This is a genomic window from Bradyrhizobium sp. Kon58, from assembly GCF_055807455.1.
The window spans coordinates 1-54,992 of the sequence record NZ_JBVVOT010000040.1; the positions used below are offsets into that span (position 1 = coordinate 1).

Genomic DNA, 54,992 nt, shown 5'->3' on the forward strand with positions numbered 1-54,992 from the left:
TCTCGACAACCCGTTCGGCACGAGGCTGTCACCTATGTCTTAGGTACGTTCCGTTACCCATGTCTTCGGGCCGGACACTGGGGCGCTGGTGCCGCAAGAGGGATTCGAACCCCCGACCCCGTCATTACGAATGACGTGCTCTACCAACTGAGCTATTGCGGCGAACCTTGCCGGGGCCCGCGCGAGGCCGGTCCCGTTACGCGCGCTCCTGATATCGGGCATGGCCCGAATTGGCAAGGTGGCGCCGGCTTGGAAATGCCGCTCACCCGCCCCAGCGAGACCAGAATCCGCGCCAGCCGCCGGCCTGGGCCTTTGCGTGGTCCCTGGGCGTGCCGATTTGTTCCGTAAATTCATCGCTCGGACCCTCGTCGTCGATCCCTGGATCGTCAGGGGCGCGGACGATCGGGATGACGGCGGGAATAGGTGCTGGTGTGGGCTTGCCGAGGTCGGCGCGGGTCCGGAACACCGGCGTTGCCGCCGCCGGCGACGATTCGACGATCTCAGGGGCCGGTTTGACCGGCTCGGCGGGCGTGACGACCGGCTCTTCCTTGACGGTTTCTTTGGCGGTCTCCTTGACGGTTTCCTCTAAGATTTCCTGGGCCTCGAGGGGCGGCGAATTGTCCTGCGCGGCAGGCGCAGGATCCGGCGCCGTGACAACCGGTTCCGCCGGGCCTTCGCTCGGGGCCGCCGTCACCCGCTTCGGCGGCGGAGCCGCCAGCATGGCTTCCTCGAAGGCTGAGGATTCGATCATCGCGCCCCTGTCGGACGGAAGACTAGCGACCGGCGTCTGCCACTGGAACGCGTCGAGCCGGCCGGTGACCGGGGAGACCGGACGCCAGCGGTCGCTGACATAACCGTCCGCGGTCCAGGCCGGATCATGGCGGGCGCGCACCGCGCGCAAGGTCCAGGCGCGGGCCCGGCCGCCGTCACCATGCTCGGTGCGCTCGATCTCGGCCATCAGCAGCGCGACGCGCTGGGTCGGATCGTTGACGTAAGGCGCCAGCACCGCGCGCGCACGGGCGAACTCGGACGCATCGATCGCGGCGCGCGCGATCGCCAGCTGGCCCTCGACATAACCAGCCTTGTCGGCAGGAATCTTGGCCGCGAGCGTCTCGACCCGCTGCAAACGCTGCCGCGCGGAATCGCCGAGCTTCACATGCGCATAGGCATCCGCGAGATCAGGATGCGGATTGGCGAGCCAGGCGGTTTCCACCAGCTTCATGGCGCGGCGCACCTGATGCGCCTCGCTCTCGAATTTTGCAGCAAGCACCGCGGCCGGGACCAGGGTCGGCGCGAGCTTGACCGCCTGCATCACGCTCTCGCGCGCGACGTCGCGGTCCATCGTTTCCAATTCCAGCGCGCGGGCGGCGAGCAGCACGCCGCGCTGGCGGCGATAGGCCTGCTTGTCGATCAGGCCCGCGGACAGATTCGAATCGAGGATCGCGAGCGCGCCGCTCCAGTCGCCGCGCGCGCAGCGGAAGCCGAGCACCGCATGCGAGGCCCAGGTCGAGGACGGCGACAGCTTGATCGCTTCCTCGGCGATCATCACCGCACCGACCGCATCGTCGGCGCGCTGCGCCTCGATGAACAGGCCACGCAGGCCGAGCAGGCGCGTGTCCTCGCGCTCGGCCATGGCACGGAAGACGCGCTGGGCCTCGTCGCGATTGCCCTCGAGCTGCGCCGATTGCGCATGCAAGAGAAGCGCGAGCGGATCGTTTGCGGCCAGCCGCCGCGCGGTATCGGCGTGGCGACGGGCAAGCGCGGTGTCGCCATGGCCGATCGCAAGCAGGCCGTGGGTGATGGCGTGGCGGCCGCGCGCATGACGCTTTTCGTGACGGCGGCGGCGCAGACGCCCCGGAGCGCGCCAGGCCATTGTCAGCAGACTCCAGACCAGCACGACTGCCGCGGCAAAGAGGCCAAGCAAGAACACGAATCTGGGAAGCGTCGTCGTGGCGCGGAAACTGCCCGCGGTCAGGACGAGGTCGCCGGGCTGATCGGCAACCCAGGCCGCGCCGGCCGCCGCCAGCGCGATCAGGACGAGGAAGAGGACGATGCGAAGCATGACGATCCCTATACGCGCTGATTGTTGCGCGAACCTTTATTGACCAGGCTTGACGAGATCCGCCATGGCGGCATCGGCGAATTTGCGTGAGGCGGCGAGCGCGGCGTCACGGGCATCGGCCTTGTCGAGCCAGGCTTGTGCCGGTGCACGATCGGCCTCGGGCAGCGTCTTCAACTCGCGCCGTGCCTCGGCGAAATCGTTGCGCAGCGCAGCCGCCGTCACCCGCGCGACGATGGCGCCGCGATCGTTGCCGACCCCGTCGGTACGCTCGATGCGGACGAGTTTCGACGCCCCCGCCTGAAGACGCTCGACGATGCCGGTGCCGCTGGCCGGAGCTTCCGCTGGCGGCGACAATTTCGGCACGATGTTGAGGAGCTCGCGACTGAGCGCGACCGGCGTCGGAATGCCTGACGAAGCAAAAGTGTCGAGCGGCTTCAGCATATCCGGCTTTGCTGCCAGCGACCGCGCGGCGGCGAGCTGCGATACGTAAGCATCGCCGTGGCGAACGGCGACGTCGAGCAGGGCTGCCGCCACCACATGGCGCAGCGGCTTGTCGTCCATCGCCTTGGCGTCCGCGATCTTCTCGCTTTGCTGCGCGAGTTCCGCACGTTCGGTCTTGCTGGCACGCTCGAGCTGCGCGAGGCGGTCGTTGAGAGCGGCAAGATCTGGCGCGGCAGCAGACGGCGCCGGTTTCGCGTCGTTCAGGGTGCTCGCGGCCTGGTCGGACTGCGCGCGCAGATTGGCGATCTCGCTGCGCAGGCTCGTTGCGGATTTCTCCAGCGCATCGATCCGCGCCATTATGGCCGGATCGGCGGCAGGCTTGCCCGCCTTGGCTTCGACTGCAGCAACGCGTCCGCTCAGCGCCTCGACGGCTGCGCCCGTCACTTGCGGAGCAGCGGGCGGCGCCTGCACCGCAGGCCATCCCAGCATCCAGCCGACCGCGATCACAATGGCGGCTGCCACGGCGCCGGAGAACGGAGCGATAACCCAGGGTGAAATCGACGGCGATACCGACGCGGACGCAACGGAAGATTCTTCCTCGGCAGGCTCGGGCTGCGGCTCGGCATGAGCTTCTTCGGACTTTGCCTCTTGAGACTTTTCCTCCTGAGACTTGCCCCCTTCGGATTTGGCTTGCTCATGCGCGGCCTGTTCGGTCGCTGCCTCAGGCCCGCCCGCCACCTCCTGCGGCTGGGTCGAGACCTCGGTTGCCTGGAGGTCGATGGTGGGCGGGATGCGCTTGGCGCGGCCGGACTCGGGAGCCAATCCTGCGTCTTCAGGCTTGTCGTCGGCCATCGTGACGGTTCCTCACACTTACATGCCCTGAACGAACGGATCCGATTGCGTCGGATTCGGCCCGACCTCTTACGCCAAACGGGTGCGCAAAGCACGCTCCAAGGTGTCAAATAAGGCATTTTCGTCCGGCGTCGCCGCCACCAGAACCTGCGAGGCACCCGCCTCGCGCAGCACGCCCGCGACCGTCTCGGACAGGCAGCATTGCGGGATCGCCAGAGCCGAGATTTCGACGCCTTCGCCCCGCGCGGCCTCCAGGAAAGCCCGCGCGCTGCGCCGGGAGTAATGCAGCACCGCCTCGATCCCATGGGCGGCAAAGCCCTCACAGACATCGCGCGGCAACAGCTTGACCGGCGCCATGCGATAGGTCGTCTGCGTGACGACGTTGAAGCCTTCGGCGCTCAGCTCGCCACCGAGGTCGCGCGACAGATCCGCGCCCGCGAGATAGAGCAACGTGCCCTTTTTCTTCAGCCGCTTGTCGCGCGCGCTCTGCATCACCTTGTCGCGCAGGCCCGCGGCGTCGCCGCCGGCGACGATCACCTCGGCAAAGCCGGCATCGCGCGCGGCGGCGGCCGTGTGCTCGCCGACGGCAAACAGCGGCAGCTCTAGGAGACCAAGTTCCTGCAATTGCGGCGCGACGGCACGGATCGCATTGGCCGATGTGACAATGACGGCGCTGTAGTTCGTTTCACTCTCGTCATGGAAGGCGACCGGCTCGAACTTGAGCACCGGCGCGAGCAGCACCCCATGCCCCCGTGCACGCAGGTTTTCCGATGTCGCCTCATTGTCGGGATGCGGCCGTGTGACAAGAATGGACATCGCTTGTGTTCCCGAACCACGTGGCGGTGGCGCTTTCACGAGGGACGGCCGCGCGTGACGATTGCGTTGGCCGACCCCGGAATGCTACCGGACGTACCAGAACTCTGCTTTGCGGATCAGCGCAAGGGGGGTGAGAAGGGCGCAAATTGGATAACAATTCGCCAATGCTGGTACTGGGCATCGAAACCACCTGCGACGAGACCGCCGCGGCGGTGATCGAGCGTGCGCCTGACGGCAGCGGCAAGATCCTGTCCAATATCGTGTGGTCGCAGGTCGAGGAGCATGCCCGTTTCGGCGGCGTGGTACCGGAGATCGCGGCCCGCGCCCATGTCGACCTGCTCGACGGCATCATCGACCGCGCCATGACTGAGGCCGGCATCGACTTCGCCCAGCTCGACGGTGTCGCGGCCGCCGCGGGCCCGGGACTGATCGGCGGCGTCATCGTCGGGCTCACCACCGCGAAGGCGATCGCGATGGTGCACGATACGCCGCTGGTCGCGGTGAACCATCTGGAAGCGCATGCGCTGACACCGCGCCTGACTGACGCACTCGAATTTCCCTATTGCCTTTTTCTCGCCTCTGGCGGCCACACCCAGATCGTCGCCGTCACCGGCGTTGGCCAGTATGTGCGGCTCGGCACCACCGTCGACGATGCGATCGGCGAGGCCTTCGACAAGGTCGCGAAAATGCTGGGCCTGCCCTATCCGGGCGGGCCGCAGGTCGAGCGCGCGGCAGCCAACGGCGATCCGGCGCGGTTTGCGTTTCCGCGGCCGCTGCAGGGACGCCCCGATGCCAACTTCTCGCTATCGGGATTGAAGACGGCGGTGCGCAACGAAGCGAGCCGGTTGGCCGAGATCACACCACAGGACGTCAGCGATCTCTGCGCGAGCTTTCAGGCTGCCGTGCTCGACTCCACAGCCGACCGGTTGAGCGTCGGTCTCAAACTCTTCCGCGAGCAGTTCGGTGCGCCACGTGCGCTGGTGGCGGCCGGCGGCGTTGCCGCCAATCAGGCGATCCGCGGCGCCTTGCATGAGGTTGCGAGCAAAGCCGGTACACAATTGATCATGCCGCCGCCGGCGCTCTGCACCGACAACGGCGCGATGATCGCCTGGGCCGGCGCCGAACGTCTCGCACTCGGCATGACCGACACGATGGAAGCACAGCCCCGCGCGCGCTGGCTGCTCGATGCGAACGCGACGGCACCGGCCGGATACGGCAAGACACGCGCGGGATTCTAGCAATGACAGCGTTCCGATCTGTCGCGGTGATCGGCGCAGGCGCCTGGGGCACGGCGCTGGCGATGGTGGCGGCGCGGGCCGGACGGAACGTGACGCTGTGGGCGCGCAATCCCGAGCACGCGACGCGAATCGCATCGAGCCGCGACAATCCGCGGCTGGCCGGCGTGCGGCTTGCTCCGGAGATCATCGTCACGAGCGACCTGGCGCTCGCCACGCGCGCGGATATGTTGCTGATCACAGTGCCCGCGCAGCATCTGCGCGGTGCTGTCAACATGCTCGCCTCGCATCTGGCTAGACCGGTGCCGATCATTGCCTGCGCCAAGGGCATCGAGCACGGCACCCATAAATTCATGACCGACGTGATCGTCGAGGCCGCGCCTCACGCGCAGCCGGCGATCCTGTCGGGTCCGAGCTTTGCCGACGATGTCGCGCGTGGCCTGCCGACCGCGGTCACGCTGGCGGCGAGGGAAGAAACGCTGGCCAACCACCTGGTGCAGGCGCTGGGCTCGCCGACGTTTCGGCCCTATCACTCCACCGATGTCCGCGGCGTCGAGATCGGCGGCGCCGCCAAGAACGTGCTCGCGATCGCCGTCGGCATCGCGGTCGGGCGCAAGCTCGGCGCTTCCGCCCAGGCCGCACTCACCACCCGCGCCTTTGCCGAGCTGACACGCCTCGGCCGCGCGCTCGGCGCACGCAGCGAAACACTCACGGGCTTGTCTGGCCTCGGCGATCTGATCCTGACCTGCTCGAGCCCACAATCGCGCAATTTCGCGCTCGGCCTTGCGCTTGGCCGCAGCGAGCAGCCGCCCGCCGGCAAGCTTGCCGAAGGCGAATTCACCGCGCCGGTCCTGATCGAGCTCGCGGCTTCGCAAAGCGTTGAAATGCCGGTATCGGAAGCCGTCGCGTCGATTTTGACCGGCAGAAGCACGATCGACGCCGCGATCTCGGGGCTGATGGCGCGACCTTTCAAGGCAGAGGAATGAACATGGCGTACTGGCTGGTGAAATCCGAACCATCGGTGTGGTCCTGGGACCAGCAGGTGGCGAAAGGCGCCAAGGGCGAAGCCTGGACCGGCGTGCGCAATTACACCGCGCGCCAGAATCTCGTCGCCATGAAGAAGGGCGACAAGGCGTTCTTCTATCATTCCAACGAGGGCAAGGAGATCGTTGGCATCGCGGAAGTTATCAAGGAAGCCTACCTCGATCCGACCGACAAGACGGAAAAATTCGTCTGCGTCGACATCAAGGCCGACAAGCCGTTGAACATTCCGGTGACAATGGCCGCGATCAAGGCCGAGAAGAAGCTCGCCGACATGGCGCTGGTGAAATATTCGCGCCTCTCGGTGCAGCCGGTGACGGCCGAGGAATGGAAGCTCGTCTGCAAGATGGGCGGGATGTAGGCTTAGGCGCTGTAGCCCGGATGAGCGAAGCGATATCCGGGACTACTGCTGCGATCCCGCATGTCGCTACGCTCATGCGGGCTACGATAGCGGAGCTTGCTTCTCCGGCAGTGCAAACACCTCACACGGCGCGGCGATGCCGCGCAGCGCATGCTCACCAAGCGCAACAAGAGGCATGTCAGTCTCGGCCGCGAGCGCGCCCGACACCAGCACGGTTCTGCCGAGCGGCTTGCACAATCCTTCGAGCCGGCTGGCGAGATTGACGGCGGGACCGATCGCCGTGAAATCGAGCCGGTTGGCGGCGCCGATATTGCCCCACAGCATCTCGCCGAGATGCAGCGCCGCGCCAAACGCGAGCGGCGGCAGACCCTGGGCACGACGCTCCGCGTTGAGATACGCCATCCCGGCTTCGGCTGCGCTCGCGGCACGCAGAGCTGCATCGCAGGCTTGGCGCGGTGACGCCCCGACCACCGGAAAGATCGCGAGCACGCCGTCGCCGATGAATTTCAGCACCTCGCCGCCGAAGGCGTGGACCGCGCCGGCGATGCGATCGAACCATGCATCGAGCGCCGCGATGACCTCGGCAGGTGGCGTGGTTTCCGACAGGAGCGTGAAGTTGCGCAGATCCGCATAGAGCAGCGCGGCCTGAATGGTCTCGCCGAGATCGCGCCGCAGGGGTGCCGCCAGCACCCGCTCCGCGCTGCGCTTGCCGAGATAAGCATCCAGCGTCGCGCGCAAGGTTGCACGCGCGGCAAGCACCGCAAGGGGCGTCGCGGCGAAGCGCGCGGCCTGGCGCAATTGCTCGGTCTCGTTTGCGGTGAACGGACGCGGCGCGATCCAGCCGAGCAACGGCCCGTCAGGCCGTCCGACCACATCTTCGTGCACCTCACCATCCGCGATGTCGCGCAGCCAGCGACGGCCGGCATCGTTGGGCGGGTCGGGCGCGAGGCCGCCTGGTGCGAAGCCGAGCGCTTCGATCACCCGGCCGTTCTCCGCGCGCCACAACCATGTCCGCTTCGCGATCAGCGGATGTGGCACCTCGAGCGTCAGGCTGCCTGCCGCAAGCGGCACGCCGTCGGCGACCAGATGTGCGCCGAGATCCGCGAGCAGGCGGTCGGCCCCGGTGCTATCGGCGGCGGCATCGACAAGCCAGGCGAGCGTCGGCGAGAGGTGCATGGGCCGATCATGACGAACGCAGGCGGTCTTTGTCACGGGCAATCCTTGACGGGCCGCCCGAGCGCCGCCATGTCCAACGGTCAGCCCAGGGATGATCGCCGATGACCGAACCGTTCATAGTGCGACGCGAGACCCAGATCGCCGCCCCACGCGCCACCGTTTTCGCTTACCTGACCGACCCCGAGAAGATTTTGAGCTGGATGGGTTCCGATGCGACCACGGAGCCACATCCCGGCGGGCTGTATCTGCTCAAAGGCATCGGCCCCCGCGGCGGCGTTGCCCGCGGCGCGTTCCGCGAAGTCGTGCCGGTGCATCGTCTCGCCTACACGTTTGGATGGGAGGGCGGCCAGGAAGTGCCGCCCGGCTCGAGCCTGATCGAGATCGACCTGATCGAACGCGACGGCGGCACATTGCTGCGCATGACCCATAGCGGGCTGCCGACCGAGGAACAGGCTGCCGCACACGCGACGGGATGGGCGCATTATCTGGGACGGCTCACGGCGGCAGCCGCGGGCAGCGATCCCGGTCCCGACAACGGCGTTTCCAACAAGACGTAGCGACGGGAGCGGATCAGACCGCCGCGGTCGCCACCACCTGCTGCAAAAGCTGCTCCCGCCTGGCCTGCGAGCGCTGGCCCTTCATGGTCGCGGCGAAGCGTTCGAGGATGCCGTCCTCGAACGCGGTGACGATGGTGTCGTGAACATAGCTCTTGCGGCAGATCGCCGGCGTGTTGGAGAGCTGGTCGGCCGCGCCGCGGATCGCCTCCAGCACCTGCTTCTTGCGGCCGCGCTGGCTGGTCGCCGGCGTGATCCGCGACAGCGATTCCACGACCACGGCTGAGGCCATCAGCGTGCGGAAATCCTTCAGCGAGATCTTGATGCCGGCGATCTCGCGCAGAAACGCATTCACCTGCGTGGTGCTGACGGCGCGCACGATGCCGTAGGCATCGCGATACTGGAACATGCGCTTGCCCGGAACGCCCTGCAAAATCCCGATGGCGCGCACGAGCTTGGCCGCGTCGCACTCTTTGCGCACCGCCTTGCCGCCCTTCGCCTTGAAGGTCAGCACGAAGCTGTCGTCTTCCAGCGAGACGTTGGACTTCAGCAGCGTGGTGGCCCCGCGGGTGCCGTTGAGACGGGCATAGGATTCGTTGCCGGGGCGGATCGCGGTGCGCGCGATCAATTCGATCACGGCCGAGAGCGCGAACTCGCGGGTCGGCTCGTCGCCCGACAGGAACGCCGAGACCTTGCGCCGGATCTTGGGCAGCGCGCCGACGAGCTTTTCCAGGCGATGCGCCTTGCGTTGCTCGCGGACCTTCTCCCAATCGGCGTGATAGCGATATTGCAGCCGGCCCGCGGCATCGCGTCCCACCGCCTGGAGATGCGTGCTCGGATCGGCAGAGTAGCGCACCTCGCGATAGGCCGGCGGCACCGCCATCGAATGCAGCCGCCGAATGGTGCGGGCATCGCGGATGTGGACCCCGTTGGGCCGCACGAAGGAATAGCCCTTGCCGCGCCTGATGCGGCGAATGGTCAGCTCGTTCTGGTCGCCGAGCCGCAGGCCCAGTTCCTTGGCGAGGGCCTCGACCGTCGCCGCAGGCGCCGTGTCGAACGCTTTTTTCGGGCTGGGACGGCCGGAACCGGCCGGTTTCGGCCATTGTCCGAGGGCTTTGGCCAGTGCAATGGCAGCAGGATCGGCTGAAGCGGGCCGCAAAGTCCCGAGATTCTGCTGATCCATCATAGTCTTATGCCTTAGCCCTGTTTGTTATCGGTCAATGCCGCTGTTCTGATTTTTGTTCCAAGGGGTCTCGTTGGGCCCGGGTTGGCCATTTAGGGTGTTCCGAACCGCATTGCGAGTCCCGAATCAGTGAGGGCGGTTTCTAAATGCCGCTGCCGGGAGCATGGCGCTCTGCGCCGGCCCATTCCGAGGATCCCGGTAAAGACCCGAAAGCCCCCGTCGCCCTGTTTCAAAACTGCGACAGTCGCACGAAGCGGCTTGATCCTCCGCATGGCCGGCTGCTCGCCGAAGGTCCAGCTTGTGCACCTTGTCGGGTCCGGTTAGCCCGACGCATAATCGGTTCAACGATCAAGTCGGCTGGCCTGTGCTCGGCTTGCCGTATGTGGAGGGAAACATGTCCGAGAAGATCTACGACGTCCCCGCAGAATGGGCGAAGCGCGCCTGGGTCGACCAGGCCAAGTACAAGGACATGTACGCCCGCTCGATATCGGACCCGAACGCCTTCTGGGCCGAGCAGGCCAAGCGCATCGACTGGATGCACGCTCCGACCAAGATCGAGAACGTCTCCTTCGCGCCCGGCAACATCTCGATCAAATGGTTCGAGGACGGCGTTCTCAACGTCGCCCATAATTGCATCGACCGGCATCTCCACAGCCGCGCCAACCAGACCGCGATCATCTGGGAAGGCGATGACCCCTCCCAATCCCGGCACATCACCTACAAGGAGCTGCATGACGAGGTCTGCCGGATGGCCAACATCCTGCGCACCCGGAACGTCAAGAAGGGCGACCGTGTCACCATCTACCTGCCGATGATTCCGGAGGCGGCCTACGCGATGCTGGCCTGCGCGCGGATCGGCGCGATTCACTCCGTGGTGTTCGCCGGCTTCTCGCCCGACAGCCTCGCCCAGCGCATCAACGACTGCCAGTCCAAGGTGATCATCACCGCGGATGAGGGCCTGCGCGGCGGCAAGAAGGTGCCGCTGAAGGCCAATGTCGACGCGGCACTCGCCAAGGCAGACGGCGTCGACTGGGTCGTCGTGGTCAAGCGCACCGGCGGCGCGGTCGAAATGAATCCCTCGCGCGACCTCTGGTACCACGACGCCGCCAAGATGGTGACGACGGAATGCCCGGTCGAGCACATGCACGCCGAGGATCCGCTGTTCATCCTCTACACCTCGGGCTCGACCGGCCAACCCAAGGGCGTGCTGCACACCTCCGCCGGCTATCTCGTGTTCGCCGCGATGACGCATCAATACGTCTTCGACTATCATGACGGCGACATCTACTGGTGCACCGCCGACGTCGGCTGGGTCACCGGCCACAGCTACATTCTGTACGGACCGCTCGCCAACGGCGCGACCACGCTGATGTTCGAAGGCGTGCCGAATTACCCGGATAATTCGCGATTCTGGAACGTCATCGACAAGCACAAGGTCAACATCTTCTACACCGCGCCGACCGCGATCCGCGCGCTGATGCAGAGCGGCGACGCGCCCGTGAAGAAGACCTCGCGCGCCAGCCTGCGCCTGCTCGGCTCGGTCGGCGAGCCGATCAATCCGGAAGCCTGGGAGTGGTATCACCGCGTCGTCGGCGACGACCGTTGCCCGATCGTCGACACCTGGTGGCAGACCGAGACCGGCGGCATTTTGATCACGCCGCTGCCCGGCGCCACGAAGCTCAAGCCGGGCTCGGCGACGCAGCCGTTCTTCGGCGTGGTGCCTGAGATCGTCGACGCCGACGGCAACGTGCTGGACGGCGAGACATCGGGCAATCTGTGCCTGACGCGGTCATGGCCGGGCCAGATGCGCACGGTCTATGGCGACCACGCCCGCTTCGAGCAGACTTATTTCTCGACCTACAAGGGCAAGTATTTCACCGGCGACGGCTGCCGGCGCGATGCGGACGGTTATTACTGGATCACCGGCCGCGTCGACGACGTCATCAACGTCTCCGGCCACCGCATGGGTACCGCCGAAGTCGAAAGCGCGCTGGTCGCGCATGAGAAGGTGTCCGAGGCCGCCGTGGTCGGCTTCCCGCACGACATCAAGGGCCAGGGCATCTACGCCTATGTGACCCTGATGGCCGGCATCGAGCCAACCGAGGATCTGCGCAAGGAGCTCGTCACCTGGGTACGCAAGGAGATCGGCCCAATCGCTTCGCCTGACCAGATTCAGTTCGCACCGGGTCTGCCAAAAACCCGCTCCGGCAAGATCATGCGCCGCATCCTGCGCAAGATCGCCGAGGACGAGCCGGGCAGCCTGGGCGACACCTCGACCCTGGCCGATCCCGGCGTGGTCGACGACCTCGTCAAGAACCGGCAGAACAAGAAGTCAGTCTGAGCCAGGTCTCGTGCCCCGGACGCAGCGCAGCGCTCTTTAGCGGTGCGCTGCAGAGCCGGGGCGCATGCAACAGCAGACTCTGTGGCTTTCTGGGTCCGGCTCTGCGTCGCACCGCTTCGCGCTTCGCCGTGTCCGGGACACGAGACCCATCCCCGCGTTAGCGCTCCCCCGAACAACAGCCGTTCATACCCTCACGCATTTGTCAGGGCGCGCCCCGGCGGCCGGGCATCTTTCCGGGCGAGTGTTGTTTTCAGGTCATTTACTTTGTTTCGAACATTTCCTTTGTTCCCCCTGCTGGCTGGCCCTTGGCGGCCGTGCGTGGAAACCATCCGGTTAACAAGCGCGGTTAAGAATGTCCCCTGACAAGGACTTGCAACAAGGACTTGCGAGCCAGCGATTGCCGGTTTTGCGTAATTTTGGACGGTCCGTTCGGGGCAAGGGGAAAATCGATGTCGATGAGGATTGCTGTGGCGCTGGCCGCCACCGTCGGGGCTGGGGTGATGATGTCGACGGCGGCGCAGGCGCGGCCGGAAATGGTGGGGACCCACCTGGCCGACTATTCGCCGGGCACCATCGTTGTCAAAACCAACGAGCGTCGGCTCTATCTCGTCCTCGATAACGGCCACGCCGTGCGCTACCCGGTCGGCGTCGGCAAGTCCGGCAAGCAGTGGGCCGGCACCACCCGCATCGATGGCAAGTACCGCAATCCGGCCTGGTCACCGCCTGCCGAGGTGAAGCGCGACAAGCCGAGCATCCCGGACGTCATCCCGGGCGGGTCGCCGCGCAATCCAATGGGCGTCGCGGCGATGACGCTGTCCGGCGGTGAATATGCCATCCACGGCACCAACGTGCCGGGCTCGATCGGCGGCTTCGTCTCGTATGGCTGCATCCGCATGCTCAACGACGACATCACCGATCTCTACGGCCGCGTCTCGGTCGGCACGACGGTGGTCGTGACGCGCTGATCGCCGGCATCAAGGCGAGACGGCAAGAGCCGCGTCTTTCGACGCGGCTTTTTTGCTACCAGAAGCGCCAGCTCCGCGCGCACCAGCCGTCGCGATGGCCGCCATTGTAGCTCCGCGCATAGCCGCCGGCGAGCAACGCCGCCGAGACATTGGCCGTGCGTTTGGTCGCGACGTCAGCGAGAACGCGTCCGTATTTGTCGGGTCCGAGATTGGTAATCGTCACGCCACCCTGCCCGAGCAGATCGCGCAATGCGCGGGCCGCGGCTTCGGCCTTGTCCAGTTCCTCCTGGCAGGAGGCTTTCATCTCAGGTGCATCGATGCCGCGCAGGCGAACGCGCGCGACGAGATCGCGGCCGCCCTGCTGATGCACGCGCGCGAGAAACGTGTCGCCGTCGATCGTGCGGATGACGTCGACGGGCTGGCGAGCATCGGGATGGCGGCCTTGCTGGAGCACAATTTCGGCGTCCCGCGATTGACCGTCAGTCGCACGAGGGAAGGGCCAGTTCATCCCGTGCCGAAACGTGAACACCACGGCCACCACGATTCCGACCACGAACATCCACGGCAACAGGCCTGAGAACCGGCGACCAAACGGCGAGCCGCTGTACGAAGGCCGATACGGATGGCTTGGATCGAAGCGCGACATCCGCGCACGCTAGGGCTGAGTCGGGCAGTCCGGCAAGCGAGCCTCGCAAGGCAAGCTTCAGAAGTCGGAAGCGATGCCCTTGCGCTCCCAATCGCCATAGCGGGTCGGCTCGGGTCCTTTTGGCCCCTGCAACTCCTTTGGCGCCGCCTGGGCGTCATTTTTGGCTCGGACTGCCGCAGCCTGCCGGCGCGCTTCGGCCTCGGCCAGCGCACGCTGGGCGGCCGGCGTGAGCTGCTTGCGGTCGGGAACGGAAGGCTGGTCACTCATCGTCGGCTTTCTAGCGCGTGACGTCCCGCGACGCGACGCCCAATAACGCATTCCTGAAATCGGGTCCGGAGGGCTGAAAAACCCGGAAGCGATTCTTACATTTGGCATATTCGCGTGCCAGAGATCGCCTTCTCAAGGCATGCGCCCATTACGGCGAACTGCCGCTCGCTCAGAACCTTGTTTCCGCATGCCTTCTCAACGTTTCGCTCCTCCATCCGAAGTGCCCGGTCTCGCGGCGCGGCGGATTGCCGCCGACATCGTCGATGGCGTGCTGCAAAAGCACCGCACGCTTGACGAGCAGCTCGACGGCAGCGGCGCCCATCCCGGACTGAAGACGCTCCCCGACCGCGACCGCGCGCTGATGCGCCGCCTGGTCGCCACCGTGCTGCGCCGGCTCGGCACGCTCGGCCATGTGCTGTCCCGCCTGCTCGACAAGGGCATTCCCTCCGACGCGCCGCGCGCGCAGAGCGCGCTGTTGATCGGCGCCGCCCAGATCCTCTGGATGGACGTGCCCGATCACGCAGCCGTCGATCTCTCCGTTCGCCTCGTGCAATCCGACCGGCGCGCCGCACGCTATGCCGGCCTCGTCAACGCCGTGCTGCGCCGCTGCGCCCGCGAGGGTAAGGCGCTGGTGGACGAGGTTGCGGCGCAGTCGCTGGACCTGCCGCCCTGGATGGTCGCGCGCTGGAGCGCGCATTACGGCGAGACGGTCGCAAGAGACATGGCGCTCGCGCTCAGCCACGATCCTTCGCTGGATCTGACCGTGAAGTCGGACGCCGCGCAATGGGCGAGCCGGCTCCATGGCGAAGTGCTGCCGACCGGATCGGTGCGTACGGTGCTGCACGGCGCGGTGACCATGCTTCCCGGCTTCGCCGAAGGACAATGGTGGGTGCAGGACGCCGCCGCTGCGTTGCCGGCCCGGCTGTTCGGCGACATCACGGGCAAATCCATCGCCGATCTCTGCGCCGCTCCCGGCGGCAAGACCGCGCAGCTGGCGCAGGCTGGCGCCCATGTCACCGCCATCGACCGTTCGCCCGCCAGGGTGGCGCGGCTGCGCGAGAATCTGACGCGGTTGTCGCTCCAGGCCGAGACCGTCGTCGCCGACGCCGCGGAATGGGCCGGCCCTGCCGATGGCTTCGACGGCATCCTCATCGATGCGCCCTGCACCTCGACCGGCACGATCCGCCGCCATCCCGACGTATCCTGGCTTCGGCAGGAATCCGACATCGCCGCAATGACCGCGCTCCAGCGGCGGCTGCTGCAAAAATCGGTCTCGCTGCTCAAGCCCGGTGGAACCCTGGTCTACTGTACCTGCTCGCTGGAACCCGAAGAGGGCGAGCATGCGGTCGCCGCGCTGCTGACCGCAGAGCCTGGGCTTCGCCGGGTTCCGATCGATGCGTCCGAGGTGTCGGGACTCAGCGAGATCATCACCGCCGAGGGCGATTTGCGCACCCTGCCCAGCCATCTGCCGAACGCTGATCCCAAGCTCGGCGGGCTCGACGGATTTTTCGCGGCCCGGCTCGTTAAATCCTGATTTTGCACTGGATTTTGCAACCACGGCGCTGATTCGCGTCGTTCAAGGTGGTGTCGGCCGTCCGATTTTGGGATTAATAAGGATTCGTCGGAATCCTCTCCCCCATCAAGGCAAGGCGTGTCGGTCGCTCAACGCAGACGTATCTCGACGCTGGTGATGAACCGCTTCGCGCGGAACATGCTCGCGCGCGCGAGCGGCGGTTCCGTTGCCCTGTCACGGGTCTGGCCCGGCCGCGCCGACCGGTTGATCATCGCGCCGCATGATCTGCGCACCGCGGATGCGACCCGCGCCGCCGAGATCTATGCCGGCCGCTTCGTCTTCGCCGGCAAGATCGTCAATTGCCACGGCCGCTCGATCTTCGATCTTGAGCCGCCGTCGGAGGATTGGGAGGTTGCGCTGCTCGGCTTCGGCTGGCTGCGCCATTTGCGCGCCGCCGACACCGCGCTGACGCGCGCCAATGCGCGCTCGCTGATCGAGGACTGGATCGGCAACCCTGCCAGCAAGCGCCGTCCCGTCGCGCGACGCGCCGACGTGCTGGCGCGACGCGTGATCTCCCTGCTGTCGCAGGCGCCGCTGGTGCTCAACGATACCGACAACAAATTCTACCGCCGCTATCTGCGCGCGCTGGCGCGCGAGATCCGCTTGCTGCGCTACACCATGGTCAACATTCCCGACGGAGTGCCGAAGCTCCAGGTGCTGATCGCGCTGTGCTATGCGGCGCTGTGCCTCGCCAACCAGGCAAGTCACATCCGCAGCACCTCGAAAAAGCTCTCGGATGAATTGCAGCGGCAGATCCTGCCCGACGGCGGGCATGTCTCGCGCAACCCGGGCGCGCTGATCGAGCTCTTGATCGACCTGTTGCCGTTGCGGCAGACCTTTGCCGCGCGCAACATCGCGCCGCCGCCCGCGCTGCTCAACGCGATCGACCGCATGATGCCGATGCTCCGCTTCTTCCGCCACGGCGACGGCAATTTCGCGCTGTTCAACGGCATGAGCGCGACGCCCTCTGACCTGCTCGCGACGCTGCTTGCCTATGACGACACCCACGGCGCGCCGATGTCGAACATGCCGCATACCGGTTTCCAGCGCCTCGATGCCGGCCAGACCACGCTGATCATCGACACCGGCCCGCCGCCGGCGGCCGGCGTCAGCCACGACGCCCATGCCGGCTGCCTGTCGTTCGAACTATCCTCCGGCATCAGCCGCATCGTCACCAATTGCGGCATGCCGACCACGGGCCGCGACAATTGGCGGCCGTTCGCACGCGGCACGGCGGCGCATTCGACGCTGACCTATCACGACACCTCGTCATGCCAGTTCGTGGAGATGTCGGCGATGAAGCGGCTCTTGCACGGTGCTCCGGTCACCAGCGGCCCCGTCGAGGTCGAGAGCTATCGCGAAATCGTGCAGAACGGCACGCTGCTGACGACGTCGCATGACGGTTACCTGACAAAATTCGGCGCGATCCACCGCCGCGTGCTGATGATCGCCAATGACGGCGCACGCATCGACGGCGAGGACACGCTGTCACCGCCGCAAGGCGGACGCTTCAAGGGTCCGGATGCCGATTTCGCGCTGCGATTCCATCTGCACCCGGCGGTGAAGGCGAGCCGGCTGTCCGATGCCCGCGGCGTCATGCTGGTGCTGCCGAACCGCGACGTCTGGACCTTCGAGGCGCTCGACGACAAGGTCGAGCTGGAGGACAGCGTATCCCTGGCCGGCAACGACGGCCCGCGCCGCACCGCGCAGATCGTGATCCGCCAGGATGCGCGGCAGGCACCCTCGATCCGCTGGAGTTTTGTCCGCTCCACCGCCTCGCCGGCGATCACGAATGCCCGCAGAAATGCGCGGCGGGAGCCGGAACTTCCGCTGTAGACGCATGTGATTCGGCCCGATCTGAACGTTGTGAAAGCGACCGAAAACTGCTATCGAGCCCTCGCTCGCGCGACTGGCGACCTTGGATGGAGCACCATCGGGAAGCGCGAGACTGAGAAGCCGCGCGCCTGGGCATAGACACTCCTTCAGACAGAGGATCTTGCTCATGACTGACCATCCCCGCCGCGTCACTCGCGCCCTTCTCTCCGTTTCCGACAAGACCGGCCTGATCGACTTCGCGAAGGCGCTTGCCGCGCACGATGTCGAGCTGGTCTCGACCGGCGGCACCGCGAAGGCGATCGCCGCGGCCGGCCTCGAGGTGAAGGACGTCTCCGAACTGACCGGCTTCCCGGAAATGATGGATGGCCGCGTCAAGACGCTGCATCCGAAGGTGCATGGCGGCCTGCTCGCGATCCGCGACAACAAGGACCATGCGGACGCGATGACGGCGCATGGCATCGCGCCGATCGATCTGCTCGTCGTCAATCTCTATCCGTTCGAGGCGACCGTCGACAAAGGCGCGGGCTTCGAGGATTGCATCGAGAACATCGATATCGGCGGCCCCGCGATGATCCGCGCCGCCGCGAAGAACCATGACGACGTCGCCGTCGTGGTCGAGGCGCAGGACTATCAGGCCGTGCTCGACGAGCTCGCCGCCAACAAAGGTGCGACCACGCTGAAGTTGCGTCGGCGCCTTGCCGCCAAGGCTTACGCACGCACTGCCGCCTATGACGCCGCGATCTCGAACTGGTTCAACCGCCAGCTCGAGATCGACGCGCCCGATTTCCGCGCCTTCGGCGGCCGGCTGATCCAGTCGCTGCGTTATGGCGAGAATCCGCACCAGACCGCGGCGTTCTATGCGACCCCCGACAAGCGGCCGGGCGTCTCGACCGCGCGGCAGCTCCAGGGCAAGGAGCTCTCCTACAACAACATCAACGACACCGATGCCGCCTATGAATGCATCGGCGAGTTCGACGCCAAGCGCACCGCGGCCTGCGTCATCGTCAAGCATGCCAATCCCTGCGGCGTCGCGGAGGGCGCCGACCTCGTCAGCGCCTATCGCAAGGCGCTGGCCTGCGATTCCACCTCGGCCTTCGGCGGCATCATCGCGATGAACCGCGCGCTCGATGCCGATACCGCGCGCGAGATCACGAAAATCTTCACCGAGGTGATCATCGCGCCGGACGCAAGCGAGGAAGCGATCGCCATCATCGGCGCGCGCAAGAACCTTCGGCTTCTGCTCGCCGGCAGCCTGCCCGATCCGCGCGCGCCCGGCCTCACCGCCAAGACGGTGGCGGGCGGTCTCCTCGTGCAGAGCCGCGACAACGCCGTGGTCGACGACATGACCTTCAAGGTCGTGACCAAGCGTGCGCCAACGGATGCCGAGATGCGCGACCTGAAGTTTGCTTTCCGTGTCGCAAAACACGTCAAGTCCAACACCATCATCTATGCCAAGGATCTCGCCACCGTCGGCATCGGCGCCGGCCAGATGAGCCGGGTCGATTCAGCGCGCATCGCGGCACGCAAGGCTCAGGATGCGGCCGCCGAGCTGAAGCTCGCCGAACCGCTCACCAAGGGCTCGGTGGTGGCGTCGGATGCGTTCTTCCCGTTCGCCGACGGCATGCTCGCCTGCATCGAGGCCGGCGCCACCGCCGTGGTGCAGCCCGGCGGCTCCATGCGCGACGAAGAGGTCATCAAGGCCGCCGACGAGCACGGCATCGCCATGGTGTTCACGGGCACGCGGCACTTCAGGCATTGATGGATTGGTGTACGGGCGATTCCATCGAATTCGTCATTGCGAGCGCAGCGAAGCAATCCAGAATCTTTCCGCGGAGAAAACCTGGATTGCTTCGTCGCTTCGCTCCTCGCAATGACGGGAATGGATCGCGGTAGTGCGGCTACTCCCGCACCCGCATCAACAGCGCCAGCCCCGCGACGAAGAACACCACCAGCACGGCCATGCCGGCCTTCTGGCTCGCCGTCACCGCGGTGATCACGCCGATCAGCAGCGGGCCGATGAAGGACGTCACTTTCCCCGTCAGTGCGAACAGACCGAAATACTGCGCGATGCGGTCCTTCGGTGCGAGACGGATCAGGAGCGTGCGTGAGGCAGCTTGCAGCGGACCGCCGGCTGCACCGATCAGGCAGCCCAGCACCAGATAAGCGCGCTCTGACGCAGCGGCGAACAATCCGCCACCGGGCGCGGGCGGCGCGACCTTGATGAAGAAGATCGAATCCTTGTCGACCAGCAGGATCGCCGCCAGCGCCAGCAGCAGGATCAGCATGCTGCCGGCGATCACGCGCTTCGGCCCGAAGCGATCGTCCAGCTTGCCGCCAAACCACGCGCCAAACGCGCCGGCGATCGCGAGCATGATGCCAAAGGTGCCGATCTGGATCGTGTGCCAACCGAACGTGCCGGCAGCATAGATGCCGCCGAAGGCAAACAGCGACACCAGGCCGTCGGTGTAGATCATGTTGGCAAGCAGAAACGCCGCGAGCGATTTCTGCTGCGGCAACCCCTTGATCGATTGCTTCAGCTCCGACAAGCCTTCGTGCAGCGCCTCGCGCACCGGGCGCTTCGCCGGATAATCCGGCGTGAACAGGAACATCGGCGTCACGAAAATGATGAACCAAAGCCCGGTCAACGGTCCGGCGGCGCGATCGCCCTGATGGCTGACCGGATCGAGCCCGAACAGAGGTGTGAGACCGAGCAACGTGCGGCCGGTCTCGGGATTGGCTGCGAGCAGGCCGAGCACGATGATCAGGCTGACGATGCCGCCGACATAACCCGTCGCCCAGCCGGTGCCGGAAAGCCGCCCGATGCGCTCCGGCGGCACCAGCGTCGGCATCATCGCATTGTTGAAGAGAGTGGCGAATTCCGCGCCGACGCTGGCGAGCGCGACCGCGGTGAGCAGCGGCGGAATGATCGAGGGATCGCCGGGCTTGCCGATCCAGAGCGTGCAGGATGCCAGCACCAGCACTGCGCCGAATCCGGCGATCCATGGCTTCCTGCGGCCCGAAGCATCGGCGATAGCCCCCAGCACCGGTGACATCAACGCGATCGCGAGGCCCGCGGCAGCCATCGCAAAGCCCCACAGCGATTGCCCGGCGGCGGGATTCGGCGCAATGCCGGTGGCGAAATAGGGCGCGAACACGAAGGTCGTGATCAGCGTGAAATAAGGCTGCGCGGCCCAGTCGAAGAAGATCCAGCTGACGACGGCGCTACGCGGCGGATAGGTCCGCTGCGCGCCGGCGATGCGCGCATCCGGGGCGATCGTCGTCACTCCATAATCCTCATCACGAACAGTTTTGCCTGTGTCGGGGCAAACCGTATAGCATTGCAGCGCTGCATGTGAACTGCCCATGGCCATTGCGGACGTTTGATGATGTCGTCTTTTTCGACACGGCGGACATTTTTCGCCTTCCTTGCCACTCTGGCGTTCGGACTTCCGGCCGCGACCGCGCAGGATGCGCGGCGGGCCTATGTGCCGCCGGCGCTCGACACGGTGCATGCCGTTCCCGCCGAGCACGGCATGGTGGTGGCGCAGGAGAAAATCTCCGCGCAGGTCGGCTCCGACATCCTGCGGCGCGGTGGCAATGCCGTCGATGCCGCGGTCGCGACCGGCTTTGCGATGGCCGTGACCTATCCACGCGCCGGCAATATCGGCGGCGGCGGCTTCATGGTGATTCATTCCACTGAGCGCAACGAAGACATCACGATCGATTATCGCGAGACCGCGCCGGCTGCGACCACGCCGCAGATTTTCCTCGGCGCCGACGGCAAACCCGACGCGGCGAAGTCGCGGGATTCCGCGCTCGGTGTCGGCGTGCCCGGCACTGTCGCGGGTCTTGCACTGGCCCTGGAAAAATATGGCTCGGGCCGGTTCACGCTGGCGCAACTGCTCGAGCCCGCGATCGCGCTTGCCCGCGATGGCTTCCTCGTCGGCGACGACATTGCCGACACGCTGCCGGGCTGGCACAAGCGGCTGGTGCGCTGGCCCTCCTCGGCCAGGATCTTCTCGCGGCCCGATGGCACGCCGCTCAGTGAAGGCGACCGGCTGGTGCAGGGCGATCTCGCCGAAACGCTGTCGGCTGTCGCCGCACAGGGCCCGCGCGGTTTCTATGAGGGGCCGGTCGCGGAAAAACTCGCCAAGGCCGTGGCTGACGCGGGCGGCATCATGACGCCGGCCGATTTGAAATCCTATCAGGCGGTGATCCGTGCGCCGGTGCGCGGCACTTATCGCGGCTATGACATCGTGTCGATGCCGTTGCCGTCGTCGGGCGGCGTGGTGCTGGTGGAGACGCTCAATATTCTCGAAGGTTTTCAGCTCGCCGATCTGAAACAGGGATCGCCGGCTTCGCTGCATCTGCTGATCGAGGCCATGAAGCGCGCTTATGCGGACCGGGCGCGCTATCTCGGCGATCCCGCCTTCGTCAACGCGCCGATTGGGACGCTCACCGCCAAAGACTACGCCGCGAAGCTGCGGGCAACCATCTCCGCCGATCGCGCCACGCCGTCGAAACAGCTCGTTTCCACCGCGACCTCACCGCATGAAGGCAGCAACACCACGCATTTTTCCGTCGTCGACGGCAGCGGCAACGCCGTCAGCAACACCTATACGCTGAACTTCAGCTACGGCCTCGGCCTTGTTGCCGACGGCACCGGCGTGCTGCTCAACAACGAGCTTGACGATTTCACAGCGGCGGTTGGCGCTTCCAATGCCTACGGCCTTGTCGGCTACGAGGCCAATTTGCCCGGGCCGGGCAAGCGGCCGCTGTCCTCGATGTCGCCGACCATCGTCCTGAAGGACGGCAAGCCGGTGCTGGTGACGGGCTCGCCCGGCGGCAGCCGCATCATCTCGACCGTGCTCCAGGTGATCGTCAACGTCCTCGATTACAAGATGGACGTCGCGGCAGCCGTGGCCGCACCGCGGCTGCATCACCAATGGTTGCCCGACGAGGTCCGGGTCGAAAGCGGCTTCCCCGATCATGTGCTGCTCGAGCTGAAGGCGATGGATCATCTCATCGTCGCGCCGATGGGACAGACATCGGCGAATTCGATCGCGGTGACCGCCAACGGTCCGCTCGGCGCGCCTGATCCGCGTAGCCGAGGTGCGGAAGCAGCGGGGCAGTAACTCTGTCCTTGCATGGCGCGAAGGCCGGCGGCCGGCTTGCGCGCGCCGCCGCGCGTGCTACCACCGCGAGGCCAGAAGAAACTGCCAAAGAAAACACGGTCGGGAAACGCACATGACCACAGTTGATCCGAACCAGCGCATCGAACGCGCCGAGATCGAGGACACCAGCCTTCTTGCCTTCTATCGCGACATGAACGCGCCGGAACGGCGGACGTTCTGGGCCTGCGCCGCGGGCTGGGCGCTGGACGGCATGGACTTCATGATCTATCCGCTGGTGATCGGCACCATCATCGCGCTGTGGAAGGTCGATGCGGGATCGGCCGGGCTCGCTGGCACCGTGACGCTGCTGGCCTCCGCCATCGGCGGCTGGCTCGGCGGCTATCTCTCCGATCATATCGGCCGGGTCAGAACGCTCCAGATCACCATCATCTGGTTCTCGTTGTTCTCACTGGTCTGCGCGGTCGTGCAGAATTTCGAACAGCTCCTGATCGCACGCGCGGTGCTGGGCCTCGGCTTCGGCGGGGAGTGGGCGGCGGGCGCCGTGCTGATGGGCGAAGCGATCCGGCCGCAATATCGCGGGCGTGCGGTCGGCTCGGTGCAGTCGGGCTGGGCCGTCGGCTGGGGCCTTGCAGTGCTGTCGCAGGCGATCCTGTTCTCGGCTTTGCCGGCGGAGACGGCGTGGCGCTGGATGTTCGTGATCGGCGCGCTGCCCGCGCTGCTGGTGTTCTACATCCGCCGCTCCGTGACCGAGCCGGAGATCGCGGCTGAGGCCCGCGCCAAACAGGCCGCGAGCGGCAATCGTCCGGCGCTCTGGGAAATTTTCTCGGGCCCGATCCTGAAGACCACGATTCTGGCGTCGCTGATGGCGACGGGCTGCCAGGGCGGCTACTACGCCGTCACCTTCTGGGTGCCACAGTTCTTGACCAAGGAGCGGCATCTGTCGATCGTCGGCTCGACCGGCTATCTCTCGACGCTGATCATCGGCTCCTTCATCGGCTATCTCACCGGCGCCTGGCTCGCCGACCGGATCGGACGGCGCAATCTGTTCCTGACCTTCTCGATCGGCGCGATGGCGGTTGTGCTGCTCTACACGCAGCTGCCGCTCACCAACGAAATCCTGTGGGTGCTCGGCTTCCCGCTCGGCTTTTTCGCCTCGGGCTATTTCTCCGGCGTCGGCGCATTCCTGACCGAGCTTTATCCGACGCGGCTGCGCGGCTCTGGCCAGGGGTTCTGCTACAATTTCGGCCGCGGCATCGGCGCGCTGTTTCCGTTCCTGGTCGGAGCGCTGTCGGCGACGACGTCGCTTGCGAATGCGATCGCGATCTTCGCGGTGGCGGCTTACGCGCTGTTCTTCATCGCCGCCTTCGCGCTGCCGGAGACGCGCGGGCGCGTGCTGCACGCGGACTGATGCAGGCTAGCTATCGTCCGACCTGATACGGCCCGCCCTTTTCGAGGGCGCGGCTGTATGCTGGCCGCGCATGAATGCGCTCCAGGAACGCCATCGCCTTGGGATGGCCGAGCTCAAGCCCGCCGCGCGCCTGGGCTGCTTCGAGCGGAAAGCTCATCTGGATGTCGGCGGCGGTGAACTCGTTGCCGGCGAACCACTCGGTCTTGCCAAGCTCGCCTTCCCAATAATCCATGTGCTGCTTGAGCTGCGGATTGACCAGCGCAGTCAGCGCCTGGTTCGAGACCTTGCGCACCAGCGGGCGGAGCAACGCCGGCGCGCGCTTCGGCATCAGCGTGAACAGCAGCTTGAGCAGCAGCGGCTGCATCGCCGAGCCTTCCGCATAGTGCAGCCAATAGGTGAAGCGCAGCCGCTCCGGCGTGTTCGGCGGCGGGACCAGCCGGCCGTTGCCGTAGGTGGCGATGAGATATTCGATGATCGCGCCTGACTCGGCGATGGTGTTGCCGTTGTCGGTGATGACGGGCGACTTGCCGAGCGGATGGATGGCGCGGAGCTCCTTCGGCGCGCGCATGTCCGGCTGGCGCTGATAGCGCACGATCTCGTAGGGCACGCCCAACTCCTCGAGCAGCCACAGCACGCGCTGCGAGCGGGAATTGTTGAGGTGATGAACGGTCAGCATCGCGTGGTCCCCGGGGCTAGGCATGGTCGATCGGCCGCGCGTTCGTGCCAGCCCGGGAACGCAATGTCGAGCCATCCGGTCGGGTATTTTCATCCGGGTATATTGACCTTTGTAATTCACCCGGGTATTAAAGTCGCCACCGTGACCAATATGGCAATGATTCCAATGCAGAAGATTTTCACCGCTTTCCAAGGGCATCGCCGTCTGGTCTCCGGGCCGGCCGGAGAGGTCGCGCTGGTCATCAAGCGGATGGCGGAGCGGCCGGACCAGCCCATCGTCATCTTCGAGGACGCCACGGGCCGGTCGATCGACTTCGATCTGCGCGGCGGGGACCGCGAGGTGCTGGCGCGGCTGGCGAAGCTTGTGCCGCCCCCGGTTGAGGAGACCCCGTCGCCGAGCGAACCGCGCGGCCGCGGCCGGCCGAAGCTCGGCGTGGTCGCGCGCGAGGTGACGCTGCTGCCACGGCACTGGGAGTGGCTCAGCGCGCAGCCAGGCGGCGCCTCGGTCGCGCTGCGGAAACTTGTCGAAGAGGCGCGGCGCGCCAGCGGCGACAAGGACCGCGAGCGGCAGGCGCGCGATGCGGCCTACCACTTCATGTCGACCATGGCCGGCAATCTGCCGCAGTTCGAGGAAGCATCGCGCGCGTTGTTTGCGGATGACCGGCGGCGTTTCACCGGACTGATCGCAGACTGGCCCGCCGACATCCGCGACCACATCGTCAAGCTCGCCTATAGCGACCGCGCTTAGGCGCGCGCCTTCTCACAACCTATCGACGGCCGGGCCGCGCGCCCTTCGCGTGGCGACGGTTTCGCACGCCCTGATGAAAGGCCGATCCATGTCCGCCGCCAAGCCGCTCTGGAAGACTTTTCTGCGCTTCCTCGCACCGTTGATGCTGAGCAACGCGCTGCAATCGCTGTTCGGCACCGTCAGCAACGTCTATCTCGGCCAGATGATCGGGATTGACGCGCTCGCATCGGTCTCGGTGTTCTTTCCGGTGATGTTCTTCCTGTTCGCCTTCGTCATGGGCCTGAGCACCGGCGCCACGGTGCTGATCGGCCAGGCCTATGGTGCTGGCGAGCAGGGCCGGATCAAGCTCATTGTGGGCACGACGCTCGCGATCGGCCTGCTGCTCTCGATTCCAATTGCACTGACCGGCGGCATCTTTAGCCGGCAATTGATGATGATGCTCGCAACGCCCGCGGACATTCTCGACCAGGCCAGCGCCTATGCCCGCATCATGCTGCTCACCATGCCCCTCGGCTTCGTCTTCCTGCTGATGACGGCGATGATCCGCGGCGTCGGCGACGCGCTGACGCCGCTGCTGGCGCTGGCCTTGTCGACCGCGATCGGCTTGATCCTGACGCCGATGCTGATCCGCGGGTCGTTCGGATTTCCGGCGGCCGGCATCACCAGCCCGGCCTGGGCGGCGGCGATCGCCAACGCGCTGACGCTGGTCGCGCTGGCCGCCTATCTGCTGCGAAGAAAACATGCATTGGCACCGGACGCTGCACTGCTGCGTCATCTGCAGCTCAATCGTGAGGTACTGGGGCAAATTCTCGGCATTGGACTGCCGAGCGCAATCGGCATGGTGGTGATGGCGATCGCCGAGCTGGTGCTGCTCGGCCTCGTCAACGGCTTCGGCTCGAGCGCAACCGCAGCCTATGGCGCGGTCAACCAGGTGATGGGCTACACGCAGTTCACGGCGATGTCGATTTCAATCGCGGTCTCGATCCTCGGCGCGCAGGCGGTTGGCCGCGGCGACAGAACGGGGCTCGACGGCATCGTGCGCACCGGACTTGCATTCAACATCGTCCTGACGGGCGGGCTGGTGGCGCTGATCTATCTCGCGCCGCGCGCCGTGCTCGGTATCTTCATCACTGATGACACCGTGCTCGATCTGGCGAAGGGCTTGATCAACATCGCACTGTGGAGCTCGGTGCCGTTCGGCCTGGCGACGGTGTTTTCCGGCGCAATGCGCGCCGCCGGCGTGGCACTGACGCCAATGCTGCTCGCGATCTTCGCCATTGGAGCAATCGAACTGCCGTCCGCGGTGATCCTGAGCCGCACGATCGGCCTTGAGGGTGTGTGGGCCGCCTATCCGATCGTGTTCTGCTCCATGTTCCTTTTGCAGATGGGCTATTACCTTCTGGTGTGGCGCAAGCGAACGATCCGGCGTCTGACCTGACGACATCATCAAGAGATTATGACCGTCATTAAAAGGTGGACCCGCGGCGCGCGCTGCGCCACAATGCGAAAAAGCGACGTCAGGGAGGATGATTTTGACCCGCACAGCCCCGCAATTCCTGTTCGATTTCGGCAGTCCGAACGCCTATCTCAGTCATCTCGCGATTCCCGCGATCGAGCAGCGCATCGGCGTCAAGTTCGAGTACGTGCCGATCCTGCTCGGCGGCATCTTCAAGTCGACCAACAACAAGTCGCCGGCCGAGACGCTCGCCGGCGTCAAGAACAAGCGGGAATTCCAGGCGGTCGAGACCGAGCGCTTCGTCAAGCGCTTCAAGGTGCAGCCCTATGTCTGGAATCCGTTCTTCCCGGTCAACACGCTGAACCTGATGCGCGCGGCGATCGCGGCGCAGCTCGAAGGCGTGTTCGAAATGTACGTCGAGGCCGCCTTCCATCACATGTGGCGCGAGCCGAAGAAGATGGACGATCCGGAAATCGCAGTGAAGGCGCTGGCGTCCTCCGGCCTCGACGCGCAAAAGCTGTTCACCCGCGCCGGGGAACCCGAGGTGAAGGGCAGACTGATCAAGAACACCGAGGAGGCCGTCGCGCGTGGCGCGTTCGGCTCGCCGACCTTCTTTGTCGGCGACGAGATGTTCTTCGGCAAGGAGCAGTTGCGCGAGGTCGAGGAGATGGTGTCGGGGAAGTGATTTTCTCGAAGTAGGGAAACCGAGCAATGTCGTCTTGGCGAAAGCCAGGACCCTTAACCATCGAATCGCGTTTGGCGATAGGCTGGGGCTCCGACTTGTCCGACAAGAGGCAGTCGGGGTAATGGGTCCTGGCTTTCGCCAGGACGACGAAAAAGAACGAACAACAAGGACGATCCCATGCGTATCCTCGTGGTCGGCGCTGGCGCCATCGGCGGCTATTTTGGTGGCAGGCTGTTGCAGGCCGGTCGCGACGTCACCTTCCTGGTCCGGCCACGACGCGCCAGCGAACTCGCGAGCGCCGGCCTCGTCATCAAGAGCCCGAACGGCGACGTCACGCTGAAAAATCCGCCGACCGTCCAGGCCGACGCGCTCAAGGACAAGTTCGACGTCGTGCTGCTCAGCTGCAAGGCCTTCGACCTCGACGACGCCATCAAGTCGTTCGCGGCAGCAGTCGGGCCCGACACGGCCATCATCCCCATGCTCAACGGCATGAAGCATCTCGACATCCTCGACGACAAGTTCGGTAAGGAGCGCGTGCTCGGTGGCCTCTGCGCCATCGCTGCAACGCTCAACGAGAAGCGCGAGGTGGTGCAGCTCCAGCCGATGCAGTCGATCAATTACGGCGAGCGCGATGGCAAGCTGTCGGATCGGGTCAAGGCAATCGACGAGGCCTTCAAGAGCGGCATCAATGGGGCCACCGCCAGCCAGAACATCATGCAGGACATGTGGGAGAAGTGGGTGTTCCTCTCCTCGCTGGCGGCGTCCACCAGCCTGATGCGCACCTCCGTCGGCAACATTCTCGCCGCGCCCGGCGGCAGGGATTTCCTGCTCGGCATGCTGGACGAGACCAGTGCGATCGCCGCCGCGTCGGGCTACACGCCGGGCGGGCCGTTCTTCGAGCGCGTGAAGGGCAACCTCACCACCGAGGGTTCACCCATGACGGCCTCGATGTTCCGCGACGTCAAGGCGGGTCTGCCGGTCGAAGCCGATCACGTCATCGGCGACCTCATCGCGCGCGCCGATGCCGCCAAGGTGCCGGTGCCGAAGCTGCGCATCGCCTACACGCATTTGAAGGCGTATGAGCAGCAGCGGGCGGGGTAAGGCCCCTCGCTCGATCGTCGTCCCCGATCTGCGCTCCGCTTGTCCGAGACGACGGTGGAGTTTTGCAGCTACATCGCGCGCTATTTGAAATACGCGAGATAGTGCGAGACGGCGGTGATTTCCTCATCGCTCATGTGATAGGCGACGTCGGCCATCGCGGCGCCACCGCCGCCGACGCGCTGGCTGCTCTTGTAGTCGTGCAGCGACTTGACCAGGTATTCCTCGCGCTGGCCCGCGAGCCGCGCGACTGCCTTGGTGCCGGCAAAGCTATCGGTATGACATGAGGCGCAGCGGCGGCCGGCGGCAACTTGCGCGCCGTTTTTCGACAGGTCCGGATCCTTGTCTTCCGCCGCTGTCGGCGGCGTCAGCGCGGCGAAATAGGCGCCGAGATTGCGGACGTCCTCGTTGGTGATCTCCTCGGCGATCGGCTGCATCTGGTCGTTCTTGCGCGAGCCGGCGCGGAAGAACACGAGCTGCCATTGCAGGAATTGATCGGGCTGGCCAGCGAGCGAAGGGATGTTCTCGGTCTGCGAGATGCCGTTCTCGCCGTGACAGCCGGCGCAGACGGCGGCCTTCTCCTTGATCGCGGCATTGTCGGCGGCGCTTGTAGGGAGAGAACCGAGCGCGAGAAGCGCAACCGCGCTGATTGCGTGCGAGATGAACTGCCGGCGCATGATTGGAATTTCCGATCTGTCGAACGCTCATTCCGGGGCGGCGAAGCGCGTGCCCGGAGTTCGATAATCCCCGTTCGCCGCTATGGGTTCCGGATATCTACGTAAGTAGGAACGACAGCGTGCGAAATTGAAATGAAAAGGCTGCGGTGCCCCTCGGCACCGCAGCCTCGCGTCGTCTTACGCTACTTCTTGCTGTAGCTGATGCGGTAGATCGCGCCGGCCCAATCGTCGGCGACGAGGATCGAGCCGTCCTTGGCGAGGATGATATCGTCGGGACGGCCGAGATAGCCCTGGTCGCCCTCGATCCAGCCGGAGGCGAACACCTCCTGCTTGGCGTTCTTGCCGTCGGGCCCGACGATCACGCGCATGATGCGTCCGCCCTGGTACTTGTGGCGATTCCAGGAGCCGTGCTCGGCGATCAGGATGTTGTTCTTGTACTCGGCCGGGAATTGGTCGCCGGTATAGAACTTCATGCCGAGCGGAGCGACGTGAGCGCCGAGGTTCAGCACGGGCGGCGTGAACTCGGAGCATTTGTGGCCCATCGCGAACTTGGTATCCGGCAGGTCACCCTGGTGGCAGTAGGGATAGCCGAAGTGCTCGCCGATCTTGCTGATCATATTCAGCTTGTCCGAGGGCAGATCGTCGCTGATCCAGTCGCGGGCGTTCTCGGTGAACCAGAACTTGCCGGTGCGCGGATCGACGTCGCCGCCGACCGAGTTGCGAACGCCGAGCGCATAGATTTCCGCATTGCCGGTCTTGGGATCGACGCGGCGGATCTGCGAGACGCTGGTCGGGGGCACGCCGATGTTGAAGGGCGGTCCGAACGGAATGTAGAACCAGCCTTCCTTGTCGACCGCGATGTACTTCCAGCCATGCGCGGCATAGGACGGCATGTCGTCATAGACGACCTTGCCCTCGCCGAGATTGTCGAGCTTGTTTTCGACATCGTCGTAGCGGATCAGCTTGTCGACCGCGATGACGTAGAGCGCACCGTCCTTGACGGCCAGCCCCGTGGGCATGTTCAGCCCCTTGAGGATGGTCTTGACCTCTTTCTTTCCGTTGTTGTCCTTGATGGCGTAGACGTTGCCGAGGCCGAACGAGCCGACGAACAGCGTGCCCTTGTCGCCCCAGGCCATCTGCCGCGCGGCCAGCACGCCGGAGGCGTAGACCTCCATCTTGAAGCCCGCCGGCAGCTTGACCTTCTTGACGATGTTGGCGAGCTCGGAATCGGACGCGCCGGTCGGCGGGCCCGAGGGCGGCGCCAGGCCCTTCTGCGCCTCGGTCTCGTCGCCGAGGAACCAGTCGTCCGGCGGATGGGTCCAGAACTCCTTGGTGCCGGATTCGTATTTCTTCAGCGGCTTGTTCTTGTCCTGCTGCTGCGCGTGACCGGCGCTTGTCCCCGCGAGAAGGGCAACCGCTGCAAGCGCCAGAACGGATTGAAAGACGGATCGATGGAATTTCATCGCGTCACTCCCCTAAGGCAGCCATCAGGGCTGCACATTATTTTGTTTTGCTAGTCGAGAGGCGAAGTTTGGACTCTGTCGAGAGGACAGGCGAAAAAGGTTAGCACATCTGCCAGCGGAGAGAAGCGCGCCGCGTGCGCTGCGATAGCCCTCAATAAAAATTGAGACGTAAAGTCAACGATGGCGAATGCCGCCACGACAACGCTCTCGCTGCAGCGCGGAATCAAGATCGCGCGCGGCTAATTTGCAGGCAGCAGGAGGTCCGGAACAAAAAAACGCGAAAACAACCCCATGCACAGTAGAAATGCTCTGGCCGTCTTGCTGCCGGTGACTCCGGGTAGACATCTGACGCGTCGAGCGAATTAGCAAAGGTGGCGGCTACGGGGCGACGGGGTAGGGACCATCGTCGAAAATCGTCTCATGATAGCCTTTGGATCCGACATCGCGCGCCAGCGTGCTGCGAAAATCGCGATCATCGCGAAGACAGTTCAGGACATGCGCGAAGTCGAATTCGGGCCGCCAGCCCAGCTCGCGCCGTGCGCGCGCGTTGACATAGACGCGGTCGATCGCGGGGAATAGCCGCCAGCCGCGCGCAGCGTAGAGCTCCGCACACTCCGGATAGAGCTCGCGCACCACACCAGCCGCGTCGCGCGCCAGCGCAGCGAGGTGGCGTTGCTCGAACGGGCTCGTGGCCGACACGATATAGCGGGCAAACCCGATGTCCGGCGCGCGCTCGGCGGCGAGCAGATGGGCGCTTACCGCGTCCGCGATATCCAGCCGGCGATAGAGCAGCTCGTTGGCCTGCGCGTTCTCCGCCGCGTAAGCCGACCGCATCGCCGGATCGTCATCGTCTTCCGGGAAGAAGCGCGAGGTCCTCAAGACCACGACGGGCAGGCCGCGCTCGCGATGGAACAACTCGCAGAGGGTCTCGGCCATCAGCTTGGTCGTGCCGTAGATGTTCTTCGGGATCGGCGGAAGGTCCTCGGTGACCCACACAGCGGCTTGGCCCGCCTCGGAGCGGAGTTGCGAGCCGAACGCGCTGGTGGTGCTGGTGAAGACAAAACTGCGCACGCCGGCAGCCACGGCTGCTTCGAGCAGGTTGAGCGTGCCGGTGACATTGGTGTCGATGAAGGATTGCTTGCTGTGGGTCGCCACATGCGGCTTGTGCAGCGTCGCGGTGTGGATCACCGCGGTGACGCCGTCCATCTGGCGCCGCACGAAATCGGAATCGACGATCGAGCCGACGGCATCGGTGAAGGGCGATGGCTTCAGGTCGATGCCACGTGCAGGCGACCCGCGCCCACGGAGCGTGCGGAGAAGGGCCTCGCCGAGATGGCCCGCGCTGCCTGTGACCAAAATCGTCATTCGCGACCCAATACAGCCGCCAGCGGCGTGGAAGACCACGTGCTCGTCCTGTTCGGCTGGATGCTTTGGGAAAAATTGGAGCGGGCGAAGGGGCTCGAACCCTCGACCCCGACCTTGGCAAGGTCGTGCTCTACCACTGAGCTACACCCGCATCCTGTGTCGGTCGCATGACTGCGCCGGCAACGGCTGTCGTATGCCAAAAGCGGGCGGGGAATGCAACAGCTACCGGCGGCATAGATTCGCAATCGGAGGCCCGATATCGACCCGAACGCGGCCAAATGACCCAAAAAGGTCTCGGAACCGGCGAATCGGCACGCACGGATTGAAATTCGGCCGTCCCGGCCCAATTTAGGGCCAACAGCGAAGCATATGAATTGGCGACGTGCTAAAGACCCGCCAATTCCAGATATCAGACGAGGGGATCCCGTGACGATCATCGACCAGGGTAACGGAGCAGCGGGCCCGGCTGCCGCCGATCTGATCAAGGACACGACCACCCAGACCTTCGTGAAGGACGTCATCGAGGAATCGAAGCGCCAGCCGGTGCTGATCGACTTCTGGGCGGAATGGTGCGGCCCCTGCAAGCAGCTCACGCCCTTGCTGGAAAAAGCGGTCAAGGCCGCCAAGGGCAAGGTCAAGCTGGTCAAGATGAACATCGACCAGCATCCGGCGATCCCGGGCCAGATGGGCATCCAGTCGATTCCGGCGGTGATCGCCTTCGTCAACGGCCAGCCGGCCGACGGCTTCATGGGTGCGGTCCCTGAGAGCCAGCTCAACGCCTTCATCGAGAAGCTGACCAAGGGCGTGACCGCGCCGGGTGAGCCGAATATCGCGGAAATCCTCCAGGAAGCCGAGGCCGTGCTCGCCGAGGGCGATGCCGCCGCGGCCGCGCAGATCTACGCGGAAGTGCTGCAGCTCGAATCGACCAACATCGCGGCCCTGGCCGGGCTCGCGAAATGCTACGCCGTCTCCGGCGCGATGGAGCAAGCCAAGCAGACGCTCGCCATGGTGCCGGAATCCAAGCGCAACGACCCTGCTGTGAAAGCCGTGCAGACCGCGATCGATCTCGCCGAGCAGGCTGAGCAGCTCGGGCCCGTCGCCGAGCTGGAACAGAAAGTCGCCGCAAACCCGCTCGATCATCAGGCCCGATTCGACCTCGCGATCGCGCTCAACGCCCAAGGCAACCGGGCAGCGGCCACCGAGCAGCTGCTCGCGATCATCAAGCGCGACCGCAAATGGAACGACGACGGCGCCCGCAAGCAGCTGGTGCAGTTCTTCGAGGCTTGGGGCGGCACGGACGATGCAACCGTCGAGGGACGCAAGCGCTTGTCGATCATCCTGTTTTCCTGACACGCGCTGGCAAGGCCAAGGGACCCGGCAGATGCCGATCAACATCGAATATCGCGGGCCCGCCGACCTTCCGGAGATCCTTCCGGTGTTTCCGTTGCCGGGCGCGCTGCTGCTGCCGCGCGGCCAGATGCCGCTCAACATCTTCGAGCCGCGCTACCTCGCGATGATCGACGATGCCTTCCGCGACGGCCATCGCCTGATCGGCATGATCCAGCCCGACATCGCGCATTCGGCCAAGAACTCCGACAAGCCCTCGCTGTTCAGCGTCGGCTGTGTCGGCCGCATCACCCAGCTCGCCGAATCCGGCGACGGCCGCTACATCCTCGAGCTCACCGGCGTCTCGCGCTTCAAAGTGCTCGAGGAGCTCGAAGTGCTCACCGCCTACCGCCAGTGCAAGGTGGATTTTTTCGCCTTCGTCGACGACTTCACGCCGCGCATGGGCGAGGACGAGGTCGATCGCGAGGCACTGTTGACGGTGCTGGCGGATTTTTTGAAAGCCAACAACCTCAAGGTCGACTGGGAGGGCGTCGAGACCGCCCCCAACGAAGCGCTCGTCAACGCGCTTGCGATGATGTCGCCCTATGGCGTGGCCGAGAAGCAAGCGATGCTGGAAGCGCCCGACCTGAAGACCCGCGCCGAAATTTTGATCGCGGTCACCGAGATGGATCTCGCGAAGAAGCGCACCAGCGGCGATCCGCCGCTGCAGTGACAGGTCCCTGCGCGCCTGCTCAGGAATGATGCCGGATGCGCTTGCGTCCGGTGATCATCGCGCTGATCAGGTTCTCGCGCTGGAGACGTCCCATCATCAGCACGCCCAGGACGTGCAGCACGACCAGGACGATGACCGCGTCGGATGAATAGTGGTGGGTGTCCTCGACCCACCAGACGCCGAAAAAGGTCACGGTCACCGACATCGCGCCTGATATCGTCGAGACCGCGAGCGAGACCAGCAGCGCCACCAGCATCAACGTGCCGGCGGGATTGAGCCCGATATAGCGACCGGTGATGCCGCGGCGCAGATTCCAGAGATAATTCGGCGCGGCCCGAAGCCTGACGCCGACCATGCGGAAGCGCGAATAGCGGCTTCCCCAAAGACCCCAGACCAGACGGAAGGCAACAAGCCCGAGCACGGTATAACCGACGATGCGGTGAAGTCCGTCATAGACAGTGGGCGTGAACCACGCGGCCAGGACGCAAGCCGCGAGCGCCCAGTGCCACAGCCGCAGCGGGAGGTCCCAGACCGCGACTGTCCGCGAAGCGGTGCGATCCGCGGGGGTCCGGTTGGACTCCCCGCGTGCGTGCGGTACCGTTTCTTCGATCAAGCGAGGACCACCCTCAGGCATGACTTTGCGCAGACCATTTGCGCGCAGACCATCTGGCGCGGTCTACTTCGCAATCGTGTGCTTCAGGCTGAGATCTTCGGGGCTGTAGAACAGCTCGTAAAGCTTGCCTTCCTTGACGCCGTAGACCTCGTAGCACGAGCCTTCGATCTTGGAGCGCCGCACCTCGTAGCCGAGCGCCTTGGCCTTGGCTTCGGCTTCGCTCGCCGGCTTCCAGGACGCCTTGTCGAGCTTGGTGCAGTCCTTGAAACCGTCGGCCAAGGCGGCCGATCCCATCCCAATCCCGATCGTCAATGCAACGGCAACAACACGAATAACCTTCACGAACGTCTCCTCTTCTGTCGTGGGCGCTACGCCCTGGGGCGAAGCGGGACCGAAGGAAGCAAAGCACATGATGAAGTCAATGCGGTTCGCGGCCCGCTCGCTTTAGAGTTATTCTAACGATCCGAAAAAGATCAGCGCTCTCCGTGTGCAGCGCGCATTTGAGACGACGCTGCGGCCTTACGTCTCACGGTTTGATGGCCAGCTGATCGGGCGCGTCGCTCAGTAGCCGGCGACTGCCATGACGACGACGGCGCTGAGCGCCATCCAGCCAAAATGCCGGCCGCGGGTGGCCCATGCGTTGGCGAGAGCGGAGAAGCCGAACACACCGGCCATGGTGACGACGATCCAGTGACGCGCCGGCTCCGATTGCATCCAGGGCGCCGCGATCAGGAGCACGCCGCCGCCGATCCAGGCGACGGTCGAGGCCTGCCAGACCAGGCGGATCAGGGTGCGGAGCCGTTCCGGCTCGATGCGGGCGCGGGCAAAGACCTTGGTCTCGCCGAGAATGCCATGGATGAGGGCCACGGCGATGGTCACGACCCCGGCGCACTGGAGCAAGAGATCACGCATCGTCAAAGCTCCCTGCAAATCTCGTCCATACAGTTCTGTATGGTGAGATAGGCGCTGGCCTGCCGGCTGTCAATACACTAGTGTATGGTTTGCATCCGGAACCCGCCATGGCCGAACAGCTGACCGCCGACGACTGGATCAAGCAGGGCCTGAAGGCGCTCGCGCGAGACGGCTTCACCGCGCTGAAAGCCGATCCGCTGGCGAAAGCCATGGGGGTCTCGCGCGGCAGCTTCTATTGGCATTTCGCCGATCTCGGCGCGTTCCATGCTGCTCTCTTGAAGCGCTGGCGAGAGATCGCGGCCGAGCAGATCATCGCCGATGTCGAGACGGACGGCGACGAGCCTCTGAAAGCGCTGCTGCGCAGGACTTTTGGCGCGCGGCTCGACCTCGAGCGCGCGGTGCGGAACTGGGCGGCCTTCGATGCGGCGGCACTAACGGCGGTGCGTGCCATCGACCGGCGCAGGCTCGACTATATCGAGGAGCTGCTGAGGAAGCGCGGGTTCGAGGCGGCGACGGCGCGAGCCCGCGCCCAAATCCTGTACTGGACGTTTCTCGGCTTCGCCCTGTCCGGCTCGCCATTTCCGGCCGCGCGGCTCGAGGGCCTGCTCGACGAGATCCTGCGGATGGTTTCCGCTTGAGGCGACGCGATGGGCTGCTACGATTTTTTATGCTAGAGGCAACCGACCGCCGGAGACCCCCATGAACGCGCCCACCGAACGCCCCGAAGCCAGCGTCGATCCCAAATTGCTGGAGATTTTGGTCTGCCCGCTGACCAAGGGTCCGCTGGAGTTCGATTCTGCAAAGCAGGAGCTGATCTCGCGCAGCGCGAAGCTCGCCTATCCGATCCGCGACGGCATCCCGATCATGCTGCCGGAAGAGGCCCGCAAGATCGATTGAGGGCGTGTAGCGCGCTGCCAGACTTGTAGCCCGGATGGAGCGCAGCGAAATCCGGGGTTCCTCGTATGACGCAGCGGCCCCGGATTACGCTGCGCTCCATCCGGGCTACGAAAATCCTACAGCGCTTCGCCCTTCAACAACCGCGGTATCTCACCGGTCAGACCCGCGGCCTGGCGGATGAACAGGTTCTTCAGCGGCGGGGCGCGATCGACCAGGCCGAGGCCGATGTCGCGGACGGTGCGCAGCAAGGTCGACTGGTTGGAGAACAGGAAGTTGAGCGAGTTGGTGGCAACGCCCATCGCCATGGTGTCGAAGCGGCGCCAGCGCTGGTAACGTTCCAGCACGTCGGCGCCACCGATATCCATGCCGAGCCGCGCCGCATCGACCACGACCTCGGCCAGCGCGGCGACGTCCTTCAGCCCCATGTTGAGACCCTGGCCCGCGATGGGGTGGATGACGTGGGCGGAATCGCCGACCAGCGCGAGGCGCTGGGCAATGAAAGAGCGTGCGACGAAATAGGACAGCGGAAACGCGCGCGGCTTGTCGAGCGCCTTCACCTCGCCGAGATGCAGGCCGAAGCGTTGCTCGAGTTCGCCGTGAAATTCCTCGTCGCTCAACGCAACGATACGCGCGGCTTCGCTGCGGCGCTCGGTCCACACCAGCGAGGAGCGCTTGCCTGGCAGCGGCAGGATCGCGAACGGACCCGCCGGCAGAAAATGCTCTTCGGCACGTCCCTCGTGATCGCGCTCATGCCCGACAGTGACGACGATGCCGGATTGATCATATTCCCAGCCATGGGTGGCGATGCCGGCGCGCTCGCGCAGTTTCGACTTCGCACCGTCAGCCGCGACCAGGAGGCTCGCTGCAATCACGCTGCCGTCGCCGAGCGTCACGTCGATACCTTCGGCCCGCGCGTCGTAAGATGACACGGTGGTCGCGCGGAGATCGATGCCCTCGGCCTCGGCGCGCACCACCAGTGCATCGATCAGGCGGCGGTTCTCGACCATATGCGCGAAGGGCTCGCCCGGCGCGACATCGCCGGCAAAGTTGAGGAACGCCGGGCGGGTGGCGTCTTCCAGCTTGGAATCGGTGACGACCATGTCGAGGATCGGCTGCGCCTCGCCCCTGACGTCGTCCCAGGCGCCGATCGCCTCGAACAGGCGGCGGCAGGCAGCCACGATCGCGGTGGCGCGCGGGTCCCGGCTCGGCCGTGTGCCGAGCGCGGGGTCGGCGACGATGACGGGGATCTCGGGGCCGAGCCCCTGGCGCAGCGCCAGGGCCAGCGCCAAGCCCGCAAACGCGCCGCCACCGATGACAATGCTACCCTGTACCGACATACCCAATTCCCGGCTAAGTCTTCGCGTTTTCTTGGTCTTGCTACCAGACTTGAGGTGGGCGAAACAGTGCGGTGAAACAAGGGCGGAGAGCCCCCATTGTGTCATTCCGGAGCAGCGAAGCCGGGGCGGCAAGGCGAAAGCTGAATTCCATGTCCAAGAGCCTGATCGACCTCATCTCGATCCTCGACCTCGAACAGCTCGAGGTGAATCTGTTCCGCGGCAACAGTCCGAAGACCAGCTGGCAGCGGGTGTTCGGCGGCCAGGTGATCGGGCAGGCGATGGTTGCGGCGTGCCGCACCGTCGAGGGCCGGCTGCCGCATTCGCTGCATTGCTATTTCATCCTGCCGGGCGATCCGCAGATCCCGATCATCTACCAGGTCGAGCGCCTGCGCGATGGCAAGAGCTACTCGACGCGCCGCGTCACCGCAATTCAGCACGGCAACGCGATCTTCTCGATCATGGTGTCGTTCCACGCGGAGGAAGAGAGCGCGTTCGATCACCAGGACAAGATGCCCGACGTGCCGCCGCCGGAAAAGCTCACGGCGGAGGAGGTCGCGAAGCAGCCGATGTTCAAGGAGATGCCGGAGTTCATCCGCCGCTACTATGAATCCGACCGTCCGATCGAGCTGCGCCCGGTCGAGCTCGGCCGTTATTTCGGTGAGAGGATCGAGGACGGCCGGATCCATGTCTGGATCAAGACCGCGGCGACGCTGCCGGATGATCCGGCGCTGCACATGTGCGCGCTGGCCTACGCGTCCGACTTCTCGCTGCTCGACGCGATCATGGCGCGCTACGGCCGCACCCTGTTCGACAAGCGCATGATGCCCGCGAGCCTCGACCACGCAATGTGGTTTCACCGCCCGTTCCGCGCCGACGAATGGCTGCTCTACGCGCAGGATTCGCCGAGCGCCCGAGGCGGCCGCGGCTTGACCCGTGGTTCGATCTTCAAGCCCGACGGCACGCTGGTGGCCTCCGTCGCGCAGGAGGGCTCGGTGCGCGAGCGGAGAGCTTAGGAGGCATAAGCACGATCGATCGCGCGCTTATGCCTCTCGAGGTCAGGCCCGAGCGATCCTCGCGGAGCCAGGACCGTCTCCGACGCGAACCAGTTCATGATCCAGCGATACACCCACGGGATCGGGATGATGAAGCCGCACAGGAATGCGGCCACGATGCCCCGCCACAGAATCCCGAGACCGCTGCCATTGAAGACGATCTCGCGCCGCGTGCCTTCGATGCTGCGGCAGAACCAGCGCATCTGAGCCGCGGCGACCCAGGCCCAGCCGATGATGGTGATGATGGAGATCGCAAACAGCAGGCTCCAGCCGACATAGGCCCAGACCGTGCCGGTGAAGCTCAGGCCGAGCGGCTGCCCGTTGGAGGCAAGGTTCGCGACCATCCATTTGATCAGGAGCCAGTAGAGAACGATCTGGGCGATGAACAGCAAATTGCTCAGCAAGGGGACGCCGATCAACCCGATCACGATCGCCAGAACGATGAAGCCGAAATACCAGGGCACCAGCGCCATCGCATTCCCGGTGAAGCTGAGATTGGGCCGCCCGGGGACCTTCACGCAGGACACGATCCATTTCGTGTACCAGACGAACACCCACGGCACCGGGATGATGAAGCACATGCCGATCAGCATCACGATGCTGCGCCAGGTGAACTCGAGAATGCCGAAATCGACCGCCAGCGATCCTCCGGCGCCACCGCCGCCGTAACCTCCGGAGCCCATCATCGGCGGGCCGCCAGCGGGCATCATCGGGGGCGCACCGCCGCCGCCGATCAGGCCGGGGATTTCGGCGGCCTTCTGCCAGCCGGCCATGCCCTCCGACCACACCAGCGTATCCGGACGCACGACTCCCTGGGCAACGAGGTCGCGGAATTGCCCTTCCTGATAGGGTCCCTGCTGCTTACCCTCGGATGCGTAGAACCAACTCGCCATGAAACGTCCCCCTCGAACCTAGTTTTGTACCGGGCGCGACGCTTGGGTTCATCGCATCCATTCCAAAAACGCATTGTGGAGGATGAACGGCTGCCCTGTACAGAGGCGGCCGTTCACATCGCCCAACGATTTTCCGCTTCAATCTGCAAGTTTTTTATGCCATTTGCCCGGAAAGATGCCAGATTGACGCTGCGCCGGGGACATACGGCGCGGCGCATCCCGGGGAATAGGCCTGACCATGAAACTCGTCGTCGCGATCATCAAACCCTTCAAGCTCGATGAAGTCCGCCAGGCGCTGACGGCGATTGGCGTCCACGGCATGACCGTGACCGAAGTGAAGGGCTATGGCCGCCAGAAGGGCCACACCGAGATCTATCGCGGCGCCGAATATGTCGTGAATTTCCTGCCGAAGCTGCGGATCGAGATCGCGGTTGCCTCCGATATCGCGGAGAAGGCCGTCGCCGTCATCACCGCGACCGCGCGGACCGGCCAGATCGGCGACGGCAAGATCTTCGTCACGCCGATCGACCACGCGACCCGCATTCGCACCGGCGAGACCGACAGCGACGCGCTCTAGATTTTTGCCTTGACGCGTTTTCTTTTCGCGAACCGGTATCCGCTTCGCTCGAAAACGCTCTTCTTCGATCGCACCGGGCAACGGCGCCACGGCGTGCGACGCAATCAATAGCTGGGGGAAACGACATGGCGGGATTGTTGCGCCGCGCGGCTGCTATCGCCGCGCCGATCGGGCTTGTGTCGATCATGGCTTCGCCTGCGCGTGCCGCGGGCTCCGAGATCAACACCGCCGACACCGCCTGGATGATCGTCGCCACCGCGCTGGTGCTGATGATGACGATCCCGGGACTCGCGCTGTTCTATTCCGGCATGGTGCGCAAGAAGAACGTGCTCGCCACCATGGCGCAGAGCCTCGCCGCGGTGACCATCATCTCCATTCTCTGGGTCGCGTTCGGCTATTCGCTGTGCTTCGTCGGCGACGGCCCGTGGATCGGCACGCTCGACCGCTGGTTTCTCGCCGGCATGACCATGGACAGCGTCAACCCGGCGGCGAAGACGATCCCGGAAGCGCTGTTCATGCTGTACCAGATGACGTTTGCGATCATCACGGTGGCACTGGTCGCGGGCGCGGTCGCCGACCGGATGCGGTTCTCCGCCTATCTCCTCTTCTCGGTCGCCTGGTTCATCTTCGTCTACATTCCGCTGGCGCATTGGGTGTGGGGCGGCGGCTTCCTCGCCAGCATGGGCGTGCTGGATTTCGCCGGCGGACTCGTGGTGCATCTGTCGGCCGGCACCGCCGGCCTCGTCGCGGCGAAGGTGATGGGACGCCGTCATGGCTACGGCACCGAAAATCTCTCGCCGTTCGATCTGTCGCTCGCGGTGATGGGCACCGGCCTGTTGTGGGTCGGCTGGTTCGGCTTCAACGGCGGCTCGGCGGGCGCAGCCAATTCGCGCGCGGTGCTGGCGATCATCGCGACCCATCTCGCAGCCTGCTCCGGCGCGCTGACCTGGGGCGCGATCGAATGGTCGACGCGGCGCAAGCCATCCGTGCTCGGCATGATCTCCGGCGCGGTCGCCGGCCTCGGCACCATCACGCCGGCCTCGGGTTTCGTGGCGCCCTGGCACGGTATCGTCATCGGCGTGATCGCAGGCCTCGTCTGCTACTGGGCCTGCACCTGGCTGAAGCACCGCTTCGACTATGACGATTCGCTCGACGTGTTCGGCGTCCACGGCATCGGCGGGATGACCGGGACCCTGCTGGCCGGCGTGTTCGCAACCAGCGCGATCGGCGGCACCGCCGGCCTGATCGAGGGCCATCCGCAGCAGCTTCTGATCCAGCTGTATGGGGTCGCGGTCACCTTCGCCTGGTCGGCCGGCGTGAGCTTCGTCCTGCTCAAGCTGGTCGGCCTGTTCGTACCGTTGCGCGTCTCCCGTGAGCACGAGCTCGAAGGACTGGATATTTCGCAGCACGGCGAGGCGCTGCAGTAATTGGGCTTGCGCAACACATAAGCACATGCTTATGTGTCACCATGATCGAAGCCGACATCTTCAAGGCGCTGGCCGACCCGACCCGCCGCAAGGTCTTTGAGAAGCTTGCCGGCGGAAGCCTGAATGCGAGCGCCTTGCGCGACGGATTGGAGATCAGCCAACCGGCGATGTCGCAGCATCTCGCGGTGCTGCGCGGGGCGGGCCTGGTACGCGAACAGCGGCAGGGCCGCTTTGTGAATTACGAAGTCGATCCCGAAGGAATCTCCGCCATCGGGACCTGGCTTGCGCGCTACCGCGCCTATTGGCCGAAACGCATGGATGCCCTCGCCGATCTCTTGAAGGAGATGGATCAATGAGTGACGCCGTGAAGCCTGATCCCTCCGACGCAGCGCTCGTGCTCGAATATGAATTCGATGCGCCGCCGGCCAAGGTCTGGCGCGCGGTGACCATTCCGGCTTTGCGCGAGCGCTGGCTGCCGGATTGCGATCTTGCGGGCGCCGAGCCGGAGACGTCGATCCCAGGCCAAGAGGTGCGCTACCGGCTTCGCGATTCCGAACCGCCGTTTCGCGAAAGCCATGTCATCTTCCGGATCGAACCGAACGAGGACGGTGGCACCCGCTTCCGCATCATTCAGCAAGCCTGCGATATCGGCATGAAGCTGCCGCAGCCGGCCAACAGCAATGGCTGCCTGATGCGCGCAGCCGCCTAACACCGACACCACTTCATCACCCCACAGAAACGGAGGTCGCCGATGCGCGACATGCTTCAGCTCGTCCCTATGGTCGTCGAACAATCCGCTCGCGGCGAGCGATCCTTCGACATCTATTCGCGGCTGCTGCGCGAGCGCATCATCTTCCTCAACGGCGAGGTCAATGATGCGATGTCCGGACTGGTCTGCGCGCAGCTCTTGTTCCTGGAGGCGGAGAATCCGAACAAGCCGATCAATCTCTACATCAACTCCTATGGCGGCGTGGTCACCAGCGGCCTCGCGATGTACGACACCATGCAATTCATCAAGGCGCCGGTGCATACGCTGTGCATGGGCACCGCGCGCTCGATGGGCTCGTTTCTGCTGATGGCCGGCGAGCCCGGTCACCGCGCCGCCCTGCCGAATGCGAGCCTTCACGTGCATCAGCCGCTCGGCGGCTTTCAGGGCCAGGCGTCCGACATCCTGATCCATGCCACCGAGATGCAGGAAACCAAGCGGCGCATCATCCGGCTCTATGCCCAGCATTGCGGGCGCCCCGAGCCGGACGTGGAACGGACCCTGGACCGCGACCACTTCATGACCGCGCAGCAGGCGGTCGACTGGGGGCTGATCGACCGGGTGTTCGCGGAACGCAGCGCCGCCTGACGGTCTCTGCCGGCGACCGTCCGGCAAGCCGCGCCTCGCCCAAGCTGGCTGGCCGGTTGCGCGTATTCCGTGAGCACACGAAGCAGGGGTCCGATATTTCGCAGCACGACAAGCCCCACAATAGGCGTCCGCCCTACGGAAATACCTTTGTGCTGCCCGACGCGTGAGCACCAATGTGTCGGCAGCTTGACGTGCCTTTATTTTAATCAGCCATGGTCAGGTATTGAGCGCGGCGTAATAGCGCACTGCACCGCAATACGCGTCAAACGTGAAAACACCCGTTTTCATAGTCCGTTAGGCAACACGCCCGATCTGGCACGGCATTTGATTCTATGGGTCCTGGCTGTGCCCGCGTAGTGAACTTTCTCCCTCGTGGCGAACCAGTCGAGAAACGCCCGGCCACGTCCGGACCGGGCCCAAGCGGGGATAGGACCCATGAAAATTGTTATGGCGATTATTAAGCCATTCAAGCTGGAAGAAGTCCGTGACGCCCTGACCGCCATCGGCGTTCACGGTCTCACGGTGACGGAAGTCAAGGGATATGGCCGCCAGAAGGGCCATACGGAAATCTATCGCGGCGCCGAATATGCCGTGAGCTTCCTGCCCAAGATCAAGATCGAGGTCGCAGTCGCCTCCGACCAGGTCGACAAGACCATCGACGCCATCACGACCGCCGCGAAAACCGGGCAGATCGGCGACGGCAAGATCTTCGTCATCAATCTCGACCATGCGGTTCGTATCCGCACCGGCGAGGCCGATGCTGCGGCCCTTTGATTTCGCGCTCAATCAAAATTCAATCAGGAGTAAATGAAATGACGTTTAAGCGTCCCTATGGCGCGGGATTGGCGGCTCTCGCAGTCGGCCTGTTCGCTGCGACCGCAGCCTACGCCGAGCCAACGGTCAACAAGGGAGACAACGCCTGGATGCTGACATCGACAGTGCTCGTGCTGTTGATGACGATCCCCGGCCTCGCGCTGTTCTACGGCGGCCTCGTCCGCTCCAAGAACATGCTCTCGGTCCTGATGCAGGTGTTCTACACCGTCTGCGTCGTCACCGTGATCTGGGCCGTGTACGGCTACAGCCTCACCTTCACCGGCGGCTCGGACTTCATCGGCGGCTTCTCCAAGGCCTTCATGATGGGCGTCACCACCGACTCGAAGGCCGCGACCTTCTCGGTCGACGCCAACATCTCGGAGCTCATCTATATGTGCTTCCAGATGACCTTCGCGGCGATCACGCCCGCCCTCATCGTCGGCGCCTTCGCCGAGCGCATGAAGTTCGCGGCGCTCGCGCTGTTCGTCCCGCTCTGGGTCACGCTGATCTACTTCCCGATCGCCCACATGGTCTGGTACTGGCCCGGCCCGGACATGATCCAGGACGCAGCCAAGGCTCTGGCTGCTGCGGCTGATGGCGCGGCGAAGACCGCGGCGCAGGCCAAGCTCGACGAGATCAACGCCGACGCAGGCTGGATCTTCAAGAAGGGCGCGATCGACTTCGCCGGCGGCACCGTGGTGCACATCAACGCCGGCATCGCAGGCCTCGTCGGCGCCCTGCTGATCGGCAAGCGCGTCGGCTACGGCAAGGAGCTGATGGCTCCGCACTCGCTGACGATGTCGATGATCGGCGCCTCGCTGCTCTGGGTCGGCTGGTTCGGCTTCAACGCCGGCTCCAACCTCGAAGCCAACGGCGGCGCGGCCCTCGCCATGACCAACTCCTTCGTCGCCACCGCAGCCGCCGCGCTGTCGTGGATGTTCGCGGAGTGGATCATCAAGGGTCACCCGTCGGTGCTCGGCGTCATCTCCGGCGCTGTCGCGGGCCTCGTGGCCGTCACGCCTGCCGCCGGCTTCTCCGGCGTGATGGGTGCGATCGTCCTCGGCCTCGTGGTCGGCGTGGTCTGCCTGTTCTTCTGCACCGTCGTGAAGAACGCGCTCGGCTACGACGACAGCCTCGATGTGTTCGGCGTGCACTGCGTCGGCGGCATCATCGGCGCCCTCGGCACCGGCATCCTCGTCAATCCGGCGCTGGGTGGTGCGGGCATCATCGACTACACCGCGATCCCGCCGAAGGTTGCCGATTACGACTTCGCGGCGCAGATGATCTCCCAGGTCTGGGGCGTCGGCACCACGCTGGTGTGGTCGGGTATCGGTTCGGCGATCCTCTACAAGGTCGTCGATGTGATCGTTGGCCTCCGCGCCAATGTCGAGAGCGAGCGTGAAGGCCTCGACATCACCGAGCACACCGAGCGCGCCTACAACATGTAAGTCTCCTCCCGGGCGCGGCCTCCCCGGAGGCCGCGCTCACAACTACGGTTTGGGGCACATACCCGGCAATGTCCCGACCGTTGAGGGGCTCCAGCGCAAGTTGGAGCCCCTTTCTTTTTGTCCGGCTGGAGCTGAAGAAAAAGATTGCCATTCCGCAGCGCCCGCGCAGAAATATCGACCACAACAAACAACAAAAGGGAGGTCGTCATGCGTTTGGAAGGCGGATGCTATTGCGGCGAGGTGCGGTATGTCGCCGAGGGCGACCCGATGATGCAGGCGCAGTGTCATTGCCGCGAGTGCCAGTACATCTCGGGCGGCGCGCCCAACACCTTCATCGCGATGCCGGCGGCCGGCTTCAGCTACATCACCGGGCAGCCCAAGCAGTTCACGCGCAAGGACCTCGAACGCGCCGTCACGCGCGAATTCTGCGGCGAGTGCGGCACCCATCTGGTGACCAAGGTTCCCGGATTGCCGGCCGCGATCCTGAAGGTCGGCACGCTGGACGAGCCTGCGCAGTTCCATCCGCAGATGGCGATCTACACCTGCGACAAGCAGGACTTCCACGCGATCCCCGCGGGCATGGCGACCTTCGAGAAGCTGCCGGCGCACTAAGAGCCGCGATGACGGCGCGCTCCCTCCCCCGCATGCGGGGGAGGGCTGGGGGAGAGGGTGCCTCAACATCGGGACAGTCCCTGTTTGGAGAGAACCCTCACCCGGCGCTGCGCGCCGACCTCTCCCGCAAGCGGGAGGTGCAAGAACCAGCTCCGCCCTGGGGCCATGCATCCCGTTGTTATCCGGCCTCATTATTCCTGCTCTGGACGGAGCCGGCGACCGATGGTTAATCGCGTCTTAACCTCGCCCTATCTATGGTGAACTGAACCGCTTCCCGCCGGCGCCTTGGTCGCGACCGGCTGTTCCAAGAGTGCTGGCGTCCAGAATGGCTATGACCGCTTCATCCCGTGCGCCGCAGGACAGCGGAAGCTCCGATAGCGAACGCTCTCCCTTCGTCCGGCTCAACGAGCTGCTGGCGCCGCATCAGCCCGGCAAGCCTTTGATTTCGCTTGCCGTCGGCGAGCCGCAGCATCCCGTGCCCGACTTCGTCGGCCCGGTGCTGGCCAAGCACATCGCCGATTTCGGCCGTTACCCCGCGAACAAGGGCACCGACCCGTTCCGCAAGGCTGCGGGCGCCTGGCTGTCGTCGCGCTTCAAGCTGCCGCGCACCCTCGATCCCGAGAGCGAGATTCTCGTCCTCAATGGCAGCCGCGAAGGCCTGTTCCTCGCCGCGATCGCAGCGGCGCGCTATGTCGGCCCGCGTCCCGGCAAGCCCGCGATCCTGATGCCGAACCCGTTCTATCCGGTCTATGGCGCCGGCGCCCGCGCCGCCGCTTGCGAGCCGGTCTACCTGCCGACCACCGCCGAGAACGGCTTCCTGCCCGATCTCGACGCCATCGACGAGGCGACGCTGGCGCGCACGGTGGCGTTCTATCTGGCTTCGCCCGCCAACCCGCACGGCTCGGTCGCCTCGCGCGATTATTTCACGCGCCTGAAGCAGCTCGCCGACCGCTACGGCTTCGTCATCCTCAGCGACGAGTGCTATTCGGAGATCTACACCCGCGAAGCGCCCGGCAGCGCGCTCGAATGCGCCGGCCCTGATTTCACCCGCGTGGTTGCGTTCCAGTCGCTGTCGAAGCGCTCCAACCTGCCGGGCCTGCGCGTCGGCTTCGCCGCCGGCGACAAAAAACTCATCGGCATGTTCCTCGAGCTGCGCAACATCGCGGCGCCGCAGGTGCCGGTGCCGCTCCAGCATGTCGCGACCGTCGCTTACGGCGACGAGGCGCATGTCGAGGAGAACCGCAGGCTCTACCGGATCAAGTTCGATCTCGCCGACCAGATCATCGGCGGTCGTTACGGCTATCGCCGGCCCGACGCCGGCTTCTGCGTCTGGCTCAACACGTCCGAAATCGGCGACGACGTGTCCGTGTGCCTGAAACTCTTCAAGGAAGCAGGCGTGCGCGTGGTGCCCGGCAGCTATCTGGCGCGGCTCCAGCCCGACGGCTTCAATCCCGGCGCAGGCTACATTCGCCTTGCGCTGGTGCAGGATGGCGAGACCACGGCGCAGGCGCTGCACCGCCTGGTCGAGACTCTGGGTTAGGCGGGGCCCGTGAGCATGTCGACAATCGAACGTGTCATTCCCCTGGTCGGCCATCTGCCGCCCTCGATCCGCGAGGGTCTGGCGCGGCGCGTGCGCGAGCTCAGCGGGCTCGGCCTGATCGCATTGTCGGGCGTCGCCTCGGCGGCGCTGATGACCTGGTCGGTCCAGGACCCCAGCCTCAGCCACGCAACGTCGCGGCCGATCCGCAACATTCTCGGCTATGCCGGCGCGATCGGCGCCGACCTTGCGATGCAGATCCTCGGGCTCGGCGCGATCATGCTGGTCCTGACGGTCGCGGTCTGGGGCTGGCGCATGCTGACCCATCGCCCGTTCGACCGCGAGGCACTGCGGCTCGGCTCCTGGGTTCTCTGCACGGTGATCGCGGCGGGCTTCGTCAGCTGCTGGCCACATGGCGGCGCCTGGCCGCTGCCGACCGGCCTCGGCGGCGTGGTCGGCGACGCGCTGGTTCGCGCGCCTGCGGTGATCTTCGGACCGCCGGGCATGATCTATCGCATCGTGCTCGGCACGATCCTGTTCGCCGCGATGGCGGCGACCTTCCTGATCGCCTGCGGCCTCGGCGCACGCGAGCATGACGACGAACTCGCGGAGATCGAGGACGACGACAAGCCGCTCGACCAGGACGATGAGGGCGATCGCGGTTCGGTATCGCTGGGCTGGCTGTTCCACGCCTTGATGAGCACGAAGGCGCGGCTGATCTGGTTGCTTGGTGCTGCCTACCGCTCGCTGGTCTCCAGCGGACCGAAGACCAAGGCCGTTGCATTCAGCCGCCAGGAGCCGAAGCTCGGTGGCGGCCGCGCCGCGCCGTCGATCTCGCCGCAGGCCCAGGACGAGGACTACGACGACGAGCATGAAGAGGGCGAGGAAGACGAGGAAGAGGAGGAGGAGCCCGCCGCCCGCGCGCCACGCAAGAAGGCTGCGCCCAAGGCCGCTTCCAAGAAATCCTCCGACAAGTTCGAGCTTCCGTCCGTGTCGGTGCTGGCCGCGCCCAAGGCCGGCGATCGCCAGCCGCTCAGCAAGGCCGAGCTGGAAACCAATTCGCGCGCGCTCGAAGGCGTGCTGCAGGATTTCGGCGTTCGCGGCGAGATCGTGAAGGCCCATCCGGGTCCCGTGGTCACGCTGTACGAGCTGGAGCCGGCGCCGGGTATCAAATCGTCGCGCGTGATCGGACTGTCCGACGACATTGCACGTTCGATGAGCGCGCTGTCGGCGCGCGTCGCCGTCGTGCCCGGCCGCAACGCGATCGGCATCGAGCTGCCGAACGCGCATCGCGAAAAGGTCTATCTCCGCGAGCTGCTGGTCGCCAAGGAGACTGTCGATTCGGTTGCGAAACTGCCGCTCTGCCTCGGCAAGACCATCGGCGGTGATCCCGTCATCATCGACCTCGCACGTACGCCGCACATGCTGATCGCCGGTACCACCGGCTCCGGCAAGTCGGTCGCCATCAACACCATGATCCTCAGCCTGGTCTACCGGCTGCGCCCGGACCAGTGCCGACTGATCATGGTCGATCCGAAGATGCTCGAACTCTCCGTCTATGACGGCATTCCCCATCTGCTCACGCCCGTCGTGACCGACCCGAAGAAAGCGGTGGTCGCGCTGAAATGGGCGGTGCGCGAGATGGAAGAGCGCTACAAGAACATGGCCAAGCTCGGTGTGCGCAACATCGACGGTTACAACACGCGCTTGCTCGAATTGAAGGCCAAGGGCGAAGAGCCGACCCGCACGGTGCACACCGGCTTCGACAAGGAAACCGGCAAGGCGATCTACGAGGAAGAGAAGCTCTCGCTCGACCCGCTGCCCTACATCGTCATCATCGTCGACGAAATGGCCGACCTGATGATGGTTGCCGGCAAGGACATCGAAGGCGCGGTGCAGCGCCTCGCGCAGATGGCGCGCGCCGCCGGCCTGCACGTGATCCTCGCAACGCAGCGTCCATCGGTTGACGTCATCACCGGCACCATCAAGGCGAACTTCCCGACCCGCATCGCCTTCCAGGTGACGTCCAAGATCGACAGCCGCACGATTTTGGGCGAGATGGGTGCCGAGCAACTCCTCGGCCAGGGCGACATGCTCTACATGGCCGGCGGCGGTCGCATCAGCCGCGTGCACGGACCTTTCGCGTCGGACGAGGAAGTCGAGAAGGTGGTGCGCCACCTCAAGACGCAGGGACAGCCGGAATATCTCGAAGCCGTCACAGCCGAAGAGCCCAGCGAGGACGAGGACGGCGCGGTGTTCGACGCGTCCGCTATGGGCGCGGATGGCGGCGGCGATTTGTTCTCTCAGGCCGTTGCGATCGTCAAACGCGATCGCAAGGCCTCGACCAGCTACATCCAGCGCCGCCTGCAGATCGGCTATAACCGCGCCGCATCGCTGATGGAGCGCATGGAACTGGAGGGCATCGTCGGACCCGCCAACCACGCCGGCAAGCGCGAGATTCTGGTCGAGGAAGAAGACAGCCATATGTGAGGCGAGCCGCCTCAAACCATCATTCACGCAAAAACGTTATCTGCTTTTGGCCGAAATCACGCTAAAAGGGCGCCCAGCCACACAGGACGACGCGTTGATCAGACATAAGGACATTCGATTCGCTGCCATCATCGCCGCGCGAAGCGCGCGCATGGCCGGCGTGATTCTCGTCACCGCCGCGATGGTGATCACGGCGTCGTTCGCGCAGACTATTCCCGTGCCGAAGCCTGCACCGAAGGGCCGCGACGGCGGTCCGGCCGGTGGAGGGCCCGCGGTCACCGGCGCGACCCAGACGCCGCCGAATCCGGTGATCCCGGATCCGCGCCGCAACGTGCCCAGCAGCATCTTCCAGACCTTCGATGCGAACCAGAAGGCCCAGGCCGCCAAGGTCAGCGCCTATTTGTCGTCATTGTCGACGCTGGTCGGAAATTTCGTCCAGGTCGGCCCCGACGGCAGCAAGACGCAAGGCGACTTCTACATCCAGAAGCCAGGCAAGGTGCGCTTCGAATATGACGCGCCGAGCCCGATCGACATCGTCGCCGACGGATCGTCGCTGGTGGTGCGCGACCGCAAGCTCGCGACGCAGGACGTCTATCCGCTGTCGCAGACACCGCTGCGTTTCCTGCTGTCCGACCGCATCGACCTGATGAAGGACACCAACGTCGTCAACGTCTCGGCCGACGACGTCTTCGTCAGCGTCACCATCGAGGAGAAGCAGGCGCTGGTCGGCACCAGCCGCCTCTTGCTGATGTTCGGCGCCAAGGACGGCCAGTTGAAGCAGTGGACCGTCACCGACCCGCAGGGCTACGACACCACGATCGCGGTCTATAATCTGGACACGAGCAAGAAGCTCGATCCCGGCATGTTCAAGATCGATTTTACCAATTACGGCCCGTCGCCGGGCTAGCTGCCGTAGGGTGGGTTAGCCGAAGGCGTAACCCACCATCTCGGTCGGCAAATGTGGAAGCATGGTGGGTTACGCTGCGCTAACCCACCCTACAATTCCACTCCTGTGGACAAGCATTTTCCTCGCGCCAATCCATGCTAAGACGCATCCCTCATGCGTTTTTCCCTGACAACCTGGAACATCAATTCGGTGCGGCTGCGCATCGATCTGGTGGCAAAATTTCTCAAGAGCGCGCGGCCGGACGTGCTGTGTCTCCAGGAGACCAAGTGCATCGACGACGCCTTTCCGCTGAAGCGCTTCAAGCGGCTCGGTTACGAGCATGTCGCGCTGAACGGGCAGAAGGGTTATCACGGCGTCGCCATCGTCTCGAAGATTCCGTTCGAATCGAAGGACATCCGCACCTTCTGCGACAAGGTGGATTCACGCCACATCTCGGTGTCGTTCGGTGAGAGGGCCGGGATCGCAAAGCCGTTGGTGGTGCATAATTTTTACGTGCCGGCCGGCGGCGACATTCCCGATCCCGCGCTGAACGAGAAATTCGACCACAAGCTCCGCTTCCTCGACGAGATGAAGGCGTGCGAGCCGTTGCATCCGCGCGGCGAGGATCGCCACATCCTGGTCGGCGATCTCAACGTCGCCCCGCATGAGAACGACGTCTGGTCGCACAAGCAGCTTCTGAAGGTGGTGTCGCACACGCCCATCGAAACCGAGAAGCTGCAAGCCGCGCTCGCCGCCGGCGAGTGGGTCGACGTCGCGCGCGAGCGCATTCCGATGTCGGAAAAGGTCTACACGTGGTGGAGCTACCGCTCCGCCGATTGGACCGTCGGCGATCGCGGCCGCAGGCTCGACCACATCTGGGTCTCGCGCGCGCTGAAAGATGCGGTCAGTGATTTCAAGATTTTGCGCGAGGCGCGGAGCTGGGAGCGCCCGTCGGACCATGTGCCGGTGACGGTGACGCTGGATCTATGATCTTGTAGCCCGGATGGAGCGCAGCGAAATCCGGGGCAGTTTTTCCGTAGGCCAGAATCCCGGATTACGCTTCGCTCCATCCGGGCTACGAAGTTACGACACTCAGGACGTCAGCTTCGCACCCGCCATCAATATATCGCTGGCGATCTGGCTGGAGCGCACCGCGAATTCATCGCGCAGGCGGACGGCGGCGGCGGGGTCGCTTTCGAGCACGCGCTGAAACAGGCTGCGCGCGACGCGGATGACGGAGGCGTGCTCGATCGCAATCGCGCTCGACGGCCGCTTCATCGGCACGATCAGCGCGAGCTCGCCGATCAGCGCACCGGGACTTGCGATCATCTCCGCGCCGGCGCCGTCATCGACCCGGAAGGCGCCGCGCTGGACCACGAAGCCGGCATCGGCATCGTCGCCGAGATTGAACAAGACATCGCCGCGGACGAAGTCACGCTGCTCGGAGCCGATCGCCAGCATGCGCAAGGAAGCGTCTCCCAACAGGCGCAGTGTCGGGACACGCTCGAGAAGCGCTACATCGTCGTCGATTGACATTCAGGTCCGGGGCTCAAGGGCATGCAATCTAAAACGATTCGCAGGCCCCAGAAGCGTATCACGGCACCAGCTTGTAGCCACCGGCTTCCGTGACCAGGATTTCCGGGTTCGCGGCGTCCTTCTCGATCTTCTGGCGAAGCCGGTAGATGTGGGTTTCCAGCGTGTGGGTGGTGACGCCGGAATTGTAGCCCCAGACCTCCTGGAGCAGGGTCTCGCGCGAGACCGGCATCTGGCCGGCCCGGTAGAGGAAGCGAAGGATGGCGGTTTCCTTCTCCGTCAGCCGGACCTTGCGCGCGTTGGCGGCGGTCAGCATCTTGGAGCCGGGCCGGAAAGAGTAGGGGCCGACCGAGAACACCGCGTCCTCGCTGGCTTCGTGCTGCCGGAGCTGGGCGCGGATGCGCGCCAGCAGCACGGCGAAGCGGAAGGGCTTTGCGACATAGTCGTTGGCGCCGGATTCCAGCCCCAAAATCGTGTCGGAATCGGTGTCATGCCCGGTGAGCATGATGATCGGAGCCTTGAACCCGCCCTTGCGCAATGAACGGACCACTTCGCGGCCGTCCGTGTCGGGCAGGCCAACATCCATCAGGACGAGATCGGGGGCATTGGCCTTCGCGGCACTCGCGCCCTTGGCGCCGGTGTCGACCGCGGAGGCTTCAAATTCTTCGTGCAGCGACAATTGCTCCACCAACGTATCGCGCAGATCGGTATCGTCATCCACGATCAGGATCTTGCGGGCATTGGCCATAGGGGGTCATCCTTTTGGGGTCCGGCGCGGCGCGCATCCATGCTGCACCCAGCCGAGAGGGAAGTTTAGGGGTCGCAATTATTATTGTTGTTCGTCTTGAAGTAGTGGGCTGTTACCGATTCACAAGCCAGAACCACTCTAACCCAGAATAGCAGGCCGTCTTGATGAATGTCCTGTAATGAATTCGACATCGCACGTTCACATGAAAAATAAAGCTGCGTCAGCTAGTTACACCATGAACCGGAGCGCCGGACCGCTGTCGGCGATCCGCGTTAAGGCTGCCGCCGGGAATCCGCGCCGGGGCTGGCTGACCGCCGGAGCGCTGACGATTCCGGTGGCGCTCGGACGCGGCGGCATTCTGGCGAACAAGCGCGAGGGCGATGGCGGCACCCCGAGGGGCAGCTTCCGTCCCAGGCGATTGTGGTGGCGGGGCGACCGGCACAGCCGCCCGCAGACCTTCCTGCCGGCCCGGATCATCACCGGCGAGGACGCCTGGTGCGAGGATCCCAAGGATCGCCATTACAATCAGGGAATCCGGCTCAGCGAGGGGCAGGGCGGCGACCGGCTCAAGCGGGCCGACCATCTCTATGACTTCATCATCGAAATCGACCACAACACGAGGCCGCGGATCGCCGGCCGGGGCAGCGCGGTGTTCTTGCATCTGGCGCGCGACAATTTCGGCCCGACCGCAGGCTGCGTCTCGATCACCAAAGCGGCGATGCGACAATTGCTGCGGCGGCTGGGACCAAAAACAAAAATCATCATCGGGTGAGGACACATGCTCGACAAGGATCAGATCGCCGCCGCTTCGCAGGTCCTGGTCAAACATTGGCGCGACGGCACCAAGCTTGATGCGCTGGAGCCACGGTTGCGGCCACAGAGCCGCGCCGAGGGTTACGCCGTGCAGGCGGCGCTCAGCGGGACATTGTTCGGCTGGAAGATCGCGGCGACGAGCGAGTCCGGACAGAAGCACATCAATGTCGCGGGACCGCTGGCCGGCCGGATCATGAGCGACACCGTGATCCCCGATGGCGGCACCGCCTCGATGAAGGGCAACGCGATGCGCGTCGGCGAACCCGAGTTCGCTTTCCACATGGGGCACGATCTGCCGCCGCGCGCGGCGCCGTATACTGTCGACGAGGTGCTCGCCGCCGTGGACAGCTTGCATCCTGCGATCGAGATTCCCGATTCACGCTTTGCCGATTTTGCCAGCGCCGGCGAGGCGCAGCTGATCGCCGACAATGCCTGTGCGCATCTGTTCGTGCTGGGCGCAGCGACGCATGCGGACTGGCGCGCCATGGATCTCGTCGAGGAGCGGCCGCAGATCACGTTGCGCGGCCAGCGTTATCTCGGCCACGGCAAGAACGTGCTCGGCGATCCCCGAATTGCCCTGGCCTGGCTGGCCAACGAACTGCATGGCCTCGGCATTACCCTGCAGGCAGGAGAGGTGGTGACCACGGGCACGTGCCATCCACCGCTGCCGATCCAGGCGGGTGATCGGTTCACGGCGGATTTCGGCGTGCTGGGGACGGTGTCGGTGGGGTTTGAGTGATCTCTGTCGTCCCGGCGAAGGCCGGGACCCATAACCACAGGGAGAGGTTTGGCGAAGACTAGGAGTTAGCGAATGTCGCCGATACCAACACCGCGCGCCAACAAGAGATCACGCGGTATGGGTCCCCTGAGTTCACAAACGAAGTGCAACACTTCCATCTGGAGGTGTTGCCATGGGGCGGACTTACAAACAG

General features: G+C 65.0%; 53 protein-coding genes, 2 tRNA genes and 1 riboswitch. Of the genes, 34 read left to right on the forward strand and 21 right to left on the reverse strand.

Translation table 11 applies throughout. The annotated features are described in order from the left end of the window. Window positions 1–86 precede the first annotated feature (86 nt). The 4 genes from AC0L20_RS35900 to AC0L20_RS35915 form a co-directional block, all read right to left on the reverse strand. Window positions 87–162 (reverse strand) — tRNA-Thr (locus AC0L20_RS35900). A gap of 100 nt (window positions 163–262) precedes the next feature. Further along, on the reverse strand, window positions 263–2,062 hold the full coding sequence (locus AC0L20_RS35905; protein ID WP_473295115.1) for a heme biosynthesis HemY N-terminal domain-containing protein: 1,800 nt from the start codon (window positions 2,060–2,062) through the stop codon (window positions 263–265). Window positions 2,063–2,098: 36 nt separating this feature from the next. Next, window positions 2,099–3,355, reverse strand: coding sequence for a COG4223 family protein (locus tag AC0L20_RS35910; protein ID WP_473295116.1), 1,257 nt, complete (start codon window positions 3,353–3,355; stop codon window positions 2,099–2,101). A 69-nt stretch (window positions 3,356–3,424) separates the two neighbouring features. Next, the gene (locus AC0L20_RS35915; RefSeq protein WP_473295117.1) at window positions 3,425–4,171 is read right to left on the reverse strand and encodes a uroporphyrinogen-III synthase; all 747 of its coding nucleotides are present in this window, start codon (window positions 4,169–4,171) and stop codon (window positions 3,425–3,427) included. Between the two features lie 164 nt (window positions 4,172–4,335). On the opposite strand from AC0L20_RS35915, the gene tsaD reads away from it, so the two are divergent. Genes tsaD through AC0L20_RS35930 form a run of 3 tightly spaced genes read left to right on the forward strand, consistent with a single transcriptional unit; the run spans window position 4,336 to window position 6,808 of the window. Beyond that, window positions 4,336–5,409: a tRNA (adenosine(37)-N6)-threonylcarbamoyltransferase complex transferase subunit TsaD gene (gene tsaD / locus AC0L20_RS35920; protein WP_473295118.1), complete on the forward strand. Its 1,074-nt coding sequence runs from the start codon at window positions 4,336–4,338 to the stop codon at window positions 5,407–5,409. A 2-nt stretch (window positions 5,410–5,411) separates the two neighbouring features. Further along, a complete protein-coding gene (locus tag AC0L20_RS35925; protein ID WP_473295119.1) occupies window positions 5,412–6,392 on the forward strand; it encodes an NAD(P)H-dependent glycerol-3-phosphate dehydrogenase in 981 nt (326 codons plus the stop codon). Between the two features lie 2 nt (window positions 6,393–6,394). Continuing rightward, entirely contained in the window at window positions 6,395–6,808 is a 414-nt protein-coding gene (locus AC0L20_RS35930; protein ID WP_456766876.1) for an EVE domain-containing protein, read from the forward strand. Window positions 6,809–6,889: 81 nt separating this feature from the next. Here AC0L20_RS35930 and AC0L20_RS35935 read toward each other — a convergent pair whose 3' ends face one another. After that, window positions 6,890–7,984 carry an adenylate/guanylate cyclase domain-containing protein gene (locus tag AC0L20_RS35935; protein ID WP_473295120.1) on the reverse strand — a complete coding sequence of 365 codons (1,095 nt, stop codon included), beginning with the start codon at window positions 7,982–7,984 and terminating at the stop codon, window positions 6,890–6,892. A 101-nt stretch (window positions 7,985–8,085) separates the two neighbouring features. Here AC0L20_RS35935 and AC0L20_RS35940 point away from each other — a divergent pair, with 101 nt between their 5' ends. Then, the gene (locus AC0L20_RS35940) at window positions 8,086–8,541 is read left to right on the forward strand and encodes an SRPBCC family protein (RefSeq protein ID WP_456766877.1); all 456 of its coding nucleotides are present in this window, start codon (window positions 8,086–8,088) and stop codon (window positions 8,539–8,541) included. Between the two features lie 13 nt (window positions 8,542–8,554). Here AC0L20_RS35940 and AC0L20_RS35945 read toward each other — a convergent pair whose 3' ends face one another. Next, window positions 8,555–9,724 carry a DNA topoisomerase IB gene (locus tag AC0L20_RS35945; protein ID WP_456766878.1) on the reverse strand — a complete coding sequence of 390 codons (1,170 nt, stop codon included), beginning with the start codon at window positions 9,722–9,724 and terminating at the stop codon, window positions 8,555–8,557. Between the two features lie 391 nt (window positions 9,725–10,115). Between AC0L20_RS35945 and acs the strand changes: the two genes are divergently transcribed. Beyond that, the gene (gene acs / locus AC0L20_RS35950) at window positions 10,116–12,062 is read left to right on the forward strand and encodes an acetate--CoA ligase (protein WP_456766879.1); all 1,947 of its coding nucleotides are present in this window, start codon (window positions 10,116–10,118) and stop codon (window positions 12,060–12,062) included. A 449-nt stretch (window positions 12,063–12,511) separates the two neighbouring features. Next, window positions 12,512–13,027, forward strand: coding sequence for a L,D-transpeptidase (locus AC0L20_RS35955; protein WP_473295121.1), 516 nt, complete (start codon window positions 12,512–12,514; stop codon window positions 13,025–13,027). A 55-nt stretch (window positions 13,028–13,082) separates the two neighbouring features. Here AC0L20_RS35955 and AC0L20_RS35960 read toward each other — a convergent pair whose 3' ends face one another. Further along, entirely contained in the window at window positions 13,083–13,673 is a 591-nt protein-coding gene (locus AC0L20_RS35960) for a thermonuclease family protein (protein ID WP_473295122.1), read from the reverse strand. Between the two features lie 57 nt (window positions 13,674–13,730). Beyond that, a complete protein-coding gene (locus AC0L20_RS35965) occupies window positions 13,731–13,940 on the reverse strand; it encodes a DUF1674 domain-containing protein (RefSeq protein ID WP_027566297.1) in 210 nt (69 codons plus the stop codon). Between the two features lie 187 nt (window positions 13,941–14,127). On the opposite strand from AC0L20_RS35965, the gene AC0L20_RS35970 reads away from it, so the two are divergent. The 3 genes from AC0L20_RS35970 (at window position 14,128) to purH (ending at window position 19,108) form a co-directional block, all read left to right on the forward strand. After that, window positions 14,128–15,474, forward strand: coding sequence for an RsmB/NOP family class I SAM-dependent RNA methyltransferase (locus AC0L20_RS35970; RefSeq protein WP_473295123.1), 1,347 nt, complete (start codon window positions 14,128–14,130; stop codon window positions 15,472–15,474). Window positions 15,475–15,630: 156 nt separating this feature from the next. Beyond that, entirely contained in the window at window positions 15,631–17,349 is a 1,719-nt protein-coding gene (locus tag AC0L20_RS35975; RefSeq protein ID WP_247285459.1) for a heparinase II/III family protein, read from the forward strand. 59 nt (window positions 17,350–17,408) lie between these two features. After that, a riboswitch (ZMP/ZTP riboswitch) is annotated at window positions 17,409–17,490 on the forward strand. A gap of 25 nt (window positions 17,491–17,515) precedes the next feature. After that, entirely contained in the window at window positions 17,516–19,108 is a 1,593-nt protein-coding gene (gene purH / locus AC0L20_RS35980) for a bifunctional phosphoribosylaminoimidazolecarboxamide formyltransferase/IMP cyclohydrolase (RefSeq protein WP_473295124.1), read from the forward strand. 139 nt (window positions 19,109–19,247) lie between these two features. Here the strand turns inward: purH and AC0L20_RS35985 are convergent, their stop codons facing one another. Continuing rightward, window positions 19,248–20,633, reverse strand: coding sequence for an MFS transporter (locus AC0L20_RS35985; RefSeq protein ID WP_473295125.1), 1,386 nt, complete (start codon window positions 20,631–20,633; stop codon window positions 19,248–19,250). A 99-nt stretch (window positions 20,634–20,732) separates the two neighbouring features. On the opposite strand from AC0L20_RS35985, the gene ggt reads away from it, so the two are divergent. After that, window positions 20,733–22,484 (forward strand): gamma-glutamyltransferase, encoded by a 1,752-nt coding sequence (ggt, locus tag AC0L20_RS35990; RefSeq protein ID WP_473295126.1) that lies wholly within the window; start codon window positions 20,733–20,735, stop codon window positions 22,482–22,484. A 112-nt stretch (window positions 22,485–22,596) separates the two neighbouring features. After that, on the forward strand, window positions 22,597–23,892 hold the full coding sequence (locus AC0L20_RS35995; RefSeq protein WP_473295127.1) for an MFS transporter: 1,296 nt from the start codon (window positions 22,597–22,599) through the stop codon (window positions 23,890–23,892). Window positions 23,893–23,902: 10 nt separating this feature from the next. On the opposite strand, the gene AC0L20_RS36000 is transcribed toward AC0L20_RS35995, so the two are convergent. Next, complete coding sequence (locus AC0L20_RS36000) at window positions 23,903–24,568, reverse strand: glutathione S-transferase family protein (protein ID WP_085349216.1); 666 nt, start codon at window positions 24,566–24,568, stop codon at window positions 23,903–23,905. Window positions 24,569–24,718: 150 nt separating this feature from the next. Here AC0L20_RS36000 and AC0L20_RS36005 point away from each other — a divergent pair, with 150 nt between their 5' ends. The 4 genes from AC0L20_RS36005 to panE all read left to right on the forward strand — a co-directional run bounded on the left by AC0L20_RS36005 (window position 24,719) and on the right by panE (window position 28,557). Next, window positions 24,719–25,315 (forward strand): DUF2239 family protein, encoded by a 597-nt coding sequence (locus tag AC0L20_RS36005; RefSeq protein ID WP_473295128.1) that lies wholly within the window; start codon window positions 24,719–24,721, stop codon window positions 25,313–25,315. 88 nt (window positions 25,316–25,403) lie between these two features. After that, on the forward strand, window positions 25,404–26,753 hold the full coding sequence (locus tag AC0L20_RS36010; RefSeq protein WP_473295129.1) for an MATE family efflux transporter: 1,350 nt from the start codon (window positions 25,404–25,406) through the stop codon (window positions 26,751–26,753). Between the two features lie 88 nt (window positions 26,754–26,841). After that, window positions 26,842–27,456 (forward strand): 2-hydroxychromene-2-carboxylate isomerase, encoded by a 615-nt coding sequence (locus AC0L20_RS36015; protein ID WP_473295130.1) that lies wholly within the window; start codon window positions 26,842–26,844, stop codon window positions 27,454–27,456. 177 nt (window positions 27,457–27,633) lie between these two features. After that, entirely contained in the window at window positions 27,634–28,557 is a 924-nt protein-coding gene (gene panE, locus AC0L20_RS36020) for a 2-dehydropantoate 2-reductase (protein ID WP_473295131.1), read from the forward strand. 80 nt (window positions 28,558–28,637) lie between these two features. Here panE and AC0L20_RS36025 read toward each other — a convergent pair whose 3' ends face one another. The 4 genes from AC0L20_RS36025 to AC0L20_RS36040 all read right to left on the reverse strand — a co-directional run bounded on the left by AC0L20_RS36025 (window position 28,638) and on the right by AC0L20_RS36040 (window position 32,210). After that, window positions 28,638–29,231: a c-type cytochrome gene (locus AC0L20_RS36025; protein WP_473295132.1), complete on the reverse strand. Its 594-nt coding sequence runs from the start codon at window positions 29,229–29,231 to the stop codon at window positions 28,638–28,640. A gap of 182 nt (window positions 29,232–29,413) precedes the next feature. Further along, complete coding sequence (locus AC0L20_RS36030) at window positions 29,414–30,694, reverse strand: PQQ-dependent sugar dehydrogenase (RefSeq protein WP_473295133.1); 1,281 nt, start codon at window positions 30,692–30,694, stop codon at window positions 29,414–29,416. A 378-nt stretch (window positions 30,695–31,072) separates the two neighbouring features. Then, the gene (locus AC0L20_RS36035) at window positions 31,073–32,059 is read right to left on the reverse strand and encodes an NAD-dependent epimerase/dehydratase family protein (protein ID WP_473295134.1); all 987 of its coding nucleotides are present in this window, start codon (window positions 32,057–32,059) and stop codon (window positions 31,073–31,075) included. A 76-nt stretch (window positions 32,060–32,135) separates the two neighbouring features. Then, a tRNA-Gly gene (locus AC0L20_RS36040) sits at window positions 32,136–32,210 on the reverse strand. Window positions 32,211–32,485: 275 nt separating this feature from the next. On the opposite strand from AC0L20_RS36040, the gene trxA reads away from it, so the two are divergent. Together trxA and AC0L20_RS36050 are read left to right on the forward strand one after the other, a co-directional pair. Continuing rightward, entirely contained in the window at window positions 32,486–33,409 is a 924-nt protein-coding gene (gene trxA, locus AC0L20_RS36045; RefSeq protein ID WP_354064914.1) for a thioredoxin, read from the forward strand. A gap of 31 nt (window positions 33,410–33,440) precedes the next feature. Further along, entirely contained in the window at window positions 33,441–34,118 is a 678-nt protein-coding gene (locus tag AC0L20_RS36050) for an LON peptidase substrate-binding domain-containing protein (protein ID WP_027514858.1), read from the forward strand. Window positions 34,119–34,137: 19 nt separating this feature from the next. Here the strand turns inward: AC0L20_RS36050 and AC0L20_RS36055 are convergent, their stop codons facing one another. The 3 genes from AC0L20_RS36055 to AC0L20_RS36065 form a co-directional block, all read right to left on the reverse strand. Further along, on the reverse strand, window positions 34,138–34,731 hold the full coding sequence (locus AC0L20_RS36055) for a cytochrome b/b6 domain-containing protein (protein ID WP_473295135.1): 594 nt from the start codon (window positions 34,729–34,731) through the stop codon (window positions 34,138–34,140). 63 nt (window positions 34,732–34,794) lie between these two features. Then, on the reverse strand, window positions 34,795–35,073 hold the full coding sequence (locus AC0L20_RS36060) for a PepSY domain-containing protein (RefSeq protein ID WP_247357338.1): 279 nt from the start codon (window positions 35,071–35,073) through the stop codon (window positions 34,795–34,797). Between the two features lie 219 nt (window positions 35,074–35,292). After that, a complete protein-coding gene (locus AC0L20_RS36065; RefSeq protein ID WP_473295136.1) occupies window positions 35,293–35,643 on the reverse strand; it encodes a hypothetical protein in 351 nt (116 codons plus the stop codon). Window positions 35,644–35,750: 107 nt separating this feature from the next. Here AC0L20_RS36065 and AC0L20_RS36070 point away from each other — a divergent pair, with 107 nt between their 5' ends. Together AC0L20_RS36070 and AC0L20_RS36075 are read left to right on the forward strand one after the other, a co-directional pair. Beyond that, window positions 35,751–36,281, forward strand: a complete 531-nt coding sequence (locus tag AC0L20_RS36070) for a TetR/AcrR family transcriptional regulator (protein ID WP_473295137.1) — start codon at window positions 35,751–35,753, stop codon at window positions 36,279–36,281. A gap of 61 nt (window positions 36,282–36,342) precedes the next feature. After that, window positions 36,343–36,540: a Trm112 family protein gene (locus AC0L20_RS36075; RefSeq protein ID WP_007598651.1), complete on the forward strand. Its 198-nt coding sequence runs from the start codon at window positions 36,343–36,345 to the stop codon at window positions 36,538–36,540. A gap of 116 nt (window positions 36,541–36,656) precedes the next feature. Here the strand turns inward: AC0L20_RS36075 and AC0L20_RS36080 are convergent, their stop codons facing one another. Further along, entirely contained in the window at window positions 36,657–37,877 is a 1,221-nt protein-coding gene (locus AC0L20_RS36080; protein ID WP_473295138.1) for a ubiquinone biosynthesis hydroxylase, read from the reverse strand. 149 nt (window positions 37,878–38,026) lie between these two features. Between AC0L20_RS36080 and tesB the strand changes: the two genes are divergently transcribed. Continuing rightward, entirely contained in the window at window positions 38,027–38,890 is an 864-nt protein-coding gene (gene tesB / locus AC0L20_RS36085; protein WP_473295139.1) for an acyl-CoA thioesterase II, read from the forward strand. Here tesB and AC0L20_RS36090 read toward each other — a convergent pair. Further along, on the reverse strand, window positions 38,887–39,822 hold the full coding sequence (locus tag AC0L20_RS36090) for a DUF4339 domain-containing protein (RefSeq protein ID WP_473295140.1): 936 nt from the start codon (window positions 39,820–39,822) through the stop codon (window positions 38,887–38,889). The genes tesB and AC0L20_RS36090 overlap by 4 nt on opposite strands. 238 nt (window positions 39,823–40,060) lie before the next feature. Here AC0L20_RS36090 and AC0L20_RS36095 point away from each other — a divergent pair, with 238 nt between their 5' ends. From AC0L20_RS36095 to xth, 12 genes are all read left to right on the forward strand, one after another. After that, window positions 40,061–40,399, forward strand: coding sequence for a P-II family nitrogen regulator (locus AC0L20_RS36095; protein WP_007598647.1), 339 nt, complete (start codon window positions 40,061–40,063; stop codon window positions 40,397–40,399). Window positions 40,400–40,524: 125 nt separating this feature from the next. Continuing rightward, window positions 40,525–41,826 (forward strand): ammonium transporter, encoded by a 1,302-nt coding sequence (locus AC0L20_RS36100; RefSeq protein ID WP_473295141.1) that lies wholly within the window; start codon window positions 40,525–40,527, stop codon window positions 41,824–41,826. Between the two features lie 41 nt (window positions 41,827–41,867). After that, window positions 41,868–42,182, forward strand: coding sequence for an ArsR/SmtB family transcription factor (locus AC0L20_RS36105; RefSeq protein WP_247285017.1), 315 nt, complete (start codon window positions 41,868–41,870; stop codon window positions 42,180–42,182). Continuing rightward, window positions 42,179–42,535, forward strand: coding sequence for an SRPBCC family protein (locus tag AC0L20_RS36110; RefSeq protein WP_247285018.1), 357 nt, complete (start codon window positions 42,179–42,181; stop codon window positions 42,533–42,535). Before AC0L20_RS36105 ends, AC0L20_RS36110 begins: the two co-directional genes overlap by 4 nt. Window positions 42,536–42,577: 42 nt before the next feature. Next, on the forward strand, window positions 42,578–43,180 hold the full coding sequence (locus AC0L20_RS36115; RefSeq protein ID WP_018459663.1) for an ATP-dependent Clp protease proteolytic subunit: 603 nt from the start codon (window positions 42,578–42,580) through the stop codon (window positions 43,178–43,180). A gap of 435 nt (window positions 43,181–43,615) precedes the next feature. Further along, complete coding sequence (locus AC0L20_RS36120; protein ID WP_007598642.1) at window positions 43,616–43,954, forward strand: P-II family nitrogen regulator; 339 nt, start codon at window positions 43,616–43,618, stop codon at window positions 43,952–43,954. Between the two features lie 38 nt (window positions 43,955–43,992). Next, window positions 43,993–45,441, forward strand: a complete 1,449-nt coding sequence (locus tag AC0L20_RS36125; protein ID WP_018459661.1) for an ammonium transporter — start codon at window positions 43,993–43,995, stop codon at window positions 45,439–45,441. A gap of 207 nt (window positions 45,442–45,648) precedes the next feature. Further along, complete coding sequence (locus tag AC0L20_RS36130) at window positions 45,649–46,053, forward strand: GFA family protein (protein ID WP_007604095.1); 405 nt, start codon at window positions 45,649–45,651, stop codon at window positions 46,051–46,053. Window positions 46,054–46,378: 325 nt separating this feature from the next. After that, on the forward strand, window positions 46,379–47,593 hold the full coding sequence (locus AC0L20_RS36135) for an aminotransferase class I/II-fold pyridoxal phosphate-dependent enzyme (protein WP_473295142.1): 1,215 nt from the start codon (window positions 46,379–46,381) through the stop codon (window positions 47,591–47,593). Window positions 47,594–47,602: 9 nt separating this feature from the next. Then, entirely contained in the window at window positions 47,603–50,080 is a 2,478-nt protein-coding gene (locus AC0L20_RS36140) for a DNA translocase FtsK (RefSeq protein ID WP_473295143.1), read from the forward strand. Window positions 50,081–50,231: 151 nt separating this feature from the next. After that, the gene (locus tag AC0L20_RS36145; RefSeq protein ID WP_473295147.1) at window positions 50,232–50,987 is read left to right on the forward strand and encodes an outer membrane lipoprotein carrier protein LolA; all 756 of its coding nucleotides are present in this window, start codon (window positions 50,232–50,234) and stop codon (window positions 50,985–50,987) included. A 153-nt stretch (window positions 50,988–51,140) separates the two neighbouring features. After that, the gene (xth, locus tag AC0L20_RS36150; RefSeq protein ID WP_473295144.1) at window positions 51,141–51,956 is read left to right on the forward strand and encodes an exodeoxyribonuclease III; all 816 of its coding nucleotides are present in this window, start codon (window positions 51,141–51,143) and stop codon (window positions 51,954–51,956) included. Window positions 51,957–52,058: 102 nt separating this feature from the next. On the opposite strand, the gene AC0L20_RS36155 is transcribed toward xth, so the two are convergent. Together AC0L20_RS36155 and AC0L20_RS36160 are read right to left on the reverse strand one after the other, a co-directional pair. Then, window positions 52,059–52,502, reverse strand: coding sequence for a cyclic nucleotide-binding domain-containing protein (locus tag AC0L20_RS36155; RefSeq protein WP_007598631.1), 444 nt, complete (start codon window positions 52,500–52,502; stop codon window positions 52,059–52,061). Between the two features lie 58 nt (window positions 52,503–52,560). Next, a complete protein-coding gene (locus AC0L20_RS36160) occupies window positions 52,561–53,247 on the reverse strand; it encodes a response regulator transcription factor (protein ID WP_007598630.1) in 687 nt (228 codons plus the stop codon). A 235-nt stretch (window positions 53,248–53,482) separates the two neighbouring features. On the opposite strand from AC0L20_RS36160, the gene AC0L20_RS36165 reads away from it, so the two are divergent. Both AC0L20_RS36165 and AC0L20_RS36170 read left to right on the forward strand, forming a co-directional pair. Beyond that, window positions 53,483–54,019, forward strand: a complete 537-nt coding sequence (locus AC0L20_RS36165) for a L,D-transpeptidase family protein (protein WP_473295145.1) — start codon at window positions 53,483–53,485, stop codon at window positions 54,017–54,019. A gap of 6 nt (window positions 54,020–54,025) precedes the next feature. Next, window positions 54,026–54,799 carry a 2-keto-4-pentenoate hydratase gene (locus AC0L20_RS36170; RefSeq protein ID WP_473295146.1) on the forward strand — a complete coding sequence of 258 codons (774 nt, stop codon included), beginning with the start codon at window positions 54,026–54,028 and terminating at the stop codon, window positions 54,797–54,799. The last annotated feature ends 193 nt before the right edge of the window (window positions 54,800–54,992 follow it).

Bases quoted from the DNA above. Each gene is read 5' to 3' on its own strand.
- AC0L20_RS35995 (WP_473295127.1), top strand. From the start codon at position 22,597: ATGACCACAGTTGATCCGAACCAGCGCATCGAACGCGCCGAGATCGAG.
- AC0L20_RS36015 (WP_473295130.1), top strand. From the start codon at position 26,842: ATGATTTTGACCCGCACAGCCCCGCAATTCCTGTTCGATTTCGGCAGT.
- AC0L20_RS36025 (WP_473295132.1), bottom strand. From the start codon at position 29,231: ATGCGCCGGCAGTTCATCTCGCACGCAATCAGCGCGGTTGCGCTTCTC.
- AC0L20_RS36050 (WP_027514858.1), top strand. From the start codon at position 33,441: ATGCCGATCAACATCGAATATCGCGGGCCCGCCGACCTTCCGGAGATC.
- acs (WP_456766879.1), top strand. From the start codon at position 10,116: ATGTCCGAGAAGATCTACGACGTCCCCGCAGAATGGGCGAAGCGCGCC.
- tesB (WP_473295139.1), top strand. From the start codon at position 38,027: ATGTCCAAGAGCCTGATCGACCTCATCTCGATCCTCGACCTCGAACAG.
- AC0L20_RS36035 (WP_473295134.1), bottom strand. From the start codon at position 32,059: ATGACGATTTTGGTCACAGGCAGCGCGGGCCATCTCGGCGAGGCCCTT.
- xth (WP_473295144.1), top strand. From the start codon at position 51,141: ATGCGTTTTTCCCTGACAACCTGGAACATCAATTCGGTGCGGCTGCGC.
- AC0L20_RS36000 (WP_085349216.1), bottom strand. From the start codon at position 24,568: ATGCTGACCGTTCATCACCTCAACAATTCCCGCTCGCAGCGCGTGCTG.
- AC0L20_RS36080 (WP_473295138.1), bottom strand. From the start codon at position 37,877: ATGTCGGTACAGGGTAGCATTGTCATCGGTGGCGGCGCGTTTGCGGGC.
- AC0L20_RS36005 (WP_473295128.1), top strand. From the start codon at position 24,719: ATGGCAATGATTCCAATGCAGAAGATTTTCACCGCTTTCCAAGGGCAT.
- AC0L20_RS36130 (WP_007604095.1), top strand. From the start codon at position 45,649: ATGCGTTTGGAAGGCGGATGCTATTGCGGCGAGGTGCGGTATGTCGCC.
- AC0L20_RS36165 (WP_473295145.1), top strand. From the start codon at position 53,483: ATGAACCGGAGCGCCGGACCGCTGTCGGCGATCCGCGTTAAGGCTGCC.
- AC0L20_RS36010 (WP_473295129.1), top strand. From the start codon at position 25,404: ATGTCCGCCGCCAAGCCGCTCTGGAAGACTTTTCTGCGCTTCCTCGCA.
- panE (WP_473295131.1), top strand. From the start codon at position 27,634: ATGCGTATCCTCGTGGTCGGCGCTGGCGCCATCGGCGGCTATTTTGGT.
- AC0L20_RS35970 (WP_473295123.1), top strand. From the start codon at position 14,128: ATGCCTTCTCAACGTTTCGCTCCTCCATCCGAAGTGCCCGGTCTCGCG.
- AC0L20_RS35905 (WP_473295115.1), bottom strand. From the start codon at position 2,062: ATGCTTCGCATCGTCCTCTTCCTCGTCCTGATCGCGCTGGCGGCGGCC.
- AC0L20_RS35935 (WP_473295120.1), bottom strand. From the start codon at position 7,984: ATGCACCTCTCGCCGACGCTCGCCTGGCTTGTCGATGCCGCCGCCGAT.
- AC0L20_RS36090 (WP_473295140.1), bottom strand. From the start codon at position 39,822: ATGGCGAGTTGGTTCTACGCATCCGAGGGTAAGCAGCAGGGACCCTAT.
- AC0L20_RS35945 (WP_456766878.1), bottom strand. From the start codon at position 9,724: ATGATGGATCAGCAGAATCTCGGGACTTTGCGGCCCGCTTCAGCCGAT.
- AC0L20_RS35960 (WP_473295122.1), bottom strand. From the start codon at position 13,673: ATGTCGCGCTTCGATCCAAGCCATCCGTATCGGCCTTCGTACAGCGGC.
- AC0L20_RS36145 (WP_473295147.1), top strand. From the start codon at position 50,232: ATGGCCGGCGTGATTCTCGTCACCGCCGCGATGGTGATCACGGCGTCG.
- AC0L20_RS36120 (WP_007598642.1), top strand. From the start codon at position 43,616: ATGAAAATTGTTATGGCGATTATTAAGCCATTCAAGCTGGAAGAAGTC.
- AC0L20_RS35930 (WP_456766876.1), top strand. From the start codon at position 6,395: ATGGCGTACTGGCTGGTGAAATCCGAACCATCGGTGTGGTCCTGGGAC.
- AC0L20_RS36125 (WP_018459661.1), top strand. From the start codon at position 43,993: ATGACGTTTAAGCGTCCCTATGGCGCGGGATTGGCGGCTCTCGCAGTC.
- AC0L20_RS36070 (WP_473295137.1), top strand. From the start codon at position 35,751: ATGGCCGAACAGCTGACCGCCGACGACTGGATCAAGCAGGGCCTGAAG.
- AC0L20_RS36030 (WP_473295133.1), bottom strand. From the start codon at position 30,694: ATGAAATTCCATCGATCCGTCTTTCAATCCGTTCTGGCGCTTGCAGCG.
- AC0L20_RS36110 (WP_247285018.1), top strand. From the start codon at position 42,179: ATGAGTGACGCCGTGAAGCCTGATCCCTCCGACGCAGCGCTCGTGCTC.
- AC0L20_RS35975 (WP_247285459.1), top strand. From the start codon at position 15,631: ATGAACCGCTTCGCGCGGAACATGCTCGCGCGCGCGAGCGGCGGTTCC.
- AC0L20_RS36170 (WP_473295146.1), top strand. From the start codon at position 54,026: ATGCTCGACAAGGATCAGATCGCCGCCGCTTCGCAGGTCCTGGTCAAA.
- ggt (WP_473295126.1), top strand. From the start codon at position 20,733: ATGATGTCGTCTTTTTCGACACGGCGGACATTTTTCGCCTTCCTTGCC.
- AC0L20_RS36155 (WP_007598631.1), bottom strand. From the start codon at position 52,502: ATGTCAATCGACGACGATGTAGCGCTTCTCGAGCGTGTCCCGACACTG.
- AC0L20_RS35965 (WP_027566297.1), bottom strand. From the start codon at position 13,940: ATGAGTGACCAGCCTTCCGTTCCCGACCGCAAGCAGCTCACGCCGGCC.
- AC0L20_RS35910 (WP_473295116.1), bottom strand. From the start codon at position 3,355: ATGGCCGACGACAAGCCTGAAGACGCAGGATTGGCTCCCGAGTCCGGC.
- AC0L20_RS36105 (WP_247285017.1), top strand. From the start codon at position 41,868: ATGATCGAAGCCGACATCTTCAAGGCGCTGGCCGACCCGACCCGCCGC.
- AC0L20_RS36160 (WP_007598630.1), bottom strand. From the start codon at position 53,247: ATGGCCAATGCCCGCAAGATCCTGATCGTGGATGACGATACCGATCTG.
- purH (WP_473295124.1), top strand. From the start codon at position 17,516: ATGACTGACCATCCCCGCCGCGTCACTCGCGCCCTTCTCTCCGTTTCC.
- AC0L20_RS35955 (WP_473295121.1), top strand. From the start codon at position 12,512: ATGTCGATGAGGATTGCTGTGGCGCTGGCCGCCACCGTCGGGGCTGGG.
- AC0L20_RS36115 (WP_018459663.1), top strand. From the start codon at position 42,578: ATGCGCGACATGCTTCAGCTCGTCCCTATGGTCGTCGAACAATCCGCT.
- AC0L20_RS36075 (WP_007598651.1), top strand. From the start codon at position 36,343: ATGAACGCGCCCACCGAACGCCCCGAAGCCAGCGTCGATCCCAAATTG.
- AC0L20_RS36065 (WP_473295136.1), bottom strand. From the start codon at position 35,643: ATGCGTGATCTCTTGCTCCAGTGCGCCGGGGTCGTGACCATCGCCGTG.
- AC0L20_RS35925 (WP_473295119.1), top strand. From the start codon at position 5,412: ATGACAGCGTTCCGATCTGTCGCGGTGATCGGCGCAGGCGCCTGGGGC.
- AC0L20_RS36135 (WP_473295142.1), top strand. From the start codon at position 46,379: ATGGCTATGACCGCTTCATCCCGTGCGCCGCAGGACAGCGGAAGCTCC.
- AC0L20_RS35915 (WP_473295117.1), bottom strand. From the start codon at position 4,171: ATGTCCATTCTTGTCACACGGCCGCATCCCGACAATGAGGCGACATCG.
- AC0L20_RS36100 (WP_473295141.1), top strand. From the start codon at position 40,525: ATGGCGGGATTGTTGCGCCGCGCGGCTGCTATCGCCGCGCCGATCGGG.
- AC0L20_RS36095 (WP_007598647.1), top strand. From the start codon at position 40,061: ATGAAACTCGTCGTCGCGATCATCAAACCCTTCAAGCTCGATGAAGTC.
- tsaD (WP_473295118.1), top strand. From the start codon at position 4,336: ATGCTGGTACTGGGCATCGAAACCACCTGCGACGAGACCGCCGCGGCG.
- AC0L20_RS35940 (WP_456766877.1), top strand. From the start codon at position 8,086: ATGACCGAACCGTTCATAGTGCGACGCGAGACCCAGATCGCCGCCCCA.